Source organism: Nicoletella semolina (assembly GCF_004345745.1).
Taxonomy (GTDB): domain Bacteria; phylum Pseudomonadota; class Gammaproteobacteria; order Enterobacterales; family Pasteurellaceae; genus Nicoletella; species Nicoletella semolina.
Genome location: NZ_SLXJ01000002.1, coordinates 171,365 through 229,035 on the forward strand (window position 1 = coordinate 171,365; position 57,671 = coordinate 229,035).

At 40.1% G+C, this 57,671-nt stretch carries 57 protein-coding genes (1 of these 57 cut by a window edge); 25 read left to right on the forward strand and 32 right to left on the reverse strand.

What is annotated here, in order from left to right; translation table 11 throughout:
* The first annotated feature begins 139 nt into the window (after nucleotides 1–139).
* The 9 genes from ltnD (at nucleotide 140) to EV693_RS02280 (ending at nucleotide 10,117) form a co-directional block, all read left to right on the forward strand.
* Nucleotides 140–1,042 carry an L-threonate dehydrogenase gene (ltnD, locus tag EV693_RS02240; RefSeq protein ID WP_207906467.1) on the forward strand — a complete coding sequence of 301 codons (903 nt, stop codon included), beginning with the start codon at nucleotides 140–142 and terminating at the stop codon, nucleotides 1,040–1,042.
* Nucleotides 1,043–1,046: 4 nt separating this feature from the next.
* Nucleotides 1,047–2,288 (forward strand): 3-oxo-tetronate kinase, encoded by a 1,242-nt coding sequence (gene otnK / locus EV693_RS02245; protein ID WP_132500767.1) that lies wholly within the window; start codon nucleotides 1,047–1,049, stop codon nucleotides 2,286–2,288.
* Nucleotides 2,285–2,932 carry a 3-oxo-tetronate 4-phosphate decarboxylase gene (otnC, locus tag EV693_RS02250; protein ID WP_132500768.1) on the forward strand — a complete coding sequence of 216 codons (648 nt, stop codon included), beginning with the start codon at nucleotides 2,285–2,287 and terminating at the stop codon, nucleotides 2,930–2,932. Before otnK ends, otnC begins: the two co-directional genes overlap by 4 nt.
* A 2-nt stretch (nucleotides 2,933–2,934) precedes the next feature.
* The gene (otnI, locus tag EV693_RS02255; protein ID WP_132500769.1) at nucleotides 2,935–3,711 is read left to right on the forward strand and encodes a 2-oxo-tetronate isomerase; all 777 of its coding nucleotides are present in this window, start codon (nucleotides 2,935–2,937) and stop codon (nucleotides 3,709–3,711) included.
* A 94-nt stretch (nucleotides 3,712–3,805) separates the two neighbouring features.
* Nucleotides 3,806–4,753 (forward strand): D-erythronate dehydrogenase, encoded by a 948-nt coding sequence (gene denD, locus EV693_RS02260; protein WP_132500770.1) that lies wholly within the window; start codon nucleotides 3,806–3,808, stop codon nucleotides 4,751–4,753.
* A gap of 9 nt (nucleotides 4,754–4,762) precedes the next feature.
* Complete coding sequence (locus EV693_RS02265) at nucleotides 4,763–6,232, forward strand: GntT/GntP/DsdX family permease (RefSeq protein WP_132500771.1); 1,470 nt, start codon at nucleotides 4,763–4,765, stop codon at nucleotides 6,230–6,232.
* A 56-nt stretch (nucleotides 6,233–6,288) separates the two neighbouring features.
* Nucleotides 6,289–7,629, forward strand: coding sequence for an alpha/beta hydrolase-fold protein (locus EV693_RS02270; protein WP_132500772.1), 1,341 nt, complete (start codon nucleotides 6,289–6,291; stop codon nucleotides 7,627–7,629).
* Nucleotides 7,630–7,637: 8 nt separating this feature from the next.
* Nucleotides 7,638–8,312, forward strand: coding sequence for a cyclase family protein (locus tag EV693_RS02275; RefSeq protein ID WP_132500773.1), 675 nt, complete (start codon nucleotides 7,638–7,640; stop codon nucleotides 8,310–8,312).
* A gap of 5 nt (nucleotides 8,313–8,317) precedes the next feature.
* Complete coding sequence (locus tag EV693_RS02280; protein ID WP_132500774.1) at nucleotides 8,318–10,117, forward strand: alpha/beta hydrolase; 1,800 nt, start codon at nucleotides 8,318–8,320, stop codon at nucleotides 10,115–10,117.
* A gap of 251 nt (nucleotides 10,118–10,368) precedes the next feature.
* On the opposite strand, the gene rraB is transcribed toward EV693_RS02280, so the two are convergent.
* The 5 genes from rraB to EV693_RS02305 all read right to left on the reverse strand — a co-directional run bounded on the left by rraB (nucleotide 10,369) and on the right by EV693_RS02305 (nucleotide 15,259).
* Nucleotides 10,369–10,785: a ribonuclease E inhibitor RraB gene (rraB, locus tag EV693_RS02285; RefSeq protein WP_132500775.1), complete on the reverse strand. Its 417-nt coding sequence runs from the start codon at nucleotides 10,783–10,785 to the stop codon at nucleotides 10,369–10,371.
* 32 nt (nucleotides 10,786–10,817) lie between these two features.
* Nucleotides 10,818–11,438 (reverse strand): ribosome biogenesis GTP-binding protein YihA/YsxC, encoded by a 621-nt coding sequence (gene yihA, locus EV693_RS02290; RefSeq protein WP_132500776.1) that lies wholly within the window; start codon nucleotides 11,436–11,438, stop codon nucleotides 10,818–10,820.
* Entirely contained in the window at nucleotides 11,435–11,857 is a 423-nt protein-coding gene (locus tag EV693_RS02295; protein WP_132500777.1) for a DUF805 domain-containing protein, read from the reverse strand. Before EV693_RS02295 ends, yihA begins: the two co-directional genes overlap by 4 nt.
* Complete coding sequence (gene pepN / locus EV693_RS02300) at nucleotides 11,857–14,463, reverse strand: aminopeptidase N (protein WP_132500778.1); 2,607 nt, start codon at nucleotides 14,461–14,463, stop codon at nucleotides 11,857–11,859. Before pepN ends, EV693_RS02295 begins: the two co-directional genes overlap by 1 nt.
* Nucleotides 14,464–14,524: 61 nt before the next feature.
* Complete coding sequence (locus tag EV693_RS02305) at nucleotides 14,525–15,259, reverse strand: YggS family pyridoxal phosphate-dependent enzyme (protein WP_132500779.1); 735 nt, start codon at nucleotides 15,257–15,259, stop codon at nucleotides 14,525–14,527.
* Between the two features lie 81 nt (nucleotides 15,260–15,340).
* Between EV693_RS02305 and EV693_RS02310 the strand changes: the two genes are divergently transcribed.
* The 6 genes from EV693_RS02310 to tuf all read left to right on the forward strand — a co-directional run bounded on the left by EV693_RS02310 (nucleotide 15,341) and on the right by tuf (nucleotide 21,175).
* Nucleotides 15,341–15,880: a KdsC family phosphatase gene (locus EV693_RS02310; RefSeq protein ID WP_207906468.1), complete on the forward strand. Its 540-nt coding sequence runs from the start codon at nucleotides 15,341–15,343 to the stop codon at nucleotides 15,878–15,880.
* A 112-nt stretch (nucleotides 15,881–15,992) separates the two neighbouring features.
* Nucleotides 15,993–16,655, forward strand: a complete 663-nt coding sequence (locus EV693_RS02315) for an NAD(P)H-dependent oxidoreductase (protein WP_132500780.1) — start codon at nucleotides 15,993–15,995, stop codon at nucleotides 16,653–16,655.
* A 114-nt stretch (nucleotides 16,656–16,769) separates the two neighbouring features.
* Entirely contained in the window at nucleotides 16,770–17,144 is a 375-nt protein-coding gene (gene rpsL / locus EV693_RS02320; RefSeq protein WP_005708967.1) for a 30S ribosomal protein S12, read from the forward strand.
* Nucleotides 17,145–17,266: 122 nt separating this feature from the next.
* Nucleotides 17,267–17,737, forward strand: coding sequence for a 30S ribosomal protein S7 (gene rpsG / locus EV693_RS02325; RefSeq protein WP_132500781.1), 471 nt, complete (start codon nucleotides 17,267–17,269; stop codon nucleotides 17,735–17,737).
* 92 nt (nucleotides 17,738–17,829) lie between these two features.
* Complete coding sequence (fusA, locus tag EV693_RS02330; protein ID WP_132500782.1) at nucleotides 17,830–19,932, forward strand: elongation factor G; 2,103 nt, start codon at nucleotides 17,830–17,832, stop codon at nucleotides 19,930–19,932.
* A gap of 58 nt (nucleotides 19,933–19,990) precedes the next feature.
* Nucleotides 19,991–21,175 carry an elongation factor Tu gene (gene tuf / locus EV693_RS02335; protein ID WP_132500783.1) on the forward strand — a complete coding sequence of 395 codons (1,185 nt, stop codon included), beginning with the start codon at nucleotides 19,991–19,993 and terminating at the stop codon, nucleotides 21,173–21,175.
* Between the two features lie 156 nt (nucleotides 21,176–21,331).
* Here tuf and EV693_RS02340 read toward each other — a convergent pair whose 3' ends face one another.
* The 19 genes from EV693_RS02340 to EV693_RS02430 all read right to left on the reverse strand — a co-directional run bounded on the left by EV693_RS02340 (nucleotide 21,332) and on the right by EV693_RS02430 (nucleotide 35,666).
* Nucleotides 21,332–21,697 carry a DUF596 domain-containing protein gene (locus tag EV693_RS02340; RefSeq protein ID WP_132500784.1) on the reverse strand — a complete coding sequence of 122 codons (366 nt, stop codon included), beginning with the start codon at nucleotides 21,695–21,697 and terminating at the stop codon, nucleotides 21,332–21,334.
* A gap of 39 nt (nucleotides 21,698–21,736) precedes the next feature.
* Nucleotides 21,737–22,105: a DUF596 domain-containing protein gene (locus tag EV693_RS02345; RefSeq protein ID WP_132500785.1), complete on the reverse strand. Its 369-nt coding sequence runs from the start codon at nucleotides 22,103–22,105 to the stop codon at nucleotides 21,737–21,739.
* Nucleotides 22,095–22,802, reverse strand: coding sequence for a hypothetical protein (locus tag EV693_RS09595; protein WP_132500786.1), 708 nt, complete (start codon nucleotides 22,800–22,802; stop codon nucleotides 22,095–22,097). The genes EV693_RS02345 and EV693_RS09595 overlap by 11 nt, the downstream gene beginning before the upstream one ends.
* Nucleotides 22,803–22,822: 20 nt before the next feature.
* Nucleotides 22,823–23,176, reverse strand: coding sequence for a DUF596 domain-containing protein (locus EV693_RS02355; protein ID WP_132500787.1), 354 nt, complete (start codon nucleotides 23,174–23,176; stop codon nucleotides 22,823–22,825).
* A gap of 197 nt (nucleotides 23,177–23,373) precedes the next feature.
* The gene (locus tag EV693_RS02360) at nucleotides 23,374–23,739 is read right to left on the reverse strand and encodes a DUF596 domain-containing protein (protein WP_132500788.1); all 366 of its coding nucleotides are present in this window, start codon (nucleotides 23,737–23,739) and stop codon (nucleotides 23,374–23,376) included.
* A 47-nt stretch (nucleotides 23,740–23,786) separates the two neighbouring features.
* Nucleotides 23,787–24,140: a DUF596 domain-containing protein gene (locus EV693_RS02365; RefSeq protein WP_132500789.1), complete on the reverse strand. Its 354-nt coding sequence runs from the start codon at nucleotides 24,138–24,140 to the stop codon at nucleotides 23,787–23,789.
* A 91-nt stretch (nucleotides 24,141–24,231) separates the two neighbouring features.
* The gene (locus tag EV693_RS02370; protein ID WP_132500790.1) at nucleotides 24,232–24,597 is read right to left on the reverse strand and encodes a DUF596 domain-containing protein; all 366 of its coding nucleotides are present in this window, start codon (nucleotides 24,595–24,597) and stop codon (nucleotides 24,232–24,234) included.
* A 38-nt stretch (nucleotides 24,598–24,635) separates the two neighbouring features.
* Nucleotides 24,636–24,986, reverse strand: coding sequence for a DUF596 domain-containing protein (locus tag EV693_RS02375; RefSeq protein WP_132500791.1), 351 nt, complete (start codon nucleotides 24,984–24,986; stop codon nucleotides 24,636–24,638).
* A 158-nt stretch (nucleotides 24,987–25,144) separates the two neighbouring features.
* Nucleotides 25,145–25,486 carry a hypothetical protein gene (locus EV693_RS02380; RefSeq protein WP_132500792.1) on the reverse strand — a complete coding sequence of 114 codons (342 nt, stop codon included), beginning with the start codon at nucleotides 25,484–25,486 and terminating at the stop codon, nucleotides 25,145–25,147.
* Nucleotides 25,487–25,548: 62 nt separating this feature from the next.
* Nucleotides 25,549–25,914 (reverse strand): DUF596 domain-containing protein, encoded by a 366-nt coding sequence (locus EV693_RS02385; RefSeq protein ID WP_132500793.1) that lies wholly within the window; start codon nucleotides 25,912–25,914, stop codon nucleotides 25,549–25,551.
* Between the two features lie 42 nt (nucleotides 25,915–25,956).
* Nucleotides 25,957–26,322: a DUF596 domain-containing protein gene (locus EV693_RS02390; RefSeq protein WP_132500794.1), complete on the reverse strand. Its 366-nt coding sequence runs from the start codon at nucleotides 26,320–26,322 to the stop codon at nucleotides 25,957–25,959.
* 44 nt (nucleotides 26,323–26,366) lie between these two features.
* Nucleotides 26,367–26,738: a DUF596 domain-containing protein gene (locus EV693_RS02395; protein WP_132500795.1), complete on the reverse strand. Its 372-nt coding sequence runs from the start codon at nucleotides 26,736–26,738 to the stop codon at nucleotides 26,367–26,369.
* 19 nt (nucleotides 26,739–26,757) lie between these two features.
* Nucleotides 26,758–27,435 carry a hypothetical protein gene (locus tag EV693_RS02400; protein ID WP_132500796.1) on the reverse strand — a complete coding sequence of 226 codons (678 nt, stop codon included), beginning with the start codon at nucleotides 27,433–27,435 and terminating at the stop codon, nucleotides 26,758–26,760.
* 20 nt (nucleotides 27,436–27,455) lie between these two features.
* Nucleotides 27,456–27,821, reverse strand: a complete 366-nt coding sequence (locus EV693_RS02405) for a DUF596 domain-containing protein (RefSeq protein WP_132500797.1) — start codon at nucleotides 27,819–27,821, stop codon at nucleotides 27,456–27,458.
* Nucleotides 27,822–27,840: 19 nt separating this feature from the next.
* Nucleotides 27,841–28,518 carry a hypothetical protein gene (locus EV693_RS02410; RefSeq protein ID WP_132500798.1) on the reverse strand — a complete coding sequence of 226 codons (678 nt, stop codon included), beginning with the start codon at nucleotides 28,516–28,518 and terminating at the stop codon, nucleotides 27,841–27,843.
* Nucleotides 28,519–28,538: 20 nt separating this feature from the next.
* Nucleotides 28,539–28,904: a DUF596 domain-containing protein gene (locus EV693_RS02415; RefSeq protein ID WP_132500799.1), complete on the reverse strand. Its 366-nt coding sequence runs from the start codon at nucleotides 28,902–28,904 to the stop codon at nucleotides 28,539–28,541.
* A 31-nt stretch (nucleotides 28,905–28,935) separates the two neighbouring features.
* Nucleotides 28,936–29,289 (reverse strand): DUF596 domain-containing protein, encoded by a 354-nt coding sequence (locus tag EV693_RS02420; protein WP_132500800.1) that lies wholly within the window; start codon nucleotides 29,287–29,289, stop codon nucleotides 28,936–28,938.
* Nucleotides 29,290–29,295: 6 nt separating this feature from the next.
* Nucleotides 29,296–33,888 (reverse strand): two-partner secretion domain-containing protein, encoded by a 4,593-nt coding sequence (locus EV693_RS02425; RefSeq protein ID WP_132500801.1) that lies wholly within the window; start codon nucleotides 33,886–33,888, stop codon nucleotides 29,296–29,298.
* Nucleotides 33,889–33,911: 23 nt separating this feature from the next.
* Nucleotides 33,912–35,666, reverse strand: a complete 1,755-nt coding sequence (locus EV693_RS02430; RefSeq protein ID WP_132500802.1) for a ShlB/FhaC/HecB family hemolysin secretion/activation protein — start codon at nucleotides 35,664–35,666, stop codon at nucleotides 33,912–33,914.
* Nucleotides 35,667–35,902: 236 nt separating this feature from the next.
* Here EV693_RS02430 and relB point away from each other — a divergent pair, with 236 nt between their 5' ends.
* Together relB and EV693_RS02440 are read left to right on the forward strand one after the other, a co-directional pair.
* Complete coding sequence (relB, locus tag EV693_RS02435) at nucleotides 35,903–36,139, forward strand: type II toxin-antitoxin system RelB family antitoxin (RefSeq protein WP_132500803.1); 237 nt, start codon at nucleotides 35,903–35,905, stop codon at nucleotides 36,137–36,139.
* Nucleotides 36,108–36,338, forward strand: coding sequence for a type II toxin-antitoxin system RelE/ParE family toxin (locus EV693_RS02440; protein WP_132500804.1), 231 nt, complete (start codon nucleotides 36,108–36,110; stop codon nucleotides 36,336–36,338). The genes relB and EV693_RS02440 overlap by 32 nt, the downstream gene beginning before the upstream one ends.
* A 208-nt stretch (nucleotides 36,339–36,546) precedes the next feature.
* On the opposite strand, the gene hemH is transcribed toward EV693_RS02440, so the two are convergent.
* Nucleotides 36,547–37,506, reverse strand: a complete 960-nt coding sequence (gene hemH / locus EV693_RS02445) for a ferrochelatase (RefSeq protein WP_132500805.1) — start codon at nucleotides 37,504–37,506, stop codon at nucleotides 36,547–36,549.
* Nucleotides 37,507–37,761: 255 nt separating this feature from the next.
* On the opposite strand from hemH, the gene typA reads away from it, so the two are divergent.
* From typA to rpoC, 6 genes are all read left to right on the forward strand, one after another.
* Nucleotides 37,762–39,609, forward strand: a complete 1,848-nt coding sequence (gene typA / locus EV693_RS02450) for a translational GTPase TypA (protein WP_132500806.1) — start codon at nucleotides 37,762–37,764, stop codon at nucleotides 39,607–39,609.
* Nucleotides 39,610–39,957: 348 nt separating this feature from the next.
* Nucleotides 39,958–40,449, forward strand: coding sequence for a 50S ribosomal protein L10 (rplJ, locus tag EV693_RS02455; RefSeq protein WP_132500807.1), 492 nt, complete (start codon nucleotides 39,958–39,960; stop codon nucleotides 40,447–40,449).
* 58 nt (nucleotides 40,450–40,507) lie between these two features.
* A complete protein-coding gene (gene rplL / locus EV693_RS02460) occupies nucleotides 40,508–40,876 on the forward strand; it encodes a 50S ribosomal protein L7/L12 (protein ID WP_132500808.1) in 369 nt (122 codons plus the stop codon).
* A gap of 168 nt (nucleotides 40,877–41,044) precedes the next feature.
* The gene (locus tag EV693_RS09470) at nucleotides 41,045–41,200 is read left to right on the forward strand and encodes a hypothetical protein (protein ID WP_165904865.1); all 156 of its coding nucleotides are present in this window, start codon (nucleotides 41,045–41,047) and stop codon (nucleotides 41,198–41,200) included.
* A 417-nt stretch (nucleotides 41,201–41,617) separates the two neighbouring features.
* Nucleotides 41,618–45,646 (forward strand): DNA-directed RNA polymerase subunit beta, encoded by a 4,029-nt coding sequence (rpoB, locus tag EV693_RS02465; RefSeq protein ID WP_132500809.1) that lies wholly within the window; start codon nucleotides 41,618–41,620, stop codon nucleotides 45,644–45,646.
* Nucleotides 45,647–45,911: 265 nt separating this feature from the next.
* Nucleotides 45,912–50,180 (forward strand): DNA-directed RNA polymerase subunit beta', encoded by a 4,269-nt coding sequence (rpoC, locus tag EV693_RS02470; protein ID WP_132500810.1) that lies wholly within the window; start codon nucleotides 45,912–45,914, stop codon nucleotides 50,178–50,180.
* A gap of 75 nt (nucleotides 50,181–50,255) precedes the next feature.
* Here rpoC and EV693_RS02475 read toward each other — a convergent pair whose 3' ends face one another.
* The 3 genes from EV693_RS02475 to asnA all read right to left on the reverse strand — a co-directional run bounded on the left by EV693_RS02475 (nucleotide 50,256) and on the right by asnA (nucleotide 52,394).
* Nucleotides 50,256–50,579, reverse strand: a complete 324-nt coding sequence (locus EV693_RS02475; protein WP_132500811.1) for an AzlD domain-containing protein — start codon at nucleotides 50,577–50,579, stop codon at nucleotides 50,256–50,258.
* A complete protein-coding gene (locus EV693_RS02480; RefSeq protein WP_243694546.1) occupies nucleotides 50,579–51,286 on the reverse strand; it encodes an AzlC family ABC transporter permease in 708 nt (235 codons plus the stop codon). The genes EV693_RS02475 and EV693_RS02480 overlap by 1 nt, the downstream gene beginning before the upstream one ends.
* Nucleotides 51,287–51,401: 115 nt before the next feature.
* Nucleotides 51,402–52,394: an aspartate--ammonia ligase gene (gene asnA / locus EV693_RS02485; protein WP_132500812.1), complete on the reverse strand. Its 993-nt coding sequence runs from the start codon at nucleotides 52,392–52,394 to the stop codon at nucleotides 51,402–51,404.
* A gap of 164 nt (nucleotides 52,395–52,558) precedes the next feature.
* On the opposite strand from asnA, the gene asnC reads away from it, so the two are divergent.
* Together asnC and udp are read left to right on the forward strand one after the other, a co-directional pair.
* A complete protein-coding gene (asnC, locus tag EV693_RS02490; RefSeq protein ID WP_132500813.1) occupies nucleotides 52,559–53,032 on the forward strand; it encodes a transcriptional regulator AsnC in 474 nt (157 codons plus the stop codon).
* 127 nt (nucleotides 53,033–53,159) lie between these two features.
* Entirely contained in the window at nucleotides 53,160–53,924 is a 765-nt protein-coding gene (gene udp / locus EV693_RS02495; RefSeq protein WP_132500814.1) for a uridine phosphorylase, read from the forward strand.
* 95 nt (nucleotides 53,925–54,019) lie between these two features.
* Here udp and EV693_RS02500 read toward each other — a convergent pair whose 3' ends face one another.
* The 4 genes in view from EV693_RS02500 to EV693_RS02515 are tightly spaced (at most 10 nt apart) and all read right to left on the reverse strand, a layout consistent with a single transcriptional unit that may run on beyond the window.
* Nucleotides 54,020–54,661, reverse strand: coding sequence for a bifunctional 4-hydroxy-2-oxoglutarate aldolase/2-dehydro-3-deoxy-phosphogluconate aldolase (locus EV693_RS02500; protein ID WP_132500815.1), 642 nt, complete (start codon nucleotides 54,659–54,661; stop codon nucleotides 54,020–54,022).
* A 10-nt stretch (nucleotides 54,662–54,671) separates the two neighbouring features.
* Nucleotides 54,672–55,619: a sugar kinase gene (locus EV693_RS02505; protein WP_132500816.1), complete on the reverse strand. Its 948-nt coding sequence runs from the start codon at nucleotides 55,617–55,619 to the stop codon at nucleotides 54,672–54,674.
* A 6-nt stretch (nucleotides 55,620–55,625) separates the two neighbouring features.
* Complete coding sequence (uxaC, locus tag EV693_RS02510) at nucleotides 55,626–57,053, reverse strand: glucuronate isomerase (RefSeq protein WP_132500817.1); 1,428 nt, start codon at nucleotides 57,051–57,053, stop codon at nucleotides 55,626–55,628.
* Nucleotides 57,054–57,062: 9 nt separating this feature from the next.
* Nucleotides 57,063–57,671 carry the 3' portion of an SDR family oxidoreductase gene (locus tag EV693_RS02515; protein ID WP_132500818.1) on the reverse strand. Its footprint extends 237 nt past the window's final position, so the window shows 609 of its 846 coding nt (coding positions 238–846); the start codon falls outside the window, past its right edge; the stop codon is at nucleotides 57,063–57,065.

The window sequence follows — 57,671 nt, forward strand, 5'->3', positions numbered from 1 at the left end:
AATTTACAAAATAGCTCATTAGATCAAAAAATTTTAAATTAATGTTAAAAAGTGTGATCTACTTCACAGATTTTAACATTTTATTCGGGTAAAATACCCCAATCGTTCATTCTTATTAATTATTATTTGGAGAAATATTATGAGCAAAAATTATTCAGTTGCTATTGTCGGTCTTGGAGCAATGGGTATGGGAGCGGCACAATCTTGTATTGCGGCAGGGCTAGATACCTATGGTATTGATCTAAATAGAGTGGCCTTGGAAAAGCTGAAGTACTTTGGAGCAAAAGATGTAGGAGTGAATGGGGACGGCTTTGCCCAGCAGTTAGATGCTGTTGTATTGTTAGTGGTGAATGCCGCTCAAGTAAATACGGTGTTATTTGGCGAAAATGGGCTTGCGGCGAAACTAAAAGCAGGAACAACGGTAATGGTCTCTTCTACCATTTCTGCAGAAGATGCGAAATTAATTTCACATAAATTAACAGATTTGGGGTTGGTTATGCTTGATGCTCCTGTGTCTGGCGGTGCAGCGAAAGCTGCACAAGGAGAGATGACGGTAATGGCATCAGGTTCGGCGGAGGCTTTTAGCAAATTAAAGCCTGTATTAGATGCGGTTGCAGGTAAAGTTTATAACATTGGTGAAGAAATTGGGTTGGGTGCCACGGTGAAAATTATTCATCAACTATTAGCTGGTGTGCATATTGCAGCAGGCGCTGAGGCGATGGCATTGGCAGCCAAAGCAGGCATTCCATTAAATTTAATGTATGAGGTAGTTACTAATGCGGCGGGTAATTCGTGGATGTTTGAAAATCGAATGAAACATGTGGTTGATGGCGATTATACCCCGCTTTCAATGGTGGATATTTTTGTAAAAGATCTCGGTTTAGTCAATGACACGGCGAAATCGCTACATTTCCCTCTGCATTTGGCAAGCACCGCTTATTCAATGTTTACCGAAGCCAGTAACGCAGGTTTTGGTAAAGAAGATGATAGTGCAGTGATTAAGATTTTCAGTGGCATTGAGTTACCTAAAAAAGGAGAGTAGCCAAATGTTAGGAATTATTGCAGATGATTTTACAGGGGCAAGCGATATTGCGAGCTTTTTGACGGAGAATGGATTACGCACCGTGCAGATGAATGGTGTACCCAAAACGACACTCAATGATCGAGTCGATGCCATTGTCATTAGTCTGAAATCTCGTTCAAATCCTGTTGCAGAGGCGATTGAGCAGTCGCTTAACGCCTTGAGTTGGCTACAAGCTAATGGCTGTACACAATTTTATTTCAAATATTGTTCAACTTTTGATAGCACAGAGCAAGGCAATATTGGGCCAGTCACTGATGCTTTACTTGATGCGTTGGGTGAAGATTTTACAGTGATTTCGCCAGCTCTGCCAGTGAATGGGCGGACTATCTTTAATGGCTATCTATTTGTTGGCAATGTGTTACTTAATGAATCAGGTATGCAAAATCACCCTGTTACACCAATGCGTGATGCAAATTTGGTGCGTTTAATGGACGCTCAAGCGAGAGGTACAACAGGTTTAGTTAGTCATCAAGATCTGTTGCAAGGTGCTGAAAATGTAAAAGCCTGCTTTAATGTATTGAAAGCACAAGGGCATCGTTATGCCGTGGTTGATGCGGTTGATAATTCGCAGCTTGCGGTATTAGCACAAGCCGTTGCAGAGTTAAAGCTGGTAACTGGCGGTTCAGGTTTAGGGGCTTATATTGCCGCACGCTTGAGTGGAGGTAAGCAAGGGGAAAATGCGTTTGTGCCACCGAAAGGCAACACGGTTGTGTTATCTGGCTCTTGCTCATTGATGACCAATAAACAAGTTGCTAACTACCAACAAAAAGCACCACATTTACAACTTGATGTTGAGCAAGCCTTGAATAACGAAAATTATGTGGATCAGCTTTATGATTGGGTGATGGCACATCTTGACGCACCGCTTGCACCGATGGTATTTGCGACGGTGCCACCTGAACAGCTAAAAGCGATTCAACAGCAATTTGGGGCAAAACAAGCCAGCCAAATTATTGAAGCCACCTTTGCCAAATTAGCAAAAAAACTACATACAGCAGGTGTAGTGAATTTTATTACCGCAGGGGGCGAGACCTCAAGCATTGTAGTGCAAGAACTTGGCTTTAGCGGTTTCCATATTGGCAAACAAATTGCTGCAGGCGTGCCGTGGTTACAAGCGGTCGAAGAACCTATTTATTTTGCACTGAAATCAGGCAATTTTGGTAAAGAAGACTTTTTTGTGTATGCACAAGGAATGTTTATATGACAGAACAAGAACAAAGAGAACAGGAACAAAAAATTCAAATGGTAAACCTTGCTCGCTCTTTTTATGAGCGTGGTTATAGCGTGGGAGGGGCAGGAAATTTATCTGTCCGTTTAGATGATAATCGTATTTTGGTTACACCGACAGGATCATCGCTTGGGCGTTTAGTGCCAGAACGCTTATCTGTGGTCGATATGCAGGGGAATTGGATCAGTGGCGATAAGCCGTCAAAAGAATATGTTTTTCATCTTGCGTTATATCAGCAAAATCCAAACTGCAATGCAGTGGTTCATCTGCACTCCACTTATCTAACGGCACTTTCTTGTGTTGAAGGGTTGAATACCGATAACGCAATCCAAGCATTCACCCCCTATTATGTGATGCGAGTGGGAAAATTGCAGGTCATTCCTTACTACCGCCCAGGGAGTCCGAAAATTGCTGAAGAATTAGCGGCAAGAGCCAACACGGGTAAAGCCTTTCTAATGGCAAACCATGGAATTGTGGTTACAGGTAGCGATTTAATTGATGCTTGCGATAATACTGAAGAACTAGAGGAGACCGCTAAATTATTTTTTACTCTACAGCATCAATCAATACGCTATTTAAGTGATGATGAAGTCAAAGATCTTGAAAACAGAGGAAAATAAAAATGCCAAAGTTTGCTGCAAATTTAACAATGATGTTCAATGAACTGCCTTTCTTAGACCGTTTTGAAGCGGCTGCCAAAGCAGGTTTTAAATATGTGGAATATTTATGGCCTTATGAATTTCCAGCTGCTGAATTAAAAGCCAAGTTAGATCAATTTGGTTTAAAACAAGTGTTATTTAATACGGCTGCAGGCGATATCAGTCAAGGAGAATGGGGATTAAGTGCGATTCCCAATCGTGAAGCAGAGGCTCGCCGTGATATTGATCAAGCACTGGAGTATGCCTTAGTGCTAGGTTGTCCAACTGTGCATATTATGGCAGCTGTTGTACCAGAGGGAGAAAGTCGTCAAGCCTATAAACAGACCTTTGTGGAGAATGTTCGTTATGCCAGCGAAAAATTTAAACCACACGGCATTAATATTTGCTTAGAAGCACTTAGCCCTGAAGTCAAACCGAATTATTTGCTCAAAAGTCAATTTGACACCTTAGAAATCGTTGAATGGGTGGATAGAGATAATGTGTTTGTTCAACTGGATTATTTCCACGCTCAAAATGTAGACGGTAATTTATCTCGTTTAACTGACCGCTTGCGTGGCAAATTCTGCCATATCCAAATTGCCTCTGTGCCAAATCGCCACGAACCTGATGAAGGCGAAATTAATTATCAGTATATTTTCGATAAACTTGATGAAATGGGCTATCAGGGTTATGTCGGCTGTGAGTATAAGCCAAGAGGCGAAACAGTGGCAGGTTTGGGGTGGTTTGAAAAATACAAATAACCTTGCTTACAGTTAGCTGTACTTTTAGCGTCATTGTAAAAATGTACGGTTATTTTATCTAAAGTAAATACACCATTACATTCAGGAGAAAACTATGAATATTGTGATTACGGGGGGACAAGGATTTCTTGGACAACGTTTAGCCAGAGCATTACTCGCACAATCAGCGATAAAAGTTAATGAGATAACGTTAATTGATGTGATCCAACCTACCGCACCAAATAATGATCCTCGTGTTCGTTGTTTGGAAGTCGATTTGCGTAATCCACAAGGATTGGCGCAGATTATTACGGAAAAAACAGATACCGTTTTCCATTTGGCAGCAATTGTCAGTAGTCACGCAGAGCAAGATCCTGATTTAGGTTATGAAGTCAATTTCTTAGCAACTCGTGAGCTGCTTGAGATTTGTCGTAAAAATAATCCTAAAGTGCGGTTTATTTTCTCTAGTTCCTTAGCAGTATTTGGGGGTGATTTGCCAAAAACTATTGTGGATAGCACGGCACTTACACCGCAATCTAGCTACGGTACGCAAAAAGCAATGTGTGAATTATTGGTCAATGACTACGCTCGTAAGGGTTTTGTCGATGGCTTGGCATTACGTCTACCGACCATCTGTATTCGACCAGGTAAACCAAATAAAGCTGCTTCATCATTCGTAAGTAGTATTATCCGTGAGCCTTTACAGGGTGAATCAGCAATTTGCCCTGTCGATAGGCAATTGAAATTATGGCTATCAAGTCCAAGTACGGTTATCAATAATTTTATTCACGCATTAACACTCCCCTCTTTCTCTCCAAGAGATTGGCACATAATCAATTTGCCTGGTTTTACCATTAGTGTAGAGCAAATGTTAGCCGATTTAGTGCAAGTAAAAGGCGATGCGATTTTAAAGCATATTCAATTTAACTTTGATGAAAATATTAACAATATTGTCGCAAGTTGGCCTGCTGCGATTGATTGCTCTAGTGCAATTCAGCTCGGATTTGTTGCTGATAGACAATTCGTTGATGTAATTCAACATTTTATTCAACACGATATGTAAGGAGCTTTTATGTTCGGATTACCTATTCCTATTATAGGATTATTAATCGCAGTTTTTGTTTTAGTCTATTTAGTTTTAAAAACTCGAGTACACGCTTTTATCGCAATGCTTATTGCATCAGCAATGGCAGGTTTGATTGGTGGTATGAGTGTAAATGACACGCTAAGTGCAATCACGAAGGGATTTGGTGGCACGTTAGGCGGCATTGGGATTGTCATTGGCTTAGGCGTTATGATGGGTAGTGTGCTAGAAGTATCTGGTGCTGCTGAAAAAATGGCATATAGCTTTATTAAATTCCTCGGTAAGAAAAAAGAGGAATGGGCGTTAGCAATTACAGGCTATGTGGTGAGTATTCCAATTTTCGTTGATTCTGCCTTTGTTATTTTATATCCCGTTGCGAAAGCATTAGCGAAAAATGGTAAGCGTTCGTTATTAACGCTGGGGGTGGCATTGGCTGGTGGTTTAGTTGTTACCCATCATACTGTTCCTCCAACACCAGGACCATTGGGTGTAGCAGGTTTATTTGGTGTTGATCTCGGTGCAATGTTACTCGTTGGTATGGGGTTGGCGATATTACCAGTAGTAGGTATCGTGCTATATGCCAAATGGTTAGATAAAAAATATCCAACGTTTAATCAAGAAACCTTCACACCAGAAGAGCTGAAACAGAAATTTGATGATTATATCGAAAGCAGAGAAAAGAAAAATTTGCCAAGTTTGGGATTATCTTTGTTGCCAATCGTGTTACCAATAGTTTTGATTTTTATCAAAGCAATATTTGATTTAGTGGCGAAAAATAATGCTCAATTGTCAGAAATGGGGATTTATCAATTCTTGAGTTTTATTGGGCACCCAATGATAGCTCTCGCAATCAGTGTACTGGTTGCTGTCTATGCATTACTACCAAATGCAGATAGAAATGCAACGGCTCTTCATCTTGAAGAGGGAGTAAAATCTGCAGGCATTATCTTATTAGTAACTGGTGCGGGTGGTGCATTGGGGGCAGTATTGCGTGAAAGTGGTGCAGGTGCACAGTTAGCAGAGCAGGTTGCAAGTTTACCTATTTCACCAATCTTAATTCCATTCATCGTTTCTACTGCAGTTCGTTTTATTCAGGGTTCAGGTACTGTGGCAATGATCACGGCGGCATCAATTTCTGCTCCAATTCTTGCACAAATACCTGGAGTAAATATGTTACTAGCAGCACAAGCTGCAACGATGGGGTCACTATTCTTTGGTTATTTCAATGATAGCCTCTTTTGGGTTGTAAATCGTATGATGGGAATTAACGATGTGAAAAAGCAAATGATCGTTTGGTCGATACCAACCACAATTGCTTGGGCAATTGGCGGGAGCTTAGTCATTTTTGCTAATCTTATCTTTAGTAATGATGGATCAGCTTTCGACTTAATTTTCCCACTCGGTATTCTTGTGGCAATTATGCTGTATGTTAGACACCAAAACAAAGATCTAAAATAATCAGGTAGTTGGGCGAACAAATTCATCTGTTCGCCTTATTTTTTGGGAAAAAAGAGATGTTTAGAAAACTACTATTTTTATTCTGTTTTATGCCATTGACGCTTTCAGCTCAAAATCGCCCAGTACAACAAATGCAACAGCCTAAATTGAGCCTATTAGCAGAATTGACCGCTAAAGGGCAAAAAATTAATGGTATTGCGATTGAATATGAAAGTGAAGTTTTGGCGAGCAGTGATTTAACCTTGCTTTATCAAGTCTCGACTCAATTGGATAATCAAGTAAATATTCCTAGACAAATCCTTAGGGCTTACACCAATAACCAAGCACAATTATCAAGCCAAGCGAATTTGGGAAAATTCGTGATTATTGAATTGGATAGCCGAGATAAAAATGCGGATCTTTATCAAATTAAACTAGAAAACGAAACGCCTATTAAAGTGAGGGTAAGGGGTAAAGAGGGCGATATTATTATGGTTGAAAAGAAGCAGCCGACTCGAGTGCCTCATTATTACCACGATCGTTTAACTTATCATATTTCGCAAAATGGTTATTTGAAATTATCCAATGGAAAAATATTAGACAAAATACAGCTCTCACAAGTTGCCACTCCTGAAAATGTGATCACGCCTTATTTAGACCAATTTTCCCTGCATAAAACCGTGTTAAACAGTGAGAATAATTCTCTGAATTACCGCCTTTACACACCAGAAGCTCAATTAGGTAAGAAATATCCGCTCACTATTTTCCTACACGGTTCTGGACAAGTAGGAACGGATAATATTGCTCATTTAATATCAAGTAAAGGCGTAATTTCAACCTTGCAATATGAACAAGGGTTTGTATTAGCACCGCAATATACCAGTGTGTTTGATCCTTTTGATGATGTGAATAAAGGGCAAAAGGGCGGTATTCATTGGCAAACACAAAATCGCCAGCAATTGGTGTTAAAAATGATTGATGAAACAATTAAAGCCAATCCCAATATTGATCCTAATCGTATCTATCTTATTGGACTCTCTCGTGGAGCCGAAGGGGCCTTAAACCTATTATTAACACGTCCTCAGTTTTTTGCGGGAGCGTTATTAATGAGTGGACGGGAGGTTGGCACTATTGAATGGATTGATGGTAATAGCCGTAAAGGGATGCTGGAGCCAATTAAACATATGCCGATATGGTTTTTTCATAGCAGACAAGACAACATTTCGCCAGTGGCAGGTACACGACTTAATTATCACTACTTGATGCAACTGAATGCACCGAATGTAAAATACACTGAGTTCAATTTTGAACAAGCAGGCGATAACGGCATTATCAATCATAACCCTCATAATACTTGGGACGCTGTATTTAATAGTCCTGAAATTATGTTGTGGTTGTTAAATCAAAAGAAAAAATAGGAATGAGTATGAATTACCAATTATTATCTTACCCCCTAGATGTCAATGATGTCGGCTATCCTGGAGAGCCTACTTTAACGCTGGAAACTTGCACCTCAACCGAGCAAGGCGATGTGTATAACAGTGCTAAAATTCATTTATTTAATCATTTTGGGACACATTTTGATGCACCTCGCCATTTTAACCCACAGGGAGCAAAAATAACAGAATTGCCACTATCACAATTTATTTACGAAAAGCCACTGTTAGTTGATATTGCAAAACAAACAGGGGAAATGATTGAGGTTGATGATTTAGTGCCTTTTTTATCTGAAATTCAGCAAGCGGATTGCTTAATTATTCGCACTGGATTAGAAAAAGTTCGGTTAGTGAATCCGCAAGAATACGCTCAAAATGGCGGAGCAGTCAGCATTCAAGCGGCTCAGTATTTAATAAATAATGCAGCAAATTTGAAGGCAATTGGCTTTGATTTTATTTCACTTGCCTCCCCTGCTCACCCTGAACACGGCATAAAAGCACATCAAATTATGTTAGGTATGTTTAGTGAACACTTTATCTGCATTATTGAAGATATGAAATTATCACAGGTTAATAAACAGCGTTTAAAACGTGTATTAGCTCTGCCACTATTAGTGAATGGCATTGATAGTGCCCAAGTTACCATTTTAGCTGAGAGCGAGTAATGATTATGCAAACAACCAAACGTTCTTATTTCCTTGCTTTAGGATTTTTGATAGCGACATTCTGCTTTGTCTACCTAGCTTCTTTGATTGAGCGTGATTTTGGGCGAGTTGATGTGAGTACCATTAGCTTTATGACCGAAGAACAGCAACCAATGGTGGCGAAATTATATCGCCCCATTTCAGCCACTGCACAAACACCAAAGCCTGCCTTACTTGCTTTACACGGCTATCAAAGTGATAAAGAAGCCACTTCAACCTTTGGTGCTTTAGAGCTGGCAAAACGGGGATTTGTTGTTTTAGCTATTGATCATTTTGGACACGGTTATTCCACTAAATTACCTGCTTCCAATAAAAATATGAGTGGAGCAAATAATGGCTATCAATATTTAAAAACACTGCCATTTGTGGATAAAGAAAAATTAGGAATTTTCGGACATTCAACAGGGGCATTAAATGCGATTCGAGTAGCAAAGCTCAATCCTGATCATAAAGCTATCAATGGGCAAAGTAGCAATGGTGGTGATCCGACACTGAACAACTATTTGCTCACTCAAGGTTTGTTTGAAGAAATCGGTGGCTATCGTGAAAAAAGTTTCCCTGTTAGTGCTTTAGTAAACAATGAAGCACGCTTGAAGGCATTTTCTTTGCCTTCCCACGAGACACTAAAATGGAATCATACTTATGGCAATATAACTGATGGCACTGCTCGCCGTGCCGCATTGGTTAATGGTACGCATTTAGGCGTAATGATCGCAGAGCATACCAACAAAGAGGCGATTATGTGGTTTAATCAAACCTTGCAAAATGGTATACAAGACGCAGATTGGCTTCCTCCTGAACAGCAGACTTATTGGTATAAAGAATTTGCTGGATTATTGGCATTATTCAGTGCGATTGCTTCAGCTCTATGTTTAGCAAATGGTTTATTGACCCATACTTACTTTGCTTGTGCTACAAAAATTGTAACAAAACAGACCGCTCTTTCTAAGCCTAAATGGCAACTGTTTGCACTGATAAACATTGTTGCTACCCTTGTGCTTTACCCTTTGTTTACGCAATGGGGTGGTGCCAATGAACCAATTGCGAAAGTATTAAATTTTATGCCACTTGAAATGGGCAATGGCATTATCACTTGGCTAGTTAGCAGTGCGGTGATTAATTTCATTTTCTTTATGCTATGGCAAGGCTCGGCGAGACTATCCCTTGCAGAATTTGGTATTTTAGGTAACCCACAACAAACAACATCAAGGGTTATATGGCGTATGCTGGTACTCAGCGTGATTTTGATTGCTTGGCTTTACCTGATAGTCTTGATTATCCATCAATATTGGGGAATAGAATTGCGTTTTTTATGGCCAATATTAAAACCATTAACCGCAGAACGTTTTGAGTTGTTTATTCCATATTATTTACCTATTTTATGCTTTTTCTTCGTGTTTAACGGATTGATTGTCTCCGTACAGATGAAGCAGAAAAATAAAGCGAGCTTTAATACGACTCTAGTAAGTTGGACTATGAAAACGATTTTCTTTGCAGTTGGTGGCTTGATTTTATTATGGTTATTTCATTTCATACCTAATTTTATGCAAATAGGGCCAGGTTTTGATGTGATCGGATTACCACAGTTTGGCGGTCGCTGGGCGATGATGTTAGCGGTGATTATTCCACAATTTATCGTGTTTATTTTTATTCACCATTGGTGTTATTTGAAAACAGGCTATATTTACCTAGGTGTCTTTTTTAGCTCAATATTAATGACATGGATAATGATTGGCGGACAAGTGATTGGGCGGTTTTTAGCATAATGCTTAAAGGAAGTTAAATTTATGTTTATTTACCTCCCTTCGCCTTCGGCACCTCCCCTCGTAAACGGAGAGAGGGAAGCATTTTTTCGTTTTTGTTCCCTTTCGCTCCTTCTGCCTTCGGAGGGAGCTGCCCATAGGACTGAGGAAGGGGAGAATTAAATGAGAGAAGAGGAAGTTAAATTGACGCTTATTTGCCGCCTCCCTCCGCCTTCGGCACCTCCCTCCGTAAACGGAGGGAGGGAAGTGCTTTTTTAATGTTCATCATCAAAATCATCTTCGTCAGGGAAAAACTCTCCATCTTCGCCATATTCATCTTCTTCAGCGTTTGGATCCTCAAAATACGTTCCCCAACCCTCATATTCTGCCCCTGCTTTTTCGATAAGTGGAAGCAGCTCTTTCTGTTGTGCCGCAATGAGATCAGCGTTCAAGGCAATTTCGCTGACAATATCGCACACAAACAGTAGTTTGCCATTCTCTTCAACCTCTTCTGCTTCAGATATTTCATATCCCAATTTATACGCATCAACGACCAGCTTCTCTAGCTTGTCAAAATCTCGGTGAGCAATATGATGCTCAATAATATAAAGGGCATCAGGATCTGAGCCATCATTCAGTAAATTGGCAATAATTTCATCGGTTTCTTGACGCAATTGTTGTAAATCGTGCATTTAGCGTTCCTCGTTATATATGACTTGTATTTTTATGCGATGTTAAAAGCAGCTGTAAACCAGCTATCTAATCTGCTCGCCAATTTCTCAATCCCAACCTTATTCAGGGCGGAATAGACTTCAACCTGAATATCACCTTGAAAAGGCAAGATGGCTTCTCGTACCATTTTGATTTGCTTACTCCTAGCACTTTGGCTTAATTTGTCTGCTTTGGTGAGTAGCAATAGAATAGGTAACTGAGCAGAAACTGCCCATTCGATCATTTGCTGATCTAAGTCTTTGAGAGGGTGGCGAATATCCATCAAAATCACAATACCGCCTAAGCATTCACGCTTTTGTAGATATTCTCCCAATGCCTTTTGCCATTTGAGTTTCATCTCTTCAGGCACTGATGCATAGCCATAGCCAGGTAAATCCACCAGCTTACAATTAGGCTCAACTTCAAAAACATTGATTAACTGAGTTCGACCAGGGGTTTTCGACGTTCTGGCTAGGTTTTTTTGATTTGTCAGAGCATTTAATGCAGTTGATTTACCTGCATTTGAACGTCCTGCAAAAGCGATTTCAATGCCAGCATCTTCTGGGAGGTGGCGAATATCTGGTGCGGAAATAAGAAAATGTGTTTTATGATAATTGAGCTTAATGTCTGTCATAATGATGTGGGCTTAACTGATAAGCCTTTATCTCCATAATTATTGGGGGTTGGATTGCCTGCAAATACTCCCCACTCAAGCAGCAGTAATGTGCCGATTAGCATAGGCATAAATAATCCTAGCAGCCACGCCATCGTACCTTGTGCATAAAATGAACTTGCATAACAAATAATCGGTACAATCACGATCAAACCCGCTTTGCCTGAACGATTTCTATCGTGTAAGCGTTTAGTAATAATTGCCGCAAGGCTGTAAATTGAAAGCAGCAGTGGCAGTAAGCTCACCCAACTAAAAGCGGTCGAATTGAGGAAAAAATTTGCAAAAATAAATAAAAAGGCAAAATTCACCCCAAAGCCGATCCAAAAGCCTTGACGGTTTAGACGACCTTGGAATGAAAATAAGAGTTGATGCCACGCCATTATTTTAATGCCTTCTCAATTTTCTCAAAGAGATCAGGGGCAAGATTATCAATGCCTTTCAGACGCTCTAATCCACGACGCATTAAGGTTTGGCGTTGTGTATCATAGCGAGAAAGTTTAATCAGCGGTTCAACGATTCGAGCGGCAACCTGCGGATTGGTATCGTTTAATTTCATTAAAATATCGACTAAAAAGCGATAACCAGAGCCATCAATAGCGTGGAAGGCTTTTGGATTTTGGGTAGCAAAGCTACCAATTAATGCTCGCACACGGTTTGGGTTTTTGAAATTGAAACTTCGATGCTCAAGTAGGTTTTGGACAAGCTCTAATACGTTTTCATCAGGACGAGTGGCTTGCAAATTAAACCATTTATCCATCACTAACCCATCTTGATGCCACTTGTTCTCAAAATCATACAGTAATTGTTCTCGGCACGGTAATTGTGCTTTGGTTGCAGCATTGAGGGCTGCAAGCATATCAGTCATATTATCCGCATTGTGATAATGCTTGTGTACCAAACCATTCCCCACATCAGTAAAGGCAAGATAAGATAGACACACATTACGCAATGCACGTTTTGCCATATCTTCTGCTACGACTTGGTAATTTGTCAGTTTATTGTAGTTATAGCAGACCAACAGACGCTCTTTTAACGCTTCGGCAATGGTTTTTTGCATAAACTCTCTAGCAACTGCAATGCCGACTGGATCAATGAGCTTAAATGACTCAGCAAATTCTGTTTCTTTCGGTAAGCTCAATGTGAGAGCGGTTAATTCAGTCTCTTTATTTGCATTTTCCAGCACTAAAGTCAGTACTTCGAGCAATTCTGTGGAGAATCTTAGAGGCTGAGCTTGTTGGTAGCGTTGCAAGTTAGTGCGAAGCTCGTTGAAATAGAGTGTTTGTAGAGCGTCCCAACGTACAAAGTCGTTTTCCGCAAATTTGACTAACGTCATTAGTTGTGCAGGCGTATAGTTATAATCTAAACGAACAGGAGCAGAAAAATCACACAACAGTGCGGGTACTGGACGCTGTGTTACGCTGTGAAACTCAAAAGTTTGATGTTCGTGGATCACATCTAAAACATCACTCACACTTGATAGTTCATATTTTAAATGAATTTTTTGCCCATTTTCGCCGTACAACGCTACCTTTAATGGGATATGTAGATTGACTTTTTCAACTTGATCTGCTGTTGGTGGCGTATATTGCGAAACGTGTAAGCGATAAATCTGATGTTTTTCATCATAATCATCGCTAATCGTTAATTCTGGTGTTCCAGACTGGCTATACCAACGGCGGAATTGAGCTAAATCAAGACCTGAAGCACGTTCCATTGCAGAAACGAAATCTTCACAGGTCGCTGCTTTACCATCGTTTTCAGCAACGTATAATTTCATACCTTCTTGGAATTTGTTCTCTCCCAATAAAGTATGTAACATTCTGATTACCTCAGCCCCTTTTTCATAGACAGTAACCGTGTAGAAGTTATTCATCTCAATGACTTTTTCAGGGCGGATTGGGTGTGCCATTGGGCTGGCATCTTCTGCAAATTGGTGGGTGCGTAAAAAACGCACATCTTCAATTCTTTTTGCAGAGCGAGACCATAAATCAGAGGTAAATTCTTGATCACGGAAAACAGTTAGCCCCTCTTTTAAACTCAACTGAAACCAATCACGACAAGTAATTCGGTTACCTGTCCAGTTATGGAAATATTCGTGGGCAATTACGCTTTCCACCCCCATATAATCTTCATCGGTTGCGGTTTGAGGATTGGCAAGCACAAATTTTGAATTGAAGATGTTCAATCCTTTATTTTCCATTGCCCCCATATTAAAGAAATCGACCGCAACGATCATATAAATATCTAAGTCATATTCTAAGCCGAAACGCTCTTCGTCCCATTTCATTGAGCGTTTAAGGCTTTCCATTGCCCACGTTGCTCTATCAAGATTGCCTCGATCCACATAAATTTCAAGTGCAACCTCACGCCCACTCATCGTGATAAATGTGTCTTTAAGCAGATCAAAATCGCCAGCAACAACCGCAAATAAATAACTCGGTTTAAAGAAAGGATCTTCCCATTCAACCCAATGACGACCGTCCTCTAAATCCCCTTGTGCAATACGATTACCATTAGAAAGCAAGAATGGATATTTTTGCTTACAAGCGGTCAATTTTGTACGATATTTTGCAAGCACATCAGGGCGATCGAGCATATAAGTAATTTGGCGGAAACCCTCTGCCTCACATTGCGTACAAATACCATCGCCAGATTGGTACAACCCTTGTAAAGACGTATTTTGTGCAGGATTTAATCGAGTTTGAATCTCTAATTCAAATTGCTCGTAAGAGACTGGAATCTCTAAAATCAGAGCATCACTGGTCTGCTGGAATTGCGTAAATGGTTGCGTATTTAATTTGACTGAAATCAACTCAAAACTGTGTCCGTCTAAGCGTAGGTGTGTGGCAGTACCGTTTTGACGCTGAATATTTAACTTAGACGTTACTAAAGTGTCCTGAGGATCGAGTTGGAAATCAAGATAAATGTCGGTAACGGTAAAATCGGGTTGGCGATAATCTTTACGAAATTTGGCTTTAGGTTGCATAACATTTCCTTAAATGGGACTGAAATCTTGCTAAGTATATGCGAGTTTAAATCGAAAGTCTTTATTTTGCCCCTGTTTTTGGTGCCTCTGTCTTTGGCGACATTCGAGAGCCAAAAATAGCTGTGCCAATACGCACCATTGTTGAACCACATTCAATCGCACTTTGCATATCATCTGACATACCCATTGAAAGCGTATCAATTTCAGGGAACTCTGCTTGTAATTGTTTAAAAAGCTGTTGCATTTGGAGGAGGATAATTTTTTGCTTTTGCTTATCTATTTCAGGTTTTGGAATTGCCATCAAACCTCGCAATTTAAGGCGAGGAAGCTGAGCAATTTCACGAGCAAACAGCATCATTTCATCAGGAGAAATGCCTGATTTAGATGTTTCATCACTGATATTAATTTGAATCAGTACATTGATAGGAGGAAGATGTTCAAAGCGTTGTGCATTTAAACGCTGTGCAATTTTAATACGGTCAAGTGTCTGGACCCAATCAAAATACTCGGCAACAAGTCGAGTTTTATTGGATTGCAAAGGTCCAATAAAATGCCATTCTAGAGGGAGGTCGGTTGATGTATAGTTCTCAATAAAATATTGAATTTTTTCGACACCCTCTTGTACATAGTTTTCGCCAAATGCAAGTTGCCCTGCTTTGATTGCTTCAATAATGGCAGGAATAGGCTTGGTTTTACTGACTGCTAGCAGTTTTACGGCATTTGGCAAACGCTGATTAATTTGGCTGAGTTGTTGGATAGTTTGTGTTATTTGTTCTATATTTTGAGCAATCGACATTGTTGTCCCCAAAGAGCTATAATGCTCAAAATGATAAAACTCCCCCTACTGAAAAGCAAGGGAAGAAAACAAGGAAACCTTATGATACAACTCACAAAAATTAAACTCGTGATTACCGATGTTGATGGCGTGCTGACTGATGGCAGCTTGTATTACACGGAACAAGGTGAAGCAATGAAGCGTTTTCACGTTAAAGATGGATTAGGCATTAAAATGCTCTTAGCTTCTGGTATCAAAGTGGCTGTTCTTTCAGGGGGGGATAGCCCGATTTTACGTCGCCGCATTCGAGATCTAGGTATTCCACTGTTTCAGCTTGGAAAAATTTCTAAACGCCAAGCCTGTTTAGATCTGATTGAACAGGCTGGTGTGCTTGCAGAAGAAACCATTTTTTTAGGCGATGATACCTTAGATTTACCTGCTTTTGAGGTATGTGGGATCGCCGCTACGGTGGCAGATGCCTATAATTATGTTAAAGCTCGTGCAGATATTGTACTGGAACAGGTTGGAGGGCAAGGGGCATTTCGTGAGCTATCGGATCGCATTCTTGAAGCACAAGGTAAAGAATCCGTTTATACTACGGCTGATGGGTTTATGAAAATGGCGGAAAAAATGGCTCAATAGTTATTCCTAAGCCGCTGCCTTTATTTTCAAATAATGATGCGATATTTTTATTTTGCAAAAAAACGGTACATTCTAACCGCTTGGATACCGCCAGATAACAAAGGATAAGACAATGACAACACTCACTCGCCAACAGGCTCTCGACATTTTTAATTCTCGTGCTGCCACTCGCCACTACGCTCCTAGCAAAAAAATCAGCGAAGAAGATTTTCACGCTATTTTAGAGTTTGCAAGACTTTCACCGAGTTCCGTTGGGGCTGAACCTTGGCAGTTTTTGGTGATTCAAAATCCACAACTACGAGAAAAAATTAAACCTGTTGCGTGGGGTATTAAGCACCCAATGAACGAGATGAGTCATCTTGTTGTGATTTTAGCGAAGAAAAACGCACGTTATGACTCTGATTTTATGCGTCAATCTTTAGAACGTCGCAATTTAAACCAAGCGCAAATAGAAAAATCACTCAATGTTTATCAAACCTTCCAAACAGAACATATAAAAATTTTAGACAATGAGCGTACGCTATTTGATTGGGCAAGCAAACAAACCTACATTGCGTTGGCGAATATGATGACAGGGGCGGCATTACTCGGCATTGATTCTTGTCCGATTGAAGGTTTTATTTATGATGAAGTAAACCGTATTTTATCAGAAGAAGGGCTAGTCGATTTGAATGAGTATGGCGTTTCTGTGATGGTTACATTTGGTTATCGCTCTCAAGAGCCTCGTCCCAAGATGCGGAAACCGCAGAGTGAGGTTGTTCGTTGGATAGAGTAATCTTTTAAACTATTTGACAATTTAGCATTGCTTCTCTAGAATTTGTCGTCCTTTCGAGTATGAATGAAAGGATTAATAATTAACCATTTCTTAATTTAAACTGGAGCTTTTTTAATGGCAACAATCAACCAGCTAGTACGCAAACCGCGTGTGAAAAAGGTTGTAAAAAGCAACGTTCCTGCACTAGAGGCTTGTCCGCAGAAACGTGGTGTGTGTACCCGTGTGTACACTACAACTCCTAAAAAACCGAACTCTGCATTGCGTAAAGTATGCCGTATTCGTTTAACTAACGGTTTTGAAGTTACTTCATATATCGGTGGAGAAGGTCATAACCTTCAAGAACATAGTGTTGTGCTTATCCGTGGTGGTCGTGTTAAAGACTTACCAGGTGTGCGTTACCACACAGTACGTGGTGCACTTGACTGTGCAGGCGTGAAAGATCGTAAACAAGGTCGTTCTAAATACGGCGTTAAACGTCCTAAATCTTAATGGTATTCCGTTAAGTAAGGCCAAACGTCTAATTTTTAAATTAAACCATAAACTCCAGTAACCGAGCTTTGCTCACCATTGAAGTTTTGGATTATCCTGAATAAATAAACGGAGTATTTGCAATGCCACGTCGTCGTCGTATTGAACCTCGCAAAATTCTTCCAGATCCGAAATTTGGATCAGAATTACTTGCAAAATTCATCAATGTTTTAATGGTTGATGGTAAAAAATCAGTAGCAGAATCAATTGTTTATGGTGCTTTAGAAGCATTGGCACAACGTTCTGGTAAAGAAGCTTTAGAAGCATTTGAAATCGCACTTGAAAATGTGCGTCCAACTGTTGAAGTAAAATCACGCCGTGTAGGTGGTTCAACCTACCAAGTACCAGTTGAGGTACGCCCAACTCGTCGTAATGCTTTAGCAATGCGTTGGATCGTTGAAGCTGCACGCAAACGTGGTGATAAATCGATGGCACTGCGTTTAGCAAACGAATTATCTGATGCAGCAGACAACAAAGGCTCAGCAGTGAAAAAACGTGAAGATGTTCACCGTATGGCTGAAGCAAATAAAGCATTTGCTCACTTCCGTTGGTAATCGTTTAGCGATTTGTTTTAAGGGCTTCATTACAAAGTTTACGATGGAGCCTTACACTATACATGTATTAAATTCCAAACAAGGTAATAATAATGGCTCGTACAACCCCTATTTCACGCTACCGTAATATCGGTATCAGTGCGCACATTGATGCGGGTAAAACCACAACCACTGAGCGTATCCTGTTTTATACAGGCGTGAGTCATAAAATCGGTGAAGTGCACGATGGTGCAGCGACAATGGACTGGATGGAGCAAGAGCAAGAACGTGGTATTACAATCACCTCTGCGGCAACCACAGCATTTTGGTCTGGTATGTCTAAGCAATTCGAGCAACACCGTATCAATGTTATTGACACACCAGGACACGTTGATTTCACAATCGAAGTAGAACGCTCAATGCGTGTTCTTGATGGTGCTGTAATGGTTTATTGTTCTGTTGGAGGTGTGCAACCACAGTCTGAAACTGTATGGCGTCAAGCAAATAAATATAAAGTACCTCGTATTGCGTTCGTTAATAAAATGGACCGAACAGGTGCAAACTTCCTGCGTGTTGTTGAACAAATCAAAACTCGTTTAGGTGGGAATGCTGTTCCTCTTCAACTTCCAATCGGTGCAGAAGATAGCTTCACGGGTGTAGTTGATCTTATTAAAATGAAAGCGATTAACTGGAACGAAGCTGACCAAGGTATGACTTTCACTTACGAAGATATACCTGCAGAGATGGTTGCAGAATGTGAAGAATGGCGTGATAACTTAGTTCAAGCTGCAGCAGAGTCGTCTGATGAGTTAATGGATAAATACTTCTCTGGTGAAGAATTGACGGAAGAAGAAATTAAATCTGCATTACGTCAGCGTGTTTTAGCTAGTGAGGTTATTCCAGTTTGCTGTGGTTCTGCATTCAAAAATAAGGGTGTTCAAGCGATGCTTGACGCAGTGATTGAGTATTTACCAGCCCCAACGGATATTCCTGCAATTAAAGGTATTAACGAAGATGAGACTGAAGGTGAGCGTCATGCAGATGATGATGAGCCATTCTCAGCATTAGCCTTCAAAATTGCAACTGACCCATTCGTAGGAAACTTAACATTCTTCCGTGTATATTCAGGTATTGTGAATTCAGGCGATACAGTTTATAACTCTGTTAAACAGAAACGTGAGCGTTTAGGTCGTATCGTACAGATGCACGCAAATAAACGTGAAGAAATCAAAGAAGTTCGTGCAGGCGACATTGCTGCTGCAATTGGCTTAAAAGATGTAGGAACAGGTGATACTTTATGTGCACAAAACGCACCAATCATTCTTGAGCGTATGGAGTTCCCTGAGCCAGTGATTTCTGTTGCTGTTGAACCAAAAACTAAAGCTGACCAAGAAAAAATGGGCTTAGCGTTGGGTCGTTTAGCACAAGAAGATCCGTCATTCCGTGTTCACACTGATGAAGAGTCTGGTGAAACTATCATCTCAGGTATGGGTGAGTTACACTTAGATATTATCGTCGATCGTATGAAACGTGAATTTAAAGTGGAAGCGAATATCGGTAAGCCACAAGTATCCTACCGTGAAACTATCCGCAACCGTGTAAATGATGTGGAAGGAAAACACGCAAAACAATCAGGTGGTCGTGGTCAATATGGTCACGTTGTTATTGACCTATACCCATTAGATCCAGAAGGTCCTGGTTATGAGTTTGTTAATGAGATCAAAGGTGGTGTAATTCCAGGTGAATATATCCCTGCAGTAGATAAAGGTGTTCAAGAACAGCTTAAATCTGGTCCATTGGCAGGTTACCCTGTAGTTGATTTAGGTGTGCGTTTACACTTCGGTTCATACCACGATGTTGACTCATCTGAGCTTGCATTTAAACTTGCAGCATCATTAGCGTTTAAGGCAGCGTTTGCAAAAGCAAACCCAGTTCTACTTGAGCCAATTATGAAAGTAGAAGTTGAAACACCACCAGACTATGTTGGTGATGTAATCGGCGATTTAAGCCGTCGCCGTGCGATGGTGAATGGTCAAGAAGCGAGTGAGTTTGTAGTTAAGATCAATGCTGAAGTACCACTTTCAGAAATGTTTGGTTATGCAACAGACTTACGTTCACAGACCCAAGGTCGTGCATCATATTCGATGGAGCCATTGAAATACGCTGAAGCACCAGCAAGCGTTGCATCGGCTGTTATTGAAGCTCGTAAAAAATAATTTATAAAACTCGTAGTGCTTTTAGGACTACGAGATTTCACTTAAGGAAACATTAAAAATGTCTAAAGAAAAATTTGAACGTACAAAACCGCACGTTAACGTGGGTACAATCGGCCACGTTGACCACGGTAAAACAACTTTAACTGCAGCAATCACTACCGTTTTATCAAAACACTTCGGTGGAGCTGCTCGTGCATTTGACCAAATTGATAATGCCCCAGAAGAGAAAGCACGTGGTATTACCATCAACACATCACACGTTGAATACGATACAGCAACACGCCACTACGCACACGTTGACTGCCCAGGACACGCAGACTATGTAAAAAACATGATTACGGGTGCGGCACAAATGGATGGAGCAATCTTAGTAGTAGCAGCGACAGATGGTCCAATGCCACAAACTCGTGAGCACATTCTTTTAGGTCGCCAAGTAGGTGTACCATACATCATCGTATTCTTGAACAAATGTGATATGGTTGATGATGAAGAATTATTAGAATTAGTTGAGATGGAAGTGCGTGAACTTCTTTCACAATATGACTTCCCAGGTGATGATACACCAGTTGTACGTGGTTCAGCGTTACAAGCTTTAAACGGTGTTGCAGAATGGGAAGAAAAAATTCTTGAATTAGCAGGTCATTTAGACAGCTACATTCCAGAGCCAGAGCGTGCAATTGACAAACCATTCCTTCTTCCAATTGAAGATGTATTCTCAATTTCAGGTCGTGGTACAGTAGTAACAGGTCGTGTTGAGCGTGGAATCATCAAATCAGGTGAAGAAGTTGAAATTGTTGGTATCAAAGACACCACCAAAACAACCGTAACAGGTGTTGAGATGTTCCGTAAATTACTTGACGAAGGTCGTGCAGGTGAGAACGTTGGTGCATTATTACGAGGTACTAAACGTGAAGAAATCGAACGTGGTCAAGTGTTAGCGAAACCAGGTTCAATCACGCCACACACAGACTTTGAATCGGAAGTGTATGTGTTATCAAAAGAAGAAGGTGGACGTCATACGCCATTCTTCAAAGGTTATCGTCCACAGTTCTACTTCCGTACAACAGACGTAACAGGTACAATCGAATTACCAGAAGGTGTTGAGATGGTAATGCCAGGCGACAACATTAAAATGGTTGTTAGCCTAATCCACCCAATTGCGATGGACGAAGGTTTACGTTTTGCGATTCGTGAAGGTGGTCGTACAGTTGGTGCGGGCGTTGTAGCGAAAATTATCAAATAATTCGTTTGAATCTTTGAAAGCAAAGATGAGATATTATTAAATATCAGAGAAAAGCGTGTCGAGAGGCACGCTTTTTTATCAATAATGTTGCATTATGAGTAGAAAGGACCTAACTAAAAGAGTTACATTCAAATGAATCACCCTGCAATTGTTTAATTACGTCCACTCCTCAAAACCATCTTCCCAAATCCATACTGCTCCCGCTGGTGCACCTATTAACCACCATAAATGATCAATATCCTTTTCAGGATCATTATCATCATATTCTTCGGGCCAAGCCTGACGAAAAAGGTCGATTTGCTCCTCAATAGTACCTTCTAGAAACTTACCTTGACTAGCGAGTTTCAACTCGCCAATTCTAATTAAGTCCCCCATAAATTCTAAAAACATCTCTTTAACTTCAGGGTTATCCCTTATCGCACCAAACTCCTCTTCAAATTCAGCAAATAGGGCATCTAGCATAAGCCCCTTGCCTCCAGCCATAATTTTTTCATATTGGCTTTTAGTTAATTTCTCTAGCATTTTTCCTCCGATTAGTGATTATTGAAACTTTAGTTCAAGCTACCACGTCCACTCCTCATAACCATCTTCCCAAATCCACACTGCACAAGCAGGAGCAGCGGCAAACCACCATAAGTAATGAATATCTTTTTCTGGATCATTATCATCGTATTCTTTTGGCCAAGCCTGTCGAAAAAGGTCGATTTGTTCTTCAATGTTTCCCTTTAAAAAATTCTTTCCATCAGCAAGTTTCATTTCGCCAATTCTAATTAAGTCCCCCATAAATTCTAAAAACATCTCTTTAACGTCAGGATTATCTTCTATAAAACCGAATTCTTCTTCAAATCCAACAAACATCGCATTTAATAATAGCCCTTTATTTTCAGCCATTAATTTATTGTATTGATTATTGGTTAATTTATCTAACATTCTGTTCTCCTATTAATTGTTGAAACTTTATTTCAAACTGATTACGATTTATTAAATTATGACCTTGTTCAGCTTTTTGAGAATTTATATCAATTGTCCATTTTGCTTTTGTAATTTCTTGACTATCAGAAAAATTCCTTAATGTAAATCGATTACCATGTCTGTCTTGCACTGCATAGTAGATCCCTTGCTTTACACCGTCTTTTTTGATTTTATCCACTGGATTAGGCATTTTAGAAATCCCTGCTAAATCCTGAAACAATTGGAAAATTTCTTTATCGGATACACCGCTATACACAGCGGCTCTTTTACTGAGTTCTGGAATAGGGTAATGCTCTTTGCCATTTAAGGTTAGGCGTAGATTTTTAGCCTTAAAGCCAGGGGCATTGATTTGTTCTCGTAAGCCATTAATCAGATTTTGACGGTGCGTAATTTGGTTGGCAATTTTCTGAATATGCGGCAAATTGCTTGGTTTATTGATTGCCGTTTTAAATTTACTCACTGCACTGGCGGGCAACGCTACTGTCGCAACTTTTCCTGCTCCAAGTAAACGAGCTTGAGTGCTTTTATCTAGGCTGTTCCATTGACGACTGATAACATTGCCTGTGTTGTCATCAACATAAGAGACGACTGCCTCAATGCCATCTCCAAATGTGCCGAGAGCTGATAAAAAACAGCCTGCTTTGCCTTTTGGCAAAACAGACCGCTATTACCTAATTACGTCCACTCCTCAAAGCCATCTTCCCAAATCCACACTGCTCCTGCAGGAGCACCTATTAACCACCATAAATTATCAATATCTTTCTCAGGATCATTCTCATCATATTCTTTTGGCCAAGCCTTGCGAAAAAGATCGATTTGTTCCTCAATGGTGCCTTCTAGAAACTTCCCTTTGCTAGCCAGTTTTAGCTCGCCAATTCTAATTAAGTCCCCCATAAATTCTAAAAACATCTCTTTGATTTCAGGGTTATCTTCCACAGAACCAAATTTTATTTGGAAATTACTGAAAAAGTTCCCTAAACTCAGTCCTTTGAACTCATCTAAAAAATTAATTTTATCTTTAGTGTTCATTAAATATCTCCATTATTGAAACTTTAATTCAAATGTTTTGTTGAAAATTCGATTATTTTCCTCTGCCTTTCTGACATTTATATCAATTGTCGATCTTGCTTTTGTGCTTTCATAGCTATTCGAAAAATCTCTTTATCAGGAACCCCATAAAAAACAGTCTGCTTTGCCTCTTGGCAAAACAGACCGCTATTTCTTAATTACGTCCACTCCTCAAAACCATCTTCCCAAATCCATACCGCTCCTGCTGGAGCAATTAGTGACCACCACAAATGATGAATATCTTTTTGAGGGATATTGTCATCGTACTCTTTTGGCCAAGCTTGACGAAGAATATCAAGTTGATTTTCAATACTACCTTCTAAAAACTTACCTTGACTAGCGAGTTTTAGCTCTCCAATTCTAATTAAGTCCCCTATAAACTCTAAAAACATCTCTTTGATCTCTGGATTATCTTCTACAGAACCAAATTCATCTTCAAATCCAGTAAAAATAGCATCTAATGGAAACCCTTTATTCTCCGTCATCAATTTACTGTATTGATTATCGGTTAATTTCTCTAACATTATGTTCTCCATTATGGCTATTTAGTGTATGTTTAATGATTTATAAATTATGTCCATATTATAGTGCCGTCTTCCCAAAACCATACTGCTCCTGCAGGAGATAAAGTCCACCACCACATATAGTCAATATCTTTTTCAGGTACATTTTCATCGTACTCTTTTGGCCAAGCATTGCGAAAAAGATCAATTTGTTCCTCAATTGTACCTTCTAAAAAGTTGCCGTTACGAGCGAGTTTTAATTCGCCTGTTATCATTAAATCTTTCATAAATGCTAAAAACATTTCTTTAATTTCTGGGTTATCTTCAACATTACCAAATCTTCCTTGAAAATTACCGAAGAAATTTACTAAACTCTGTCCTTTAAAATGATCTAAGAAATCAATTTTATCGTTGTTATCCATTTTATACTCCTATTTTTGAAATTTTAACTCTACCCTTTCTTTAACTAACAGCCTGCTTTGCCTTTTGGCAAAACAGACCGCTATTTCTTAATTACGTCCACTCCTCAAAACCATCTTCCCAAATCCATACCGCTCCCGCTGGGGCGGCATAAGACCACCATAGCATCTCAATATCTTTTTCTGGGTCGTTATCATCATATTCTTTTGGCCAAGCCTGACGGAAAAGGTCGATTTGTTCCTCAATTGTACCTTCTAAAAATTTACCACTACGAGCAAGTTTCAGCTCTCCAATTCTGATTAGATCGCCCATAAATTCTAAAAACATCTCTTTAATTTCAGGATTATCTTGGATCTCTCCAAATACGTTTTGAAATCCGCCAAATATAGCTCCTAGTGCCAACCCTTTATTTCCTTCCATAATTTTGTCATATTGACTATTAGTTAATTTTTCTAACATTATACTTTCCACCATAATAACTTAAGAGATTGAGTAATTTATGTCCATGACATTGTGCCGTCTTCCTCAATCCATACAGGACCAGCAGGAGCTAAAGTCCACCACCACATATAATCAATATCTTTTTCAGGATCATTTTCATCGTATTCCTTTGGCCAAACTTGCCTAAATTGCTCAACCAATTCCATAGCACTTCCTTCAAGAAATTTGTTATTTCTAAACAGTTTTAATTTATTTTCTTCTATAAGTTCTTGCATAAAAGATAAAAATAGTTCTTTTATCTCAGGATTTTCATCTATATATCCAAATTCATCTTGAAATGCAGAAAAGAAATGGGGAAAACTAAGCCCTATGCTCTTATCTAATACTCTTTTTTTTCTATTTATCATAATTACACCTCGCTTTTTATTTAAATTTTAACTCAACTTTATTTCTAAAAATCTTGTCATCTTTAGATTTATCAGTAATATCAATCGTCCATTTGGCACGAGATTGCTCAGCAGAGTCAGAATAGTTACGTAGATTAATAGTAATGTCTGAGTTTATTCTACTTACATACAATTTCCCTCCAGTTTTCCATCATTCTTACCTCAGGCATTTTGGATATTCCAGCCAAATCTTGGAATAATTGGAAAATTTCTTTATCGGATACACCGCTATACACAGCGGCTCTTTTACTGAGTTCTGGAATAGGTAATAACTCCTTATTATTTACAGGCAACCTTAAATCCCTAGCTTTAAAACCCTGACGATTAATTTGCTCTCTCAAAGAATTAATCAAATTCTGACGGTAAGCAGCTTGAATTATCGCCTTTTCAACAGCTAATTTGTTCGCTTTTGTGCGGGGAAGTGTAACTAATTTCTTGACCGCCGATGCAGTTAAACCCACCCCTAGAATTTATAAAAAACAGCCTGCTTTGCCTTTTGGCAAAACAGACCGTATTTACCTAATTACGTCCAATCTTCGTAACCATCTTCCCAAATCCATACTGCTCCCGCTGGTGCACCTATTAACCACCATAAATGATCAATATCCTTTTCAGGATCATTATCATCATATTCTTCGGGCCAAGCCTTGCGAAAAAGGTCGATTTGCTCCTCAATAGTGCCTTCTAGAAACTTACCTTGACTAGCGAGTTTCAACTCGCCAATTCTAATTAAGTCCCCCATAAATTCTAAAAACATCTCTTTGATTTCAGGATTATCTTGGATCTCTCCAAATACGTTTTGAAATCCGCAGAATAGACCGTCTAAAACCAACCCTTTGTTTGTTTGCATAATTCTGTCATATTGACGTTTGGTTAATTTCTCTAGCATTTTTCCTCCGATTAGTGATTATTGAAACTTTGGTTCAAGCTACTACGTCCACTCCTCATAACCATCTTCTGCAATCCACACCGCTCCCGCTGGTGCACCTACTAACCACCATAAAACACCTATATCTTTTTGGGGATCACTATCATCATATTCTTTTGGCCAAGCCTGACGAAAAAGATCGATCTGTTCCTCAATGGTACCTTCTAGAAACTTCCCTTTGCTAGCCAGTTTCAACTCGCCAATTCTAATTAAGTCCCCCATAAATTCTAAAAACATCTCTTTAACTTCAGGGTTATCTTCTATAAAACCGAATTCTTCTTCAAATTCAGCAAATAGGGCATCTAGCATAAGCCCCTTGCCACCAGTCATAATTTTCTCATATTGACTTTTAGTTAATTTTTCTAACATGTTGTCCTCCATTGAATGATTATTAGGATAATGACATAGCTATTTTACCACCACGTCCAATCTTCATAACCATCTTCCCAAATCCATACTGCTCCTGCTGGTGCACCCACTAGCCACCAAAAATAGTGAATATCTTTTTGGGGGTCATTATCATCATATTCTTTTGGCCAAGCCTGACGAAAAAGGTCGATTTGTTCTTCAATGCTCCCTACTAGAAAATTGTCCCAATTAGCGAGCTTTAATTCTCCAATTCTAATTAAATCTCCCATAAATTCTAAAAACATCTCCTTGATTTCAGGGTTATCCTCTATACAGCCAAATTCTTCTTCAAATCCAACAAACATTGCATCTAATCCTAACCCTTTATTTTCAGTCATTAATTTATTGTATTGATCATCGGTCAGTTTCTCTAACATAGCTTTCTCCTATTCATAACTATTGAAACTTTATCTCAAACTTCTTACGTTCTATTAATTTATGATCTTGCTCTGCTTTACGAGCATTTAATTCAATTGTCCATCTTGCCTTTGTAGCTTCTTTGCTACTGGAATAACTTCGTAGGGTAAATTGATTTCCATAGTTATCTTCATATGTGTGGTAAATCCCTATCTTTTTACCATCTCGAATTTCTTCTATTGGGTTCTGCATTTTAGGGAGCCCTGCTAAATCTCGGTAAAACTGAAAAATATCTTTATCAGGTATTCCTCTATATACCGCTGCTCCTTTGCTAACATCTGGAATAGGGTAATGCTCTTTGCCATTTAAGGTTAGGCGTAGATTTTTAGCCTTAAAGCCAGGGGCATTGATTTGTTCTCGTAAGCCATTAATCAGATTTTGACGGTGCGTAATTTGGTTGGCAATTTTCTGAATATGCGGCAAATTGCTTGGTTTATTGATTGCCGTTTTAAATTTACTCACTGCACTGGCTGGCAACGCTACTGTCGCAACTTTTCCTGCTCCAAGTAAACGAGCTTGAGTGCTTTTATCTAGGCTGTTCCATTGACGACTGATAACATTGCCTGTGTTGTCATCAACATAAGAGACGACTGCCTCAATGCTATCTCCAAATGTGCCGAGAGCTGATAAAAAACAGCCTGCTTTGCCTTTTGGCAAAACAGACCGTATTTACCTAATTACGTCCAATCTTCGTAACCATCTTCCCAAATCCATACCGCTCCTGCTGGAGCACCTATTAACCACCATAAATGATCAATATCCTTTTCAGGATCATTATCATCATATTCTTTTGGCCAAGCCTGACGAAAAAGGTCGATTTGTTCTTCAATGGTACCTTCTAAAAATTTTCCGTAATCAGCAAGCTTTAGCTCGCCAATTCTAATTAGATCCCCCATAAATTCTAAAAACATCTCTTTAACTTCGGGGTTATCCCTTATCGCACCAAACTCCCTTTCAAATGCAGAAAATAAAGCCGTTAACATCAACCCTTTACCTCCTTCCATAATGTTGTCATATTGACTTTTAGTTAATTTTTCTAACATGTTTTCCTCCATTGAATAATTATTGGAACTTTAATTCAAAGCTATCAACCGTTAATTGATGCTCTACTGTAGCTTTTTTGCTATTTATATCAATTGTCCATCTTGCTTTAGTCGCTTCTTGGCTTTTAGAAAAATTTCTTAAGGTAAATTGGTTACCATGCCTGTCTTGCACTGCATAGTAGATCCCTTGCTTTACACCGTCTTTTTTGATTTTATCCACTGGATTAGGCATTTTGGAAATCCCTGCTAAATCTTGGTAAAACTGAAAAATATCCTTATCAGGTATTCCTCTATATACTGCTGCTCCTTTGCTAACATCTGCAATAGGGGAATACTCTTTACCATTTAAGGTTAGGCGTAGATTTTTAGCCTTAAAGCCAGGGGCATTGATTTGTTCTCGTAAGCCATTAATCAGATTTTGACGGTGCGTAATTTGGTTGGCAATTTTCTGAATATGCGGCAAATTGCTTGGTTTATTGATTGCCGTTTTAAATTTACTCACTGCACTGGCGGGCAACGCTACTATCGCAACTTTTCCTGCTCCAAGTAAACGAGCTTGAGTGCTTTTATCTAGGCTGTTCCATTGACGACTGATAACATTGCCTGTGTTGTCATCAACATAAGAGACGACTGCCTCAATGCTATCTCCAAATGTGCCGAGAGCTGATAAAAAACAGCCTGCTTTGCCTTTTGGCAAAACAGACCGTATTTACCTAATTACGTCCAATCTTCGTAACCATCTTCCCAAATCCATACCGCTCCTGCTGGAGCACCGACTAACCACCACAGCATATCAATATCTTTTTTAGGATCATTCTCATCATATTCTTTTGGCCAAGCCTGTCGAAAAAGGTCGATCTGCTCTTCAATGCTTCCCTCTAAAAGTTTGCCAGTACGAGCAAGTTTCAACTCGCCAGTTCTAATTAGGTCACCCATAAATTCTAAAAACATCTCTTTAACTTCAGGGTTATCCCTTATCGCACCGAATTCCTCTTCAAACTCTGCAAATAAGGCGGTTAATGTCATACCTTTACTTCCTTCCATAATTTTGTCATATTGACTTTTAGTTAATTTTTCTAACATGTTATCCTCCTTTATACTAAGCATTTATGAATTATGTCCCTGTTACAGAGCCGTCTTCCCAAACCCATACGGCACCTGCTGGAGCAACACTCCACCACCAAAGATGTTCAATATCTTTTTCAAAAACTCCGTCGTCATATTCCTCAGGCCAGACTTTCCTAAATTGTTCAACTTGCTCTTTGGCAGTACCCAAAAGATATACACCACTATTAGCAAAACGTAAGTGTCCATCTTTAACTAGCTCCTCTAAAAAAAGTAAAAATGTATCTTTCACTTCAGGGTTGTGATAAATACTGCCAAAATATTCTTGATATATGCCAAATAAAAATGGAAGAGAAAATCCTTTTGCTTTTTTTAAAATTTCTTCTTTTAATTTCTTATTCATAATGAGCTACCTTAGCTGAAATTTTAGTTCTAGGTCTTGTTTAAAAACTCTGTTTTCTATTAAAACTTTTTGAGTGTTTTTTATATCTATAGTCCATTTAGCTAGAGATTGACTTGCTGTATCAGAGTAATTGCGTAATGAGATTGAATGTCCTGAAGGTGTTTTTACAGCATATAACTTCCCAACGCTTCCATCTAACGCTCTCCAATTTTCCATAATTCTTACTTCTGGCATTTTGGAAATCCCTGCTAAATCTTGAAATAATTGGAAAATTTCTTTATCGGATACACCGCTATACACAGCAGCTCTTTTACTTAGTTCTCGGTCAGGTAAATACTGTTTGTTGTTTAAGTCTAACACTAGATTTTTAGCCTTAAAGCCAGGGGCATTGATTTGTTCTCGTAAGCCATTAATCAAATTCTGCCGATAGGTCATTTGCTTAACGATTTTATCAATATTAGGCACATACTTCGGCTGATTGAGTACCTCTTTCGCTTTTACTAAAGTAGCACTTGGTAATGCAATGGTTGCAATTTTGCCTAATCCAAGCAAACGATCCTGCGTGCTTTTATCCAAACTGCTCCATTGACGACTGACGATATTGCCTGTGATGTCATCAACATAAGACACCACTATCCCTGTAACTTCCCCCACTTCCCCTAATGCTTGAAATACTAGGGTTGTCATCTCTGGAGCCATTGCCATTGCCAGCTCAACGGTTGCATTTGTCGCTGACGATAGTACTCGTCCCAGTGGGTCTTCTCCACGACCAATGACCTCAAATCCATCAAGTGGATTGCCTTTGCCTGAGAGGGTAACGTAAGCAGCAAGAAGTACAGGGATAAACCAAATCGCATTATTTTTGACTGCAATTTCCGCACTGTTTACCGCTGTATTCACATCTCGGTCAGTGAGGGCTGCAATGCTGCCGACGATGAGTTTGGTTTTATCGACAATAGTTTGACGTTCTTGGAAGGTGAGTTGTTGAGGAGGTCGTCCATCTAATAAAATTTCTCCGACAATCTCGCCGACAGCCGCCCCCATTGCCCCATCACCACATTTTCCCCTTTGTGTAGAGGCAGCGGCACAACCTGCGACTGCGTGGGCTAATTTATGGGCGACTTGGCGATACCAACCTTGTTCATTGCCTGCGGTAATGCCTTTAATATGTTGCGACAGTTCGCCTTGTAAGGTTTGAGCAAGGGCGGCAATAATGGCAGTTTCTAATCCCCTTGATAAACTTTCGCCATTAATGGCACTGTTGGTTAGTGCGGCTGTGCCTGCATTGACAAGGCTGACACTGAGGCGGTCAATAAAGGGGCTGGCTTCTGTAACGTGGGCAAGCCCTAATGTGCCTAGCAGTTGGCTCGCTACCCCTGCGGTAACGACAGAGGTCGCAAGTTGCTTGACAGTGCTGCTATGCCCTAAATCTTTTAATGCTTTGCCGACGTCGCCTTTATTATTAACCACCGCAATGGAGGCTTGGCTAGCCAGCGAAGAGAAGGCCGCATTTGCCATCGCTGCCGCTGTGCCGCCTTGAGCGAGCGTTGTGCCTGTGATGCTCCCTGCTAAGGTGGCGCCCGTGCCATAAGTTGCCACTGCAACCGCTATCGCAATTAACGCCGCCCCCGCACCAGTTAAGCCCTCTTGTTTATAATCCCATTTATCATAAGCCAGTGCCACTTCATTCCAATTGACGTTAGCATCACTTTTTAATTGCTTTAAATAGCGGTATTCTGGTTTTTTAATGAGTGCTTCAAGCTCAGTTTTTAATTTACCCTTTGGTACATCAACAATAATGCCGTTTGGAGCATTAAAAATAGGTTGAACGCCTGCAAAAGAAGGCAAGGTCAGATTTTCGCTTAACTCACCACGCCCTGCCATTTTCTGCCATACTAGGGCGTTAGATTGGCGGCGCTCTTCATTTTGGATCGTACTTTTAATGCCTTGTAAAATCAGTTTGGCGTCTTTACGTGCTTTGTCGCCCACGCCAACCTGAATATTCGCCCCTGTCAGGCTATTTTCGAACTGTGTCCCTTGTAATAACGTTTCCCAGCCTGATCTGAGGTTGGTACGCTGAGCCACCAATCTTGCAGGCAATGCGGATTTCATCACCTGCGTACTCGAATGGTTGGATTTGTTATAAGTAATCCCTAAAAACTTAGAGCGTTTATGACTTTCTAGCTTGTTGTACTTGATTTCATCAACGGCGTACAGCCTCAATGCCTGACCTGCGGTGAGATTAATGGTGTCATTCGGGGCATCAAATACCGTGGCATAGGCATTCAAGTTATGTCCTGTATGTAAATCAATGCCTTTTCCTGCACGAATGATTGTCGGTTCCGCCTTGGCGTGGCGATCTTCTTTAATATCAGTGACATATTTACGCTTATACCATTTACCAGTTTTATAGCTGTACTTATGGTAGGAATAGAGTTCGCCCTGTCCTGAGCTTAAATGAATATCATCATTGGCATATAAATTGACCTTACCCTGTTCTGCTAACAGGTGAGACGCACCAATATTTAAGATGCCTGTTGGTGCAGCCGTGTAAATATTGACGCCTAACTGACCGCTAATTTGGCTCGGATTATTCAAAATGGCATAAGAATACTGATCGCCACCGCCTGCTTCGTAAGTGTCAAACACACCGTTAATATTAATAGAGGTGGGTGGCGTGTCCTCGATTTGTGGCAATAAGCCTGCGGCATAAATATTGACTTCCTGATCGGCAGTGAGTTTAGCCCCTTCAATATTAATGCCTTGCTTAGACACAAGATTTATATGCTTGGCACTTAGCGTTGATAGGCGATATTCGTGCCCTCGTGTGTTTTGGTTTAAGAGAGAAACGGTTTTTTCAAGTGTGGATTTTTCTTTTTTAACTTTCTCGATTTTACGTTCTGTCTGCTCAATTTTCCGATATGCTTCTTCGATCTCTTGAGGATCTTCCTCGATAGTATAATCAATACTTAGATCTATATTATAACAATCACAGTGTGTAAGAAATTCGTCTAAACCAAAAGCTAACCATTTTGCTTTATCATAATCTGGGTCATTTTCAAGATCATTTAACTGCTGATTAATGGCTCTTAATTTCTCTTCATAAGAGTATTTTTTGTTTGTTTTATAATCACTAAATTTATTCAATATACCCTGAATAGATAATGAGTGTTGATTACTTGCAAGGGAGATGGTCTCCTGTGCATTCAGTGCTGCCCCATTGATTTCAATGGCTGGTGAGACAACGTGAATGTTATTCGCTTTAAGTGACACAAGCGGCTGAAGGGGCGTATTGTTATTTAGCGTAGTCGTCTCGGTTTCTAGCTTAACTTTGCCATACTGGCTTTGTAGCTGAATATCATCAGCAGAAACTAGCTCGCTACTTGTGCCTAGTGTCACATTATTTTTGGCACTTAAGGCGAGATTGCCTTTTTGTGTGCTGAGTTGGGTCGTGGTCGTATCAATATGCTCTTTTGCTGCAATGAACACGCCCATACCCGATGAATTATCCGTTTGCTTGATTTGGGTATTTTTCAGTGTAACGTTTCTATCTGAATTTAGCGTAACACGCGTTTTCGCCTCTATTTTCCCAGCGTTGCTCACAATATCTTGTCGATTGAGCGTTTCTAAATTGAGGGTGGCTTGACGATGGGCGACCGAGTTTTGGCTAACCATATCGCCTTGATTTTCAATTTTGCCAGACGAGGTAACAACTAAATGATGAGTGGCTTTTAACGTACCTAAGTTGCGTACGCCTGCTCCATTTTCATTAGCGACCAAATAAATACTGTCGGCGTAAATTCCCCCAAGTTTAGCAACATCAATGCCCACCTCAGGTGTTGAGCGATAGTTATCGCTGAGAAGATAATTAGAGATAGGCTGCTCAACGGCTTCACCTGTCTCATAATCTAGCATTTGACGCCCTGTGGAAACTGCCAGCTGCCTTGCTTGCAGATCCCCTTGCACTTCAACGGCACGGCTAAGGATTTCGGTATAATCCGTTTGTCGATTATCCATTCCATTTTTGCCAATCACCACCTTGCCTTTTTGAACATTCAGGGCAGCCAATTCATTCCGTTGAATCTGCGGCTGTCCCGTGGTCAAGACTGCTCTGCTGGCGTTTTGAATGCCACCGCCATTGACAACAATGCCTGATGGATTGGCAATAATCACATCGGCTTTTGTCCCTTGTACATTGAGTGTGCCATTTAACTGCGTAGGGCTATTTGAACGCACTTCATTTAAGATAACCTTAGCACTGCCTTTGGCTAAATAAGGGTTACTGCCTCGCTGATTATTTAACGTGGCTCCCTTTGCATTGACATCAAATTGCGTATAGCGATTATGGCTCAGTCCATTGTCATTTGGGGTTTGAATATTAATCAAAGGTCGCCCTTGATTATCACTTAATATGACAGGTCGTTGATTTGTGGGGGCGTGCGTATCAGCAATGATGTTGGCATAACTTGGTAAAATAGTGTACCCAAGGAAATTACCAAGCAAACACCAAGTGATAAAACGAGAAGCGAATGATTGTCGAGAGAGCGGCGAGTTTGCACGTTCCAAACGGCGGCGGTATAAAAAAGGCAGTTTTTTCATCTTTATTCCTTATCTATAAACAATTAAAAGTGATAACTTAAATTAAAGCCAACAGTCAGAGGGGCTGTTTTCAAACTGAGCGGTTTAGATAAAGGCTTGCCAAGTGATAGTTGATAATCCACGCTTCCCTTGAACTGAAATTGCCCAGTAAGCCCTAATGCCATACCCACTAATCTTTTCCTTGATAAATATTGGGTGCTGATACCTGATACATAGCCCATATCTGCCGCTAAATACATTTTATGTTGTGTTTGATAATGCCAATTGAGTGTATTCTGCCAAGACCAACCACGCTCACCTGATAAGTTTTGTTCGCCATCAAAGCCTCTCACGGAATGTTCTCCACCAATGTTGAATTGATCAACAGGGGTTAATGGCGTGTTATGCCATTGTGCATAAAATGTACTGTTGGCTGAGAATGCTTGTTTTCCCAGTGTGAAGGGGGAGCTTAACGCCAATGAGGCATTGATAATCTGCATTCGAGACGTCCCTGCAATCGTATCTTGTTGCACATTGAATTCTTCTGGTGCAGGTTGGCTATTAAATAATCCTGTTCCTCGTTTATAACTTACATTTGCCTCGACAGAAAAAGCATTGAATTGAGAAGTGTAATTCAAATAACCTTCCCAACCGCCATATTGCCTACGTTGCACCCCAATTTCGCTGCCATCAATATATTTATAAATGCGTAAACGCCATAGTTTTCCGCCAACGCTTAAACGCTGTTGTTTATCACGCCAAGCCAACCAATTGACTCCAACATTCGACTGATCTGTTCTGCCACTGTATTGGTAGTTTACAAGATGCCCTTTCGTCGCTTCTCGATAATTGCTTGAGCTATGATTAACTGACCATAACCAATAACGAATCGGTATTGAATAATGTAGGCTATAGCCCTTTGTCCCACTGTCAGTTTTACGCCCATTAGTATCATAATAAGTGAGCTTATGATGCCCTAAATCTTGGTTATAATTTACATACAATAAATCATTCGCTCCCAAGGGATTTAAGAAGGACAGATTAAGATTGCCTTGATATTTTCCCGTGCGTTTACTGCCTGTATTATTTATGCCAATACCGACTAAAAATCGCTGTCCTTGATGACGCTCAACGATAACGTGGCTGTGTTGAACTTTATGTGATGAAGGCTTAATTTGGATATGCGTTTCAACTGTGGCTAAACGGCGTATATTTTCCAACCCTTTTTCTAAATCAGGCAAATAGAGAACCTCTCCAGCACGCAGCGGAAAGCTCGCCCAACGTCCGAAAGCGGTTAAATATCTGTCTTTTTCTGCAAAGGCAATATCGTCTAAATAACCCCATTCAACATTGAACGTTAAAACACCTTTGGTTAAATCCTGCGGAGCGAAATAAACTTGTGTGGTGATTAATCCTTCATCAATAGCCAAATTTTGGGCTAGTTTTTGCAAATATTGAATGGACTGTGTGCCTAAACACATACCTGCTTGAAAACCCGATTGCTGTTGAATCTTATGAATAAGGGAAGTTGCTCTTGAGGATTGCTCTCCTTGAATAGCAAATTGATGGATTGCAAAGCAAGGCGATTCAGGCTGACCGAGCCTAAATGGCACAATCATCTTATCATTGTTATTGTGCAAGGTAACTGAAGGCATTCTAAGCAGCTGTTTTTCTAGTACATTTTGGTTCTGTTGTAAGCGTATTGTTTCGCTCTGCAAAGGTTCAGCTTGTAGAAGCTGGCTATGTAACAAAATGATGCTACCCAAAATTAAATATTTTTGGATTTGCGTAAATTTCATAGGGCTATTTTAGGAATGATTATCAATTTTAATTATTGTAAATTAAAATGCAAAGCCTTTTAGGTTAAAAAATAAAGGAGAATTGATGTTTTTTAGCTACTATGTTCGTGTCAATATCGCCAAAGTTATTACATTATTGTGTAATAGTTATGAATTGTGTCAGACAATGCGGTAATTGATACCAATCTGTCTAAATTTGTAAAGATTGGGAAGTACACAAAATTGAGGAAAAGAAAATGGCTATGACTGTTCGTTTAACCTCTCACTTGGACGAGAGATTAACTAATTTAACTAAACAAACGGGACGCTCTAAATCCTTTTATGTAGCCCAAGCTGTAGAAAACTATTTGGAAAATATGGAAGATTTGCGGATCTCCAATGCGGTTATTGAGCGTATTAGAGCTGGCAAAGAACGTACTTATACTGCTGATGAGGTGCGTAATGCAATCAAAATGGAGCGTGATATACTCTGAATTTGCTTTAAAACAATTAAAGAAACTCAATAAAAAGAATCCACAATTAGTTGATAAAATTATGGATTATTTAGATGATGTAGCTATGCTAGACGATCCTCGGGATAGAGGAAAAGCATTAACTGCTAATCTAGCTGGGTGGTGGTGTTATAGAGTTGAGAACTTTGCTCAGAAGTGTATAACGATTGATAATCCTTAAAATAGAAAACGGTATTATTTTTAGTACCTTTTATACTTGCTCTAACAAGGGGATTGTAAGCCGCTAGATTTTGATTAAGTGGAATGTGGTTTTGTCATAATATGCATTAATAAGATAGGTAAGCATTTATTTTTAAGGCATATTAAATAAGGGCTTTAATAGCGGTCAGTTTTTGCAAAATTTTTACAAAAACTGACCGCTGATAGGATTAAATCTTTGCTAAGATAAGTTCAGCCAATGCTTCAATATGGGCAGGCGTGGCGTTTAAGGCGGGAATATAGCGGTAATTTTTTCCGCCAGCTTGTTGGAAATTTTCACGATTTTCTTCGGCGATTTCTTCTAATGTTTCTAGGCAATCTGCAGAAAACCCTGGACAAATAACGGCTATATTTTTTGTCCCCTTTTTAGGCAATAGACGCAATGTCTCGTCAGTATAAGGCTGTAGCCATTCTTCATTGCCAAAGCGTGATTGAAAAGATAAAAGCCATTGCTCAGGTTTCAGTCCAAGCTGTTCGGCTACTAAACGTGCCGTTTCACGACAGTGAGAAGCATAAAAATCCCCTTCTATTTCATAGCGTTTAGGAATGCCGTGGAATGAAAAGAGTAATAGCTCATTTTCCGCCAACTGAATTGTTTCTGCCAATGCGTGGATATAACGAGGATCATTGTGATAATTGTGGATAAATTCAAACGGCAGCATTTTTTTATGTTGCGTTAATGCTTGAGCAAATGCGTCAAAAACAGAAGCCGTTGTGCTAGAACTGTATTGTGGATAAAGCGGTAACACAATAATCTTTTCCACATTCTGGTCGAGTAGATTTCTCACTGCACGAGCAATGCTTGGATTTCCGTAGCTCATTCCCAATTCAACCACCACATTTTTATCTTGTGCTTCAAGATAACGCTGTATGTCTGCCTGTTGTTGGCGAGAGATCACTAACAATGGCGAACCTTGCTCTGTCCAAATTCCTCGATAGGCTTCTGCTACTCTTGGTGAGCGTTTGGGCAGTACAAGTAAATTTAAGATGAATTGCCATTTAAATGCAGGTAAATCAATTACTCTCGGATCACTTAAAAATTGTTTTAAGTAGCGTTTTACCGCTGGAGTGGTAGGCTCGTCAGGGGTGCCAAGATTGGCAAGTAATACACCGATTTTTGTTTGATTCATAATATGTCCATAACTAAAATAAAATTAGCATTAGTGTAGCAAGCTGAGTGAGCAATCAAAAGGGGGGAAGGTGAAATCATGGCTATTTCTGTGATTTATTTTTTATTTGTAAGCGGTGTGATTTACAAAAAAATTTACATATCTAACCGCTTATTTTCTAGCTGATCAATCGAAAGCAAGCTATAATCACTCCCCTTTTGTGTGGCTAATCTTGTCATTAGTCATCTTCTCTCTTCACTCATATAAGATTTTTTAATGCAACATTTAGATACAAATAAATTACGAAATATCGCTATTATTGCTCACGTTGACCACGGTAAAACCACGTTGGTTGATAAATTACTTAAACTCTCTGGTACGCTTGATACTTCTCGTGGCGATCACGATGAACGAGTGATGGACAGCAATGATTTAGAGAAAGAACGTGGCATTACGATTCTTGCCAAAAATACAGCAATTAATTGGAATGATTACCGTATTAATATCGTCGATACGCCAGGGCACGCTGATTTTGGCGGGGAAGTGGAACGTGTGCTTTCAATGGTGGATTCTGTGTTATTAGTGGTTGATGCGTTTGATGGTCCAATGCCGCAAACTCGCTTTGTAACCCAAAAAGCCTTTGCTCACGGCTTAAAACCGATTGTGGTTATCAATAAAGTCGATCGCCCAGGTGCACGCCCTGATTGGGTGGTCGATCAGGTATTTGATTTATTCGTGAATTTGGGGGCAACTGATGAACAACTTGATTTCCCAATTATTTATGCGTCAGCGTTAAATGGCGTAGCGGGTCTAGAACACGAAGATCTGTCGCCAAATATGGATCCGCTCTTTGAAGCCATTGTAAAACACGTTTCTGCACCTGATGTACAGCTTGATGCACCGTTCCAAATGCAAATTTCGCAGCTAGATTACAGCAAATATTTGGGCGTTATTGGGATCGGACGAATCAAACGTGGTACGGTAAAACCAAATCAACCTGTTACTGTTGTTGATGCCGAAGGTAATGTTCGTAATGGGCGTGTGGGGCAGGTGCTTGGGCATCTTGGATTACAACGCTACGAGGCGACTGAAGCATTTGCAGGTGATATTATTGCCATCACAGGTTTAGGTGAATTAAATATTTCGGATACACTTTGTGATATTAATAACGTAGAAGCTTTACCTGCCTTAAGCGTAGATGAACCGACTGTAACGATGTTCTTCTGTGTGAATACTTCGCCATTTTGTGGGCAAGAAGGTAAATTTGTTACCTCACGTCAAATCCTTGAACGTCTGAAAAAAGAGCTGGTACATAATGTGGCGTTGCGTGTTGAAGAAACTGATGATTCAGACGTATTTAGCGTATCAGGACGTGGTGAATTACATTTATCCGTATTAATTGAGAATATGCGCCGTGAAGGTTATGAACTTGCAGTATCTCGTCCGAAAGTTATCTTCAAAGAAATTGATGGGCGTAAGCAAGAGCCATTTGAACAAGTTACCATTGATATTGAAGAACAACATCAAGGGGCAGTCATGGAAGCCTTAGGGATTCGTAAAGGGGAAGTGCGTGATATGATGCCTGATGGCAAAGGTCGCACACGCCTTGAATATATTATCCCAAGCCGTGGTCTAATCGGTTTCCGTAATGAATTTATGACGATGACGTCAGGTACAGGGTTGCTTTATTCAAGCTTTAGCCACTATGATGATGTAAAAGCAGGCGAAATCGGTCAGCGAATTAACGGCGTATTGATTTCCAATGGAACAGGAAAAGCACTGGCTTATTCACTCTATGCGTTACAAGATCGTGGAAAATTGATGATTGATCACGGTGTAGAAATTTATGAAGGGCAAGTCATTGGTATTCACAGCCGTTCAAACGATCTCACTGTGAACGCTCTAGAAGGCAAAAAACTCACCAATATGCGAGCTTCAGGTAAAGATGATGCTCTAACCCTGACCACTCCAGTGCGTTTCAGTCTTGAACAAGCATTAGAGTTCATTGATGATGATGAATTAGTGGAAGTAACCCCAACTTCCGTGCGTGTTCGTAAGAAATTACTCACCGAAGTTGAACGTAAACGTGCAAGTCGCACAACAACAAGCACAAGTACAAAATAACTATTACTGACCATAAAAAATGCTGCAATTGCAGCATTTTTTATGGTGTTGAAATAATTCTTCTTACTGTCGCTTTACATAGCAAACAAATCAGCGTAGAATGCGACCCTATTTTGCAATTTATTGCAAGAAAATGATGGTGCTTGCCTATCAAGCCCTGTCGAAGACCGTAGGTGAAATGATGTTAATCATCTCTTAATATCTGCCTACGTAGATGGTGAACAGACAGAATTTTCTGCTTCTGGACGCCAAAGCCCCAAGAAATATTGTGAAATCGGTTATTTTTGGGATTTTTTGTAAATTCTCGCTATTGTCAAAGATAGTTGAGTGTATCAGGAGCTAAAACCAATGGCATTAAATCTTCAAGACAAACAAGCGATTGTTGCTGGAGTAAACGAAGCTGCCAAAGGTGCACTTTCAGCTGTTGTTGCGGATTCTCGTGGCGTTACAGTTGAAAAAATGACTGAGTTACGTAAAGCAGCTCGTGAAGCTGGTGTGACAATGCAAGTCGTGCGTAATACTTTGTTACGCCGTGCAGTGGAAGGCACAGAGTTCGAATGCTTAAAAGATACGTTTACTGGTCCAACTCTTATCGCATTCTCTAATGAACACCCAGGTGCAGCGGCACGTTTGTTCACTGAATTTGCGAAAACAAACAAAGAGTTTGAAGTTAAAGGTGCAGCCTTTGAAGGTAAAATACAAGATGTTGCATTCTTAGCAACCTTACCAACTTACGAAGAGGCAATTGCACGTTTAATGGGCACAATGAAAGAAGCTGCGGCAGGAAAACTTGTTCGCACTCTTGCAGCATTACGCGATCAAATGGAAGCAGCGGCTTAATTTTAGGCACTCTTCTTTATTCGTTTAACAACTTATTTTACTTTAGGAATCGATTGTTATGTCATTAACTAACGAACAAATTATTGAAGCGATTGCTTCTAAATCAGTATCAGAAATCGTTGAATTAATCACTGCGATGGAAGAAAAATTCGGTGTTTCAGCAGCGGCAGCAGTAGCAGCAGCACCAGCAGCAGGTGCAGCGGCAGTAGAAGAAAAAACTGAATTTGATGTAGTATTAAAATCAGCAGGTGCTAACAAAGTGGCTGTAATCAAGGCAGTACGCGGTGCAACAGGTTTAGGCTTGAAAGAAGCTAAAGACTTAGTTGAATCTGCTCCAGCAGCATTAAAAGAAGGCATCTCTAAAGCAGAAGCTGAAGCTTTACAAAAAGAATTAGCAGAAGCTGGTGCAGAAGTAGAAATCAAATAATTTTTGATTTAACTTTTTCCGAACTTCAAGTTCAGAAAACCCCAATGGAAACATTGGGGTTTTTGCATTTTCAGGAAACTAAATTTTTCAAGAGATTATAATCTCTTTACTTCTTATTGACATAAGAAGTAAATAACGTTTAAACAACTTTATTTAAAGGATTTGATTATGACTATGAAAAAGAACGTATTTTTAGGAGCTATTGCATTATTTGCTGTTACGCAAGCTTATGCGGTGATGGGTTTCTTACAAGGTGAACAAGTGAGTGGTATGAATAAAATTTGCGACTATGGTGTCCTTGGATCAATTCAACTATTAATTTAGCATCTTATGCTCTTTGTCCTTAAACCTATAATTTCTAAAATTATTAGATAGCATTCAATTATGCTATATCACAGCTGATTTAATGTCATTAGAAACGCACTTTAATTAGCATACCACTTGCCAAAAAGTCGTCAATTCGCTATAATTAGCGACCAATTTTAGCATTTCGGCTGACGGTAACATTCCGTCAGTCTTTTGTGCTTTAGAAAATACGGCTCATTTTGTCATTTTAGTGGGCTGATGATTTGCAAAACTTTCCCCTAATCTGACCGCTTGCAGTAGTGATTTTTGACTGTTTGATGGAAGATTGGAAAATGACACCTCGTACTTGTACTACATTTTAATGCCAATTCCACCGAATTTTCGTGCTGGGTTGTGTAATCTCAACTAAAAAACAAAAATCAGAGGCTATCCTAAATGGCATATTCTTATTCCGAGAAAAAGCGTATTCGTAAGAGCTTTGGTAAACGCTCCCAAGTTCTTAATGTACCTTATCTATTAACTATTCAACTTGATTCGTTCGATAAATTTATTCAAAGAGATCCAGAGGGACAACAAGGTTTAGAAGCGGCGTTTCGTTCAGTATTTCCAATTGTGAGTAATAACGGGGCAACTGAACTGCAATATGTCTCCTACGAACTAGGTGAGCCTGTTTTTGATGTGCGTGAGTGCCAAATTCGTGGTGCAACTTATGCCGCACCTTTGCGTGTTAAGCTACGTTTAGTTGCTTTTGACCGTGAGGCAGCAGCAGGGACAGTCAAAGACATTAAAGAGCAAAACGTCTATATGGGTGAGATTCCGTTGATGACGGACAATGGAACTTTCGTGATTAATGGGACTGAGCGTGTTATTGTTTCTCAGTTACATCGTAGCCCAGGTGTGTTTTTTGATTCTGATAAAGGTAAAACTCACGCATCAGGAAAAGTACTTTATAACGCTCGTATTATCCCTTACCGTGGTTCTTGGTTAGACTTTGAGTTTGATCCCAAAGACAACCTTTATGCTCGTATTGACCGTCGTCGTAAGTTGCCTGCAACAATTATTTTGCGTGCATTAGGTTATACAACAGAAGAAATCTTAAATCTCTTTTTTGATAAAATTACCTTTGAAATTGCAGATAACAAATTGTTAATGACACTTGTGCCAGAGCGTTTGCGTGGTGAAACAGCCGCATTTGATATTGAAGCAAATGGCAAAGTATATGTAGAAAGTGGACGTCGCATTACTGCTCGTCATATTAAAGCATTAGAAAAAGATAATATTACTCAAATTGAAGTGCCAACCGAATATATTCTTGGCAAAGTGAGTGCGAAGGAGTATGTGGATTTATCTACTGGCGAGATTATTTGTTCGCCAAACACGGAACTCTCATTAGAGTTGCTGGCGAATCTTGCACAGGCAGGTTATAACCAAATTGAAGTGTTGTTTACGAACGATTTAGATCACGGTCCGTATATTTCGGAAACGCTGCGTGTTGACCCAACCTATGATCGTTTGTCCGCATTGGTAGAGATCTACCGTATGATGAGACCAGGTGAGCCGCCAACAAAAGAAGCGGCAGAGGGGCTATTTGATAATATGTTCTTCTCAACCGAACGTTATGATTTATCAGCCGTAGGACGTATGAAATTCAACCGTTCGCTCAATATTCCAGAAGGGGTAGGCAGTGGTATTTTAAGCAATGATGACATCATTGGTGTGATGAAAAAATTGATTGAGATCCGTAACGGTCGTGGCGAAGTGGACGATATCGATCACTTGGGTAATCGTCGTATTCGTAGTGTTGGTGAAATGGCGGAAAACCAATTCCGTATCGGTTTAGTGCGTGTTGAACGTGCTGTGCGTGAGCGTCTCTCATTAGGGGATTTAGATGGTGTTACACCACAAGATTTAATCAATGCAAAACCAATTTCTGCAGCAGTCAGAGAGTTCTTTGGTTCTTCGCAGCTTTCGCAATTTATGGATCAAAACAATCCGCTTTCAGAAATTACGCACAAGCGTCGTATTTCTGCGTTAGGTCCAGGTGGTCTAACTCGTGAGCGAGCAGGTTTTGAGGTACGAGATGTTCATGCAACTCACTATGGTCGAGTATGTCCAATTGAAACGCCAGAAGGTCCGAACATCGGCTTGATTAACTCACTCTCTGTCTATGCTCGTACCAATGACTACGGCTTTTTAGAAACGCCTTATCGTAAAGTGGTTGATGGTCAAGTTACCGAAGAGATTGAGTATTTGTCTGCGATTGAAGAAGGTAATTATGTTATCGCACAGGCAAACTCTAATTTAGATGAGAATTTCCGCTTCACTGACACTTATGTTACTGCTCGAGGCGAACACGGTGAATCAGGTTTATATCGTCCAGAAGAAATTCATTATATGGACGTTTCAACACAACAAGTTGTTTCTGTTGCAGCGGCGTTAATTCCATTCTTAGAGCACGATGATGCGAACCGTGCCTTGATGGGAGCAAACATGCAACGTCAAGCAGTGCCAACTTTACGAGCGGATAAACCGCTTGTGGGAACAGGGATTGAAAAAGCGGTTGCGTTAGACTCAGGTGTGGCTGTTGTTGCAAAACGTGGTGGTGTGGTGCAATACGTTGATGCTTCTCGTATCGTGGTAAAAGTAAATGAAGACGAAACCGTGGCTGGCGAAGCTGGGATCGATATTTATAATTTAATCAAATACACTCGTTCAAACCAAAATACCTGTATCAACCAAATTCCTTGTGTGAAACTAGGTGAACCTGTTGGACGAGGTGAAATTTTAGCTGATGGTCCATCAACTGATTTAGGTGAACTTGCATTAGGGCAAAATATCCGTGTCGCATTTATGCCTTGGAATGGTTATAACTTCGAAGACTCAATGTTAGTGTCTGAACGAGTGGTACAAGAAGATCGCTTCACCACTATCCACATTCAAGAGTTATCTTGTGTGGCTCGTGATACTAAATTAGGTGCAGAAGAGATCACTGCAGATATTCCAAATGTTGGTGAATCTGCACTGAGTAAATTGGACGAGTCAGGGATTGTTTATATTGGTGCTGAAGTTAAAGGTGGCGATATTTTAGTGGGTAAAGTTACCCCGAAAGGCGAGACTCAATTAACGCCAGAAGAAAAATTACTGCGTGCAATTTTTGGTGAAAAAGCCTCAGATGTCAAAGATTCCTCTTTGCGTGTGCCAAATGGCACTTCAGGGACAATTATTGATGTTCAAGTCTTTACTCGTGATGGTGTTGAAAAAGATAAACGAGCTAAAGAGATTGAAGAGCTTCAATTACGTGAAGCGAAAAAAGATCTTTCTGAAGAATTAGAAATCTTAGAAGCGGGGTTATTCACTCGTGTTCGCAATCTGCTTATCGAAGGTGGTATTAGCGAGAGTGTGCTAGATGATATTGCTCGTGAAAAATGGTTGGAGCAAACCTTAGACGATGAAGCGAAGCAGAATCAGCTTGAGCAATTAGCGGAACAGCACGAGGAACTTCGTAAAGAATTTGAGCGTAAATTAGAGATCAAACGTAATAAGATTATTCAAGGTGATGATCTTGCTCCAGGTGTATTGAAAGTGGTTAAGGTTTATCTTGCTGTAAAACGCCAAATTCAGCCTGGGGATAAAATGGCTGGTCGCCATGGTAACAAAGGGGTTATCTCAAAAATTAACCCTGTTGAAGATATGCCATACGATGAAAATGGTCAGCCAGTTGAGATCGTGTTGAATCCATTGGGTGTTCCATCTCGTATGAATATCGGTCAGATCTTAGAAACGCATTTAGGCTTGGCGGCTCGTGGTATTGGTGATCAAATCAATGCAATGATTAAGCAGCAACAATCTGTGGCGAAATTGCGTGAATATATCCAAAAAGCGTATGACCTAGGACACGGCTCACAATCTGTTGATTTAACTCAATTCAGCGATGAAGAGGTGTTGCGTTTAGCGGAAAATCTGCGTAAGGGCATGCCATTAGCAACGCCAGTATTTGATGGAGCCGACGAAAGTGAAATTAAAGGTCTATTGGAGTTGGGCGGTTTACCAACATCAGGGCAAATTACCTTATACGATGGTCGTACAGGCGAAAAATTTGAGCGTCCAGTTACCGTTGGCTATATGTATATGCTTAAGTTGAACCACTTAGTTGATGACAAAATGCACGCTCGTTCAACGGGTTCATACAGCTTAGTCACTCAACAACCATTGGGTGGTAAAGCACAATTTGGTGGCCAGCGTTTTGGTGAGATGGAGGTGTGGGCATTAGAGGCATACGGTGCAGCTTACACGCTTCAGGAAATGCTTACGGTGAAATCTGATGATGTGAATGGCCGTACGAAGATGTATAAAAATATCGTTGATGGCACACATTATATGGAGCCAGGTGTACCTGAATCCTTTAACGTAATTACCAAAGAAATTCGTGCATTGGGTATTGATATGGAGTTAGACGAAGCGTAGTGATTGATAAACGGAGAAAGGCTCCCCTCTCTTTAAAAAAGAGGGGCTGGGGGAGATTTGATAGTGATGTTAAATATTCCAATCCACTCCGTTTCTACTTCTGCCAAATCTCCCCTAACCCCTCTTTACTAAAGCGGGGGATTGGGACAAGTGGTTAAATTTGCAAAAATTTTTACAAATCCCACCGCTTGCAATTGCAACTTCAACTGAATTCGTAGGGTGCGTATTACGTACCAACAAACAACCTCAACCTAGGGGCAAAATAGTGAAAGACTTAGTTAAGTTTTTAAAAGCACAAACAAAATCGAACGATGATTTTGATGTTATTAAAATTGGTTTAGCATCGCCAGATAAGATCCGCTCTTGGTCTTTTGGTGAAGTAAAAAAACCAGAAACGATTAATTACCGCACTTTCAAACCAGAACGTGACGGTCTTTTCTGTGCCCGTATTTTTGGACCAGTAAAAGACTATGAATGTTTATGTGGTAAATATAAACGCTTAAAACACCGTGGTGTAATTTGTGAAAAATGTGGCGTTGAAGTAACTCAAACCAAAGTCCGCCGTGATCGTATGGGGCATATCGAATTAGCTTGTCCTGTGGCACATATTTGGTTTTTAAAATCACTGCCATCTCGCATTGGCTTAATTTTAGATATGCCGTTGCGTGATATTGAACGTGTACTTTATTTTGAAAGCTATGTTGTAATCGAGCCAGGTATGACTGATCTTGAGAAAAATCAGCTACTGACAGAGGAACAATACCTTGAAGCAGAAGAGCGTTGGGCTGATGAGTTTGATGCTAAGATGGGGGCGGAAGCTATTCAAGCCTTGCTTAAGGATTTAGATCTTGAGCATCAATGTGAAGTATTGCGTGAGGAATTACAAGAGACAAATTCTGAAACCAAACGTAAGAAAATTACCAAACGTTTAAAATTATTAGAGGCATTCCAACAGTCTGGCAATAAACCAGAATGGATGGTGATGACAGTTTTACCTGTACTTCCACCCGATTTACGTCCGTTAGTACCGCTTGATGGTGGACGTTTTGCGACATCTGATTTGAACGATTTATACCGCCGTGTGATCAACCGTAATAACCGTTTAAAACGTTTATTAGACTTGATTGCACCTGATATTATTGTGCGTAATGAAAAACGTATGTTACAGGAATCTGTTGATGCGTTATTAGATAATGGTCGTCGTGGTCGTGCTATCACAGGATCAAATAAACGCCCATTAAAATCGCTTGCGGATATGATCAAAGGTAAGCAAGGTCGTTTCCGTCAAAACTTACTCGGTAAACGTGTAGATTATTCAGGACGTTCTGTAATTACGGTTGGACCTTACTTACGTCTCCACCAATGTGGCTTGCCGAAAAAAATGGCATTAGAGCTTTTCCGTCCATTTATTTACTCAAAATTAGAAAATCGTGGACACGCTTCAACAATCAAAGCAGCTAAAAAAATGGTTGAGCGTGAAGAGCCGATTGTTTGGGATATTCTCGCTGAAGTGATTCGTGAACACCCAATTCTACTTAACCGTGCACCAACGCTTCACCGTTTAGGTATTCAAGCGTTTGAGCCGTTGTTAATTGAAGGTAAAGCCATTCAACTTCACCCTCTCGTTTGTGCGGCATTTAATGCGGACTTCGATGGAGACCAAATGGCGGTACACGTTCCACTCACATTGGAAGCACAATTAGAAGCTCGTGCGTTGATGATGTCTACCAACAACGTACTTTCGCCAGCAAGTGGTGATCCGATTATCGTACCTTCTCAAGACGTGGTATTAGGTCTTTACTATATGACACGAGAGAAAGTCAATGCGAAAGGTGAAGGAATGTATTTCCTTGATCCTCGTGAAGCTGAAAAAGCTTACCGAACAGGGCAAGCAGAACTGCACGCTCGTGTTAAAGTGCGTGTAACAGAATATGAGAAAAATGAATCGGGTGAATTTGTTGCCAGTACAAATTTAGTGGATACTACCGTAGGTCGTGCTATTTTGTGGATGATCTCGCCAAAAGGTATGCCATTTAAATTATTCAACCAAACTTTAGGCAAAAAAGCGATCTCTAAATTAATTAATGAAAGCTATCGTCGTCTTGGTTTAAAAGAATCGGTCGTATTGGCTGACCAAATTATGTACACTGGATTTGCTTATGCAGCTCGTTCAGGTGCGTCAGTCGGTATTGATGATATGGTAATTCCAGAACAAAAATATTCGATCATTGAAGCAGCGGAAGCGGAAGTTGGCGAAATTCAAGAGCAGTTTAATTCAGGTCTTGTAACCGCAGGTGAACGTTATAACAAAGTCATTGATATTTGGGCGGCTGCGAATGAGCGTGTAGCCAAAGCGATGATGGAAAACCTCTCGTCAGAGGAAGTCATTAACCGTGAAGGCAACCCAGAGAAACAAGCTTCATTTAACAGTATCTTTATGATGGCGGATTCTGGAGCTCGTGGTTCTGCAGCACAGATTCGTCAGTTGGCAGGTATGCGTGGTTTGATGGCTCGTCCAGATGGCTCAATTATTGAGACGCCAATTACCGCAAACTTCCGTGAAGGCTTAAACGTTCTGCAATACTTTATTTCAACCCACGGTGCACGTAAAGGTCTTGCTGATACGGCATTAAAAACCGCAAACTCAGGTTACCTCACTCGTCGTTTAGTCGATGTGGCACAAGATTTGGTGATCATTGAAGAAGACTGTGGTACGCACGAAGGTATTGTGATGACACCGCTTATCGAAGGGGGGGATGTAAAAGAAGCCTTGCGTGATCGTGTACTTGGACGTGTGGTAGCAGAAGATGTTCTAAAACCAGGGACAGACGAAGTGCTGATTGCACGCAATACACTACTTGATGAAAAATGGTGTGATGTAATTGACGCTGAATCTGTTGATGTGATTAAAGTTCGTTCTGTTGTAACCTGTAACACAGATTTTGGTGTTTGTGCGAAATGTTATGGTCGTGATTTGGCTCGTGGGCATCTTATTAACCAAGGCGAAGCCGTGGGAGTTATCGCTGCACAATCTATCGGTGAACCAGGTACACAGCTTACGATGCGTACATTCCATATCGGTGGTGCTGCATCGGCTGCTGCAAAAGAATCTAATGTTCAGGTGAAAAATGCAGGAACGCTTAAATTAGCCAACGCCAAATTTGTAACTAACAAAGAAGGTAAAATTGTTCTTACCTCACGCAATACAGAATTAACTGTGGTAGATACTTTTGGACGTACAAAGGAAAACTACAAAGTGCCTTATGGTGCAGTGTTAAGTAAAGCTGATGGTGATGAAGTTTCTGTTGGCGAGATCGTTGCAAATTGGGATCCACATACAATGCCAATTATCTCTGAAGTGAGTGGTTTCATTCAGTTTAGCGATATTGTCGATGGATTAACGGTATCTCGTCAAACTGATGAATTAACAGGACTTTCTTCTATTGTGGTTCAAGATGTGGGTGAGCGAGCGACCGCTGGTAAAGATTTACGTCCAGCATTGCGACTCGTTGATGCACAGGGGAACGATATCTTAATTGATGGTACAGATGTTGCAGCACAATATTTCCTACCAGGTAAATCTATTGTAACCTTAAATGATGGAGCTGAAATTTCTCGGGGTGATGCTCTGGCTCGTATCCCACAAGAATCAACAGCAACCAAAGATATTACAGGGGGTCTTCCTCGAGTAGCGGATCTCTTTGAAGCACGTAAACCAAAAGAGCCTGCGATTTTGGCAGAGATTTCGGGTATCGTCTCATTTGGTAAGGAAACTAAAGGAAAACGTCGCCTGTTAATTACACCAACAGAGGGTGAGACTTACGAAGAAATGATTCCGAAATGGCGTCAGCTCAACGTCTTTGAAGGTGAAATGGTTGAACGAGGTGATATTATTTCTGATGGTGCTGAAACGCCGCACGATATTTTACGCCTGCGTGGTGTACATGCCGTAACAGACTATATTGTCAATGAAGTGCAAGAAGTTTACCGCCTACAAGGGGTAAAAATTAACGACAAGCACATCGAAGTTATCGTACGCCAAATGTTACGCAAAGCCGTGATCACTAATGCCTACGATTCCGAGTTCCTCGAAGGTGAACAGGTTGAAGTCGCACGAGTGAAAATTGTCAATCGCAAACGTGAAGCACAAGGCAAGCCGCTTGTCGAATTTGAGCGTGAGCTATTAGGTATCACCAAAGCTTCACTTGCAACAGAATCTTTCATTTCTGCAGCTTCATTCCAAGAAACAACGCGCGTGCTAACGGAAGCAGCTGTTGCGGGTAAACGAGATGAGTTGCGTGGCTTAAAAGAAAACGTTATCGTGGGTCGTTTAATCCCAGCAGGAACAGGGTTTGCGTATCACAAAAGTCGTGCTGAAAAACGCCACTTAGGTCAAGAGCAAGCGGTCAATCCAACAGAAAAATCTGCACGCAGCAGTTTTGCCACAGAGGAAGATATCGCCCAAGCCTTTGAATCGGTTGCAGATGATGCTACTCAAAACCTTGTAGACTTACTAAACGCAGCGGACGAATAGTGCGTTATTCGTTAACATAATTTAAAAGGGACTAAATTGAAATGATTGCAATTTAGTCCTTTTTATTTATATAAGCTATTTACCTAGAAAATATAAAAGCAGATTTAAACTGGTAATGCCACATACAACGCTCAATAAAATATTATTTAGCCATTGATAGCTAACCATTACGGTTGCTAATGCTAAAATCTGTGAAATAAAGAGAGTGTATCCCTCTCCTGAGGTAGGTAAATTAAGGCTTGTCAGAATCAATAAAACCATAATCACTAACGATAGCATTTTATTTAATTTCTGCAAAAGTGGGTGAGCTAAAAATGATTTAGGAAGTACCATAGGTATAAAACGACAAAGCTGTGTGCCTAACATCAAAATTAACAAAAAATATAAGTGGCTTGTCATCAATATTTACCTTTAGTTAAACTAGATTTTGGGAGTAAAAAACGGTTTGGTAATAGGGTAACGACAACGATTGCAATCAAAATTGCCGCTAATAAAATGTTTTGGCTTGTGATTTGACTTGCAAGCAGGAAGCAGATGAAAGCAATACCGATAGGTTTGCATTGTTTTTGATTTTTATATTGTTCATAGCCTAAAATGACAAATAAACAAGGTAAGGCAAAGTCAAGATTTGGCACGATTTCTGCAATAAACCCTCCTGTCATCAATCCTATAAGAGCAGAAAAAGTCCAATATAGCATACCTAAAATACCTGTTTTGAATATCATTGCTTGACGAGTTTCTTGAGGTAACGTTGAAAGTAGAGCGAAATTCTCATCAGTGAGATAGGCAAGAGAAAAAACTCGTTGGCTTAAGCCTTTCGGCAAGTCAGGGCGTAAATTGAGGCTGTAAAAAACAAAGCGTAAGCTCATTAAAAATGTGCTAAGAAAAACAGACAGCAATTCTGTGCCAGCAACAAAAAAAGGAATAGCTGCATATTGTGCGGTACCAGAAAAGACAGTAAAGCACATTACAAGGATTAACCATACTGGCATTCCCGCATTGGTCGCCAAGATTCCGTAAGCAACACCTGCAGCAAAATAGCCCATAAAAACAGGGGTGGTTAATTTGAAAGCTGATTTCCAGCTATTTTCGATAAGATGCGACATTCTATATCCTGCCATAAAAACATATGACAGGAATTTTAACATAGTTGGTTATTTGACCCTATTGGGCTTGTAAATTTTTGCACAAGCTTGACCGCTTGTGCAGAAGCGGTGGTGTTTAGAGTATATGATCAAAATTATCTAACATCTCTTGTGGCCAAACACTTGATTGTACTTCGCCAATGTGTTTTTTGTGTAGTAGGAACATTGCAAGGCGAGATTGTCCGATGCCACCGCCAATGGAAAGTGGTAAACGACCTGCTAATAGGTCTTGATGCCAATCCATTTTTAGGCGTTCTTCATCACCTGTAAGGGAAACTTGTAGGCGTAGGGCGTTTTCATCAACACGGATTCCCATTGATGACAATTCAAATGCACAACTCAGCTCCTCATTCCAAACTAAAATATCGCCATTTAAACCTTTGTAACCCTTCTCTGATTCCGTTGTCCAGTCATCATAGTCAGGGGCTCGTCCATCGTGGGCTTTTCCGTCAGATAGTTTGCCACCGATACCAATCAGAAAGACTGCTCCGTATTCTTTACAAATGGCATTTTCACGTTCCTTGCCTGTCATATTTGGGTAGCGTTGAACTAATTCTTCGCTATGAATAAAGGTGATATGCTTAGGCAGTGCTGACGGAATATCAAAACGTGCTTCTACCGCCAATTCGGTTAAACGGATAGCTTTATAAATGCTGGCGACTGTTTCTTTTAGGAAGGCAAAATTGCGACGACCTGCTGGGATCACTTTTTCCCAATCCCATTGATCGACATAAACAGAGTGGGTTGGATCGAGAGAATCTTCATCTGGACGTAGGGCTTTCATATGTACAAATAAGCCTTCGCCTTCTTTAAATTGAAAGCGTGCAAGCGTATGACGTTTCCATTTTGCTAAAGAGTGTACAACTTCATACACAGCATCAGGAATGCATTTTACACGCACTTGAACGGCTTTTTCGATACCAGAAAGGTTATCTTGCATACCATTACCAACTTCGCTGAGGATTGGACCTTGTACTTCAATGATGCCAAGTTGTTCAATTAAATTTTGGGTAAACGTGTTTTTAACAAAGCTAATTTCTTGTTGCTGTAAGATAAAAGATTTTTGCATATTATAGTTATTCCGTTATTGATAATAAAAAGTAGATATAATTTAAATTATTTAGGTAAATTTTCAATAATCAATCAGAAAAAAATACATATTGGTATATTTTTTCTAATTTAATTGGTATTTTTTTAAATAAATTTTAAATATTGGCGAGAGGCGGATAAAAAATGGCGATAAATCATCAAATTTCGAGTGCAATCGATCAGTTGGATCAACAAATTTTGCGTGCTTTTACTCAAGATGCTCGTACGCCTTATGCTGAAATGGCAAAAAAATTTGGAGTCAGTGTTGGCACTATTCACGTTAGGGTAGAGAAAATGCGGCAAGCTGGCATTATAGAAGGAACAAAAATTCGTATTAATGCTCGTAAGTTGGGCTATGATGTGTGTTGTTTCATTGGTATTATCCTAAAAAGTGCAAAGGATTATGAGCGAGTGATAGCGAAATTACAGACGTTTGATGAAGTGGTGGAAGCCTATTACACGACGGGCAACTATTCGATTTTTATTAAAGTGATGACAAAAACTATTGAGGAGTTACATCGTGTGTTAGCCACCAAAATTCAGTTGATTGATGAAATCCAATCGACCGAAACGTGGATTTCAATGCAAAATCCTATTTTACGAGAGATTCAACCTTGATGATAAAGTTGGGCAAACGTTTTCTTTTGATCTTCTTCACAAATTTTGCAAAATTTTGAAGAAAAATCACCGCTTAATATAGATTGATTGTTAAGATATGAGCAAATTAATAGAAAGGAGAACAGCTATGTCAGACGTATTTCATTTAGGTTTAACAAAAGCAATGTTAAAAGGGGCAAAAGTCGCCATTGTTCCTGGTGATCCTGCTCGGAGTGAGCGAATTGCGGCGAAGATGGAAAATCCAGAGTTTCTTGCCTCAACTCGTGAATTTACCTCTTGGCTTGGCTATATTGATGGTCAGCCCATTGTCGTGTGTTCAACAGGGATTGGTGGGCCATCAGTGTCTATTTGTGTGGAAGAGTTAGCACAACTTGGCGTGCGGACTTTCTTACGTATTGGTACAACAGGAGCCATTCAGCCGCATATTAACGTTGGGGACGTGTTAGTAACAACAGGGGCTGTGCGTTTGGACGGTGCAAGCCGCCACTTCGCTCCACTGGAATATCCTGCGGTGGCGGACTTTGAAGCAACAAATGCACTTTATCACGCTGCAATCGGTCAAGGTATCAAGCCTTATGTTGGTATTACGGCATCAAGTGATACTTTTTATCCAGGGCAAGAGCGTTATGACACATTCTCAGGCAAAATTTACCGCCATTTCCAAGGTTCTCTGCAGCAATGGCAAGATCTTAATGTGATGAATTTTGAGATGGAGTCGGCGACATTGTTTACTATGTGTGCGGCATTAGGCTTGCGTAGCGGTATGGTGTCTGGTGTGATAGTAAACCGTACTCAACAAGAGATCCCAAATGAAGCAACGATTAAGGGAACGGAAGAGCGTGCGATTAATGTGGTGGTAGAAGCGGCTGGAGTACTTGCTCGTGATAGCTAGTTAGTGATTTAATCCCTTCATTATTATTTACATTATGCAGCAGCGGTAAAATGAGATCACCGCTGCTGCATCTTTATTTTGAGCTTGAGTGCAGATTAGCTGCGTGTGCAGGCAACAACTTCTCTGACTAGTCTGCCAATTTCATTCCAATTTTTCGCTTGGATTAAGGATTTATCCACAAACCACGAGCCACCACAGGCAATAATATTCTCAATGGCTAGGTATTCTTGAATATTATTTAGGCTAATGCCTCCTGTTGGCATAAGTTGTAAATTTCCGTAAGGTCCGAGTAGAGCTTTGATCATTTTGATTCCACCGCTGGCTTCTGCAGGGAAAAACTTGACAGTATTGATACCCATTGATAGTGCAGCTTCAATTGACATTGGGTTATTTACCCCTGGTATGATGGGGAAATTCAAATCTTGGCAAAATTTCACGATTGCGGGGTTAAGTCCTGCGGTAACCACGAAATCTGCCCCTGCATTTTGGGCTTTGACGACTTGTTCTGCAGTTGATACTGTACCTGCTGCAATTAACAACGCTGGATAATGCTGGCGAGCTAAGCGAATAGCTCTTTCTGCGGCACTTGATCGGAAAGTGATTTCAGCCACGGGCAAACCGTTTTCTGATAAGGTTTTGACTAAGGGTAAAATATCCTCTGCTTGTTCGACTGCAATAACAGGAACGACTTTAAGCTGTTGGAGTTTTTCAATAATTTGTGCGGTTGTATATGTCATCATTTTCCCCTTATTGTATGGTACTGAATTGTGCTAATAAGTGAGCAGTCGCAGATTTATCAATAATTGCCCCTTTATGTTGAATGACAATGCCTGCTAGTTGATTACCTTGGTGGCAACACGATGCCAATGACTTACCTTGTAAGTAGCCTGCCAAAAATCCAGCGTTAAATGCATCGCCTGCTGAGGTCGTATCCATAACTTGCTCAACGGGTGTTGTTGGCACAAAAATAGGTTGTGGATATTGATAAGCTATAGCCCCTTTTTTGCCTTGTTTAATAATGATTTTAGGAATTGAGTAAGCGGATAAACGAGCAATGGTTTGTTGCTCATCTTCATCTTGCCAAAGCGTTGCTTCGTCATCAAACGTTACCAGAGCAATATCAACTAAAGGGAGTAATGCGTGATAACAGGATTTTGCTTGTGCAAGACTTTCCCACAATGCTGGGCGAAAATTACTGTCGAATGCAATCTCTACGCCAGAGTGCTTCAGTTTAGTGAGATAGGTAATCAATAATTCTCGGTCGCTCTCAGGTAGGATTGCCAAAGAAACACCGCTTAAATAGATCATATCGACTGACGATAATTGGTTGGATATTTCAGAGAAATGGGGATGTTGCAACAAATAACGAGCAGCAGATTGGTTACGCCAATATAAGAAAGTACGTTCACCTTGCTTATCCAATTGGATTAGATATAAGCCTAATGAACGATTTTCATCTTGTAATACCCATTGCGTATTAATTCCATCAGCTTGCCAATAAGTCAGTAGACTTTGGCTTAGCTTGTCTGATCCTACAGCAGAGACATAACATATTTGAAGAGCGTGAGGAGCTGAAACACGAGCTAAATAGGTTGCTGTATTGAGTGTATCGCCACCATAGGTTTGATACATTACCCCAAATGGCTCGCCGTTAAGCTCTATCATACACTCCCCAAATAAAGCGATTTTTTTCATTTTTGTTTACCTACTATTTGAGATAGGACTTGGCTTGAAATAGCGTTTGGCATTATGGAAGCAAATGTTCTTCACCATATTTCCCAATAGCTGAAGGTCGTAAGGTGCCTCACCTTTCACCACCCAATTACCTATCATTTCACATAAAATGCGGCGAAAATATTCGTGGCGAGTATAAGAGAGGAAACTTCTAGAATCGGTCAGCATTCCGACAAATTGACTTAATAAACCGAGTTGTGAGAGTTGTTGTAGTTGTCTTTCCATACCGTCTTTTTGGTCATTAAACCACCAGCCTGAGCCAAATTGAATTTTTCCTGCAACACCGCCTGTTTGGAAATTACCAATCATTGAGGCGATCATTTCGTTATCACGAGGGTTTAGGCAATATAAAATGGTTTTTGGCAGTTGGTCGGTTTGATCCATTGTGTCAAGTAGTTGAGAAAGTGGTTGGGCGTAAGCTAAATCTGCCATTGAATCAAAGCCTGTATCTGCTCCCAGCAATTTAAACATTCTCGTGTTATTGTTGCGTAAAGCACCAATATGCAACTGCATTACCCAATGACGTTTGTCATATTCTGCAGCCAGCCACACGAGTAAGGCGGTTGTAAATTGAGCAATCTCTTGTTCTGAAAGCAGTCGGTTTTCTCGTTTTTTTTGCAAAATACGATCTAGTATCTTTTCATCAGGGATCGGTGCAAATCGTAATATTTCAATACCGTGATCAGCAGATTTACAACCATACATATCAAAATGTTCAATGCGTTTTAATAATGCTTGTTTCAAATCTGAGAATGAGAGAATGTCCACATCACTTACACGCCCAAGCTGCGTAATGTAATCATTGAATATTGGCAACTCAATTTTAAATGCCTTATCAGGTCTAAAACTTGGCACAACTTCAATCTCAAAATCGGGATCATCTTGGAGTATTTTATGGTATTTCAAACTATCAATCGGATCATCGGTTGTACCAGATAGCTTCACATTCATCTGTTTCATTATTCCACGAGCAGAAAACTCAGGTTGTTGAAGCATTTCGTTGCATTCAGACCAAATGTGCTTTTCTGTTGCTGGATTGAATAATCTATTTGTAATCCCGAATGGACGACGTAATTCCAAATGTGTCCAATGGTAAATAGGATTTCCGATACATTCAGGAACGGTTTTTGCCCAAGCCTGATATTTTTCATAACGGGTAGCACTGCCTGTAATGAATCTTTCATCAATACCTGCTGAACGCATTGCTCGCCATTTATAATGATCGCCTTCTAACCAAATTTCAGTAAGATCGTTAAATTGTCGATTTTCTGCGATATCTTTTGGCGAAAGGTGGCAATGATAGTCAAAGATAGGACTCTCTTTTGCATAGAGGTGGTATAGCTCACAAGCTACATCATTTGATAACAGAAAATCTTCACATAAAAATGGTTTCACGATGCCCCCTTACACGCCACTGTATGCAGAGAAGCCGCCATCAATAGGCAATACCACACCGTTAATAAAACTTGAATATGCTTCGTCCATTAAAAATAAAATGCCGCCGATAAGTTCATTTGCTTCTCCGAAGCGTCGCATCGGCGTATTGGTGAGAATTTTTTCTGCTCTTGGCGTGGGATTGTCGTTATCATCAAATAATAAACTACGATTTTGATGACTGACTAAAAAGCCAGGGGCAATCGCATTACAGCGAATACCAACTCGAGAAAAATAGACTGCCAGCCACTGAGTAAAATTACTAATAGCGGCTTTAGCACCTGAATAGGCAGGGATTTTGGTTAATGGTGTGTAGGCATTCATACTTGAAATGTTGATGATGCTAGCTCCTTTTTTACCCATCATATCTTGGGCAAAAACTTGGGTTGGCAGTAATGTGCCTAGATAATTTAAATTAAACACAAATTCAATGCCTGATTTGTCTAACGAGAAAAAGGATTTTGTGGTATTGGGTAAATCCAGTTCGTGGAATTCATTGTCAGTGGTTGCCTTTGGGCTATTTCCTCCTGCACCATTAATTAAAATGTCGCACAGACCAAAATCTCGAGCAATTTGAGT

Coding starts and splice junctions, on each gene's coding strand:
- ltnD (WP_207906467.1), top strand. CDS start 140: ATGAGCAAAAATTATTCAGTTGCTATTGTCGGTCTTGGAGCAATGGGT.
- otnK (WP_132500767.1), top strand. CDS start 1,047: ATGTTAGGAATTATTGCAGATGATTTTACAGGGGCAAGCGATATTGCG.
- otnC (WP_132500768.1), top strand. CDS start 2,285: ATGACAGAACAAGAACAAAGAGAACAGGAACAAAAAATTCAAATGGTA.
- otnI (WP_132500769.1), top strand. CDS start 2,935: ATGCCAAAGTTTGCTGCAAATTTAACAATGATGTTCAATGAACTGCCT.
- denD (WP_132500770.1), top strand. CDS start 3,806: ATGAATATTGTGATTACGGGGGGACAAGGATTTCTTGGACAACGTTTA.
- EV693_RS02265 (WP_132500771.1), top strand. CDS start 4,763: ATGTTCGGATTACCTATTCCTATTATAGGATTATTAATCGCAGTTTTT.
- EV693_RS02270 (WP_132500772.1), top strand. CDS start 6,289: ATGTTTAGAAAACTACTATTTTTATTCTGTTTTATGCCATTGACGCTT.
- EV693_RS02275 (WP_132500773.1), top strand. CDS start 7,638: ATGAATTACCAATTATTATCTTACCCCCTAGATGTCAATGATGTCGGC.
- EV693_RS02280 (WP_132500774.1), top strand. CDS start 8,318: ATGCAAACAACCAAACGTTCTTATTTCCTTGCTTTAGGATTTTTGATA.
- rraB (WP_132500775.1), bottom strand. CDS start 10,785: ATGCACGATTTACAACAATTGCGTCAAGAAACCGATGAAATTATTGCC.
- yihA (WP_132500776.1), bottom strand. CDS start 11,438: ATGACAGACATTAAGCTCAATTATCATAAAACACATTTTCTTATTTCC.
- EV693_RS02295 (WP_132500777.1), bottom strand. CDS start 11,857: ATGGCGTGGCATCAACTCTTATTTTCATTCCAAGGTCGTCTAAACCGT.
- pepN (WP_132500778.1), bottom strand. CDS start 14,463: ATGCAACCTAAAGCCAAATTTCGTAAAGATTATCGCCAACCCGATTTT.
- EV693_RS02305 (WP_132500779.1), bottom strand. CDS start 15,259: ATGTCGATTGCTCAAAATATAGAACAAATAACACAAACTATCCAACAA.
- EV693_RS02310 (WP_207906468.1), top strand. CDS start 15,341: ATGATACAACTCACAAAAATTAAACTCGTGATTACCGATGTTGATGGC.
- EV693_RS02315 (WP_132500780.1), top strand. CDS start 15,993: ATGACAACACTCACTCGCCAACAGGCTCTCGACATTTTTAATTCTCGT.
- rpsL (WP_005708967.1), top strand. CDS start 16,770: ATGGCAACAATCAACCAGCTAGTACGCAAACCGCGTGTGAAAAAGGTT.
- rpsG (WP_132500781.1), top strand. CDS start 17,267: ATGCCACGTCGTCGTCGTATTGAACCTCGCAAAATTCTTCCAGATCCG.
- fusA (WP_132500782.1), top strand. CDS start 17,830: ATGGCTCGTACAACCCCTATTTCACGCTACCGTAATATCGGTATCAGT.
- tuf (WP_132500783.1), top strand. CDS start 19,991: ATGTCTAAAGAAAAATTTGAACGTACAAAACCGCACGTTAACGTGGGT.
- EV693_RS02340 (WP_132500784.1), bottom strand. CDS start 21,697: ATGCTAGAGAAATTAACTAAAAGCCAATATGAAAAAATTATGGCTGGA.
- EV693_RS02345 (WP_132500785.1), bottom strand. CDS start 22,105: ATGTTAGATAAATTAACCAATAATCAATACAATAAATTAATGGCTGAA.
- EV693_RS02355 (WP_132500787.1), bottom strand. CDS start 23,176: ATGAACACTAAAGATAAAATTAATTTTTTAGATGAGTTCAAAGGACTG.
- EV693_RS02360 (WP_132500788.1), bottom strand. CDS start 23,739: ATGTTAGAGAAATTAACCGATAATCAATACAGTAAATTGATGACGGAG.
- EV693_RS02365 (WP_132500789.1), bottom strand. CDS start 24,140: ATGGATAACAACGATAAAATTGATTTCTTAGATCATTTTAAAGGACAG.
- EV693_RS02370 (WP_132500790.1), bottom strand. CDS start 24,597: ATGTTAGAAAAATTAACTAATAGTCAATATGACAAAATTATGGAAGGA.
- EV693_RS02375 (WP_132500791.1), bottom strand. CDS start 24,986: ATGATAAATAGAAAAAAAAGAGTATTAGATAAGAGCATAGGGCTTAGT.
- EV693_RS02385 (WP_132500793.1), bottom strand. CDS start 25,914: ATGCTAGAGAAATTAACCAAACGTCAATATGACAGAATTATGCAAACA.
- EV693_RS02390 (WP_132500794.1), bottom strand. CDS start 26,322: ATGTTAGAAAAATTAACTAAAAGTCAATATGAGAAAATTATGACTGGT.
- EV693_RS02395 (WP_132500795.1), bottom strand. CDS start 26,738: ATGTTAGAGAAACTGACCGATGATCAATACAATAAATTAATGACTGAA.
- EV693_RS02405 (WP_132500797.1), bottom strand. CDS start 27,821: ATGTTAGAAAAATTAACTAAAAGTCAATATGACAACATTATGGAAGGA.
- EV693_RS02415 (WP_132500799.1), bottom strand. CDS start 28,904: ATGTTAGAAAAATTAACTAAAAGTCAATATGACAAAATTATGGAAGGA.
- EV693_RS02420 (WP_132500800.1), bottom strand. CDS start 29,289: ATGAATAAGAAATTAAAAGAAGAAATTTTAAAAAAAGCAAAAGGATTT.
- EV693_RS02425 (WP_132500801.1), bottom strand. CDS start 33,888: ATGAAAAAACTGCCTTTTTTATACCGCCGCCGTTTGGAACGTGCAAAC.
- EV693_RS02430 (WP_132500802.1), bottom strand. CDS start 35,666: ATGAAATTTACGCAAATCCAAAAATATTTAATTTTGGGTAGCATCATT.
- relB (WP_132500803.1), top strand. CDS start 35,903: ATGGCTATGACTGTTCGTTTAACCTCTCACTTGGACGAGAGATTAACT.
- EV693_RS02440 (WP_132500804.1), top strand. CDS start 36,108: ATGCAATCAAAATGGAGCGTGATATACTCTGAATTTGCTTTAAAACAA.
- hemH (WP_132500805.1), bottom strand. CDS start 37,506: ATGAATCAAACAAAAATCGGTGTATTACTTGCCAATCTTGGCACCCCT.
- typA (WP_132500806.1), top strand. CDS start 37,762: ATGCAACATTTAGATACAAATAAATTACGAAATATCGCTATTATTGCT.
- rplJ (WP_132500807.1), top strand. CDS start 39,958: ATGGCATTAAATCTTCAAGACAAACAAGCGATTGTTGCTGGAGTAAAC.
- rplL (WP_132500808.1), top strand. CDS start 40,508: ATGTCATTAACTAACGAACAAATTATTGAAGCGATTGCTTCTAAATCA.
- EV693_RS09470 (WP_165904865.1), top strand. CDS start 41,045: ATGACTATGAAAAAGAACGTATTTTTAGGAGCTATTGCATTATTTGCT.
- rpoB (WP_132500809.1), top strand. CDS start 41,618: ATGGCATATTCTTATTCCGAGAAAAAGCGTATTCGTAAGAGCTTTGGT.
- EV693_RS02475 (WP_132500811.1), bottom strand. CDS start 50,579: ATGACAAGCCACTTATATTTTTTGTTAATTTTGATGTTAGGCACACAG.
- EV693_RS02480 (WP_243694546.1), bottom strand. CDS start 51,286: ATGTCGCATCTTATCGAAAATAGCTGGAAATCAGCTTTCAAATTAACC.
- asnA (WP_132500812.1), bottom strand. CDS start 52,394: ATGCAAAAATCTTTTATCTTACAGCAACAAGAAATTAGCTTTGTTAAA.
- asnC (WP_132500813.1), top strand. CDS start 52,559: ATGGCGATAAATCATCAAATTTCGAGTGCAATCGATCAGTTGGATCAA.
- udp (WP_132500814.1), top strand. CDS start 53,160: ATGTCAGACGTATTTCATTTAGGTTTAACAAAAGCAATGTTAAAAGGG.
- EV693_RS02500 (WP_132500815.1), bottom strand. CDS start 54,661: ATGACATATACAACCGCACAAATTATTGAAAAACTCCAACAGCTTAAA.
- EV693_RS02505 (WP_132500816.1), bottom strand. CDS start 55,619: ATGAAAAAAATCGCTTTATTTGGGGAGTGTATGATAGAGCTTAACGGC.